Below are 55437 nucleotides of genomic sequence, written 5' to 3' on the forward strand. Positions count from 1 at the left end.
AAGCGCGAGGCGCTGCATCCCGCGGTCGCCGTGCGGCTGCGGCAAGTCGCGGCGGAAAACCTGCTGCGCGATCGCCGGCATAATCCAGATGCGCTGCTCGAACTGTGGCAATCATTGTCGCCGGTAGAGCGTCAGTCGCCGCGTCTCGCCGATCTCGCCGCCGAACTGCTGATCGCGCTGGATCGTCGGGCGGAAGCGAAGAAGATTATCGAAGACGCGCTTGCCGTGAACTGGGATGCGCGGTTGTTGCGGCGTTATCCGGATTGCATCGTCGGGGGCGACGCCTTGCCGCTCATTCAGCGCGCCGAAGCCTGGCAAAAGGAACGCACCGAAGACGCCGACCTGCTTTTCACGCTCGGTCGTCTGTGCCTGCATCAGCAATTGTGGGGCAAGGCGCAGGCGTTTCTCGAATCGGCGCTGAAGCTGGCTGAAGACGAGCCGTTGCGTATTCGGACGCATCGCGCGCTGGCGCGTCTGCACGAGCAACTCGGCGATACCGAAAAGGCCGCGGAGCATTATCGCGCAAGCGCGCTGGCAATGAACGTGGTCTGACGCTTTCGTTTCGACACAAAAAAGCCGCATGCGCTTTAAACGCATGCGGCTTTTTCGTTGGCTGGCCTGAACGCTCGGATTCAGGCTCGATTCAATACGTTGGCACCGAAGGATCGACCTGACGCGACCACGCGTCGATGCCGCCGTACAGATTGAACACGTTCGTGAAGCCGCGCGACTCCAGAAACATGCCGACCTGTGCGCTGCGCGCACCGTGATGGCAGATGCAGACGATCTGCGCGTCGTCGTCGAGTTCTTCGCTACGCGCGGGGATGTCGCGCATGGGAATCGACACGATCTTGTCGAGCTTCGCGGTCTGCACTTCCCACGGCTCGCGCACGTCGAGCAAAACGGGAGCGGGGCGCGAGGTGTCGGCAAGCCACGCGGCGAGTTCGGGTGCGGTCAGATTTTGCATGGAATCGAGTAAGGACGATGGCGAAAGCCGGGCGGCGCCCGGCCCGAACGCACCGAATCAGAACCTGAATAGCGAAGGATGCACCGCGTTTTGCAGCGGCGCGACGAGCGTTTCGAAGACATCGGACACGCGGAATTGCTTTTCGTCGACCCGCGTGATGATCTGCGCCTTCATGACCGGCGCCGTGCCGACGAAAGCGGCGATACGCCCGCCCACTTTCAACTGTTCGAGCAATTCCTGCGGCATGACCGGCATGCCGCCCGAAACGCAGATCACGTCATAAGGCGCGCCGTCGGCCAAGCCCCGCGCGCCGTCGCCGTGAACCACATGCGCGTTCGACACACCGTTCGCCGCAAGATTCTGCTTCGCGAACTCGGCGAGTTCCGGCGAGATTTCAACCGTGGTCACGCTGCGGCCGCGATGCGCGAGGAGCGCCGCCATATAGCCCGAGCCCGCGCCGATTTCCAGCACCGTCTCACCCTTGTGAATGGCCAGTTCTTGCAGAACCCGCGCCTCGACCTTTGGCGACAGCATGCGCTCGCCGCCGGGAAGCGGAATTTCGAGGTCCGCGAAAGCGATATTGCGGTACGCGGCGGGAACGAAGTTCTCGCGCTTGATGAGCGACAGCAGATTCAGAATCTCCTGGTCCAGTACTTCCCAAGGACGAATCTGCTGCTCGATCATGTTGAAACGCGCTTGCTCGATGTTCATGTTCGTTGTGCGTCGTTGTGCGTCGTTGTGCGTCGTTCTGCAAGAAGGGTAGCCGCGAAGGCCGCCGGGTCAGACTTTCAGGCAGCTTCAGGCGGGTTTGAAAACTGTGCGATTGTAGCAAATAGACGGGTTTTCCCGCCCGTTCGTGCGCAGCCAGTGCGGCTCGGCCCATGCAGTTCGACTAATGCGGCAGTCGGATATCGAATTTGAAGGTGACGAGCCGCGCGACCAGAATGAAAGCCGTAGACAGCAGCACGTTGTAGATCGTGTCCACCTGAAGCTGTTCGAGCCCGATATACATCCAGCAGCCCGCGAACGCGCAGACTGCATACGGCCGCGAATCGCGCAGGATCAGCGGAATCTCGTTGCACAGCACGTCGCGCATGATGCCGCCGAACACGCCGGTGGTCACGCCCATCATCGTCGCGGTGAAAACGGGCATTTGCGCATCGAGCGCGATGGAAGTGCCCGAGACGCTGAAGAGTCCGAGGCCGATCGCATCGGTGATGAGGAGCGCGCGCTGATCGAACAGACGCGTCGTCACGCGTAGAAAGAAGGGCGCGAAAATCGCCATCGCGAAGATGACGAACACGTATTCCTGATGCTCGACCCAATAAAACGGCCGGCGTGACAGCAGCACGTCGCGTACGGTGCCGCCGCCGAAAGCCGTGGCGAGGGCGACGAGAAAGGCGCCGACGGCGTCGAGCCGGCGCTTGCGCGCCTCGATGAGACCGGAGAACGCATACGCGAAAATCGCGAACGCCTCCATGATGGAAATGGCGAGAGTCAGCCTGGGATGCACGTTCTAACCCGCTTTGCGGTTCTTGTCTTGTGGATGTTGATGATGTCGCGGCGCGCTCGCCGGTTGCAGCAGCACGAGCACGGCGCCCGCGCCGCCATCGTGCGGACGCGCCTGACAGAACGCAATCACTTCGACCTTCTGCACGAGCCACGCGCGCACCTTGCCCTTGAGCACCGGCTCGCGGCCGACGGACCCGAGCCCCTTGCCGTGAATCACGCGCAGACAGCGCAGCCCGCGCTTCACGGCTTCGCGGATGAACTCCGCAAGCGCCTCGCGCGCTTCCTCGCGGCGCATGCCGTGCAGATCGAGTTGCGCCTGAACGATCCACGCGCCGCGCCGCAACTTCCTCACGACCTCCTGACTGATGCCCGGACGACAGTAGGAAAGCGTCTCGTCGATATCGAGCAGGCTTTCCGGGTCGTATTCGTCGGAGAGCGCTTCCTGCAGCACCGCTTCCTCGTCGCGCCAGCTTTGCAGCGGAAGCGGTGGCGGCGGCACGCGAGCGATAGCGATGCGCGGCGGCGTCTTCAATGGCTCGATTTCGCCGATGGCGCGGCGAAACTCATCGGCCTCGGCCAACGTTTCGCGTTCCGCACGCACGGCCGCGACGCGTTCGACCTCGCGCTTCTCCGCCTGCGCCTTCAACGCGCTTTTCAGCGATCCGAGTCCGGCGAGCCCTTCGCGTTTCACCGCTTCGGCGACATCGGCGGGTTTCGCTTCGACAGGCGCGCTGACTTGCGGCGTGGCGGCGCGCCGCAGTTTCGGTTCGTTCGGATGAGGTTGGTTTTTCGGCATCGTTCGGCCAACGGATAAGCGCGGGACGGTCAAACGCAGCGCGCCGATTGTGCCACGCGCGGCGCCATGCACCTGCACGAAACGGCGCTCGCGAAAATAAAAACGGGCCGGCGGCGCGAACCGTGGCCCGTTCTTCAGTCTGGTTCAACCCTCGATGCGGTTGAACTCAGTGAGCAGTACGCTGCGCGCCGGCAACCATTCTAACGGTCCGACGCGCGCGCGGTCGCTCAACGATCCTTTTCGTGGCTCATCGAGTGCGGCGTGGGCGTTTCGTCGATGGTTTCCAGATAGCGTTGCGCATCCAGTGCCGCCATACAACCGGTTCCGGCGCTCGTGATTGCCTGACGATACACGTGATCCTGCACGTCGCCCGCCGCGAACACGCCGGGGATGCTGGTGGACGTTGCGTCGCCCGTCGTGCCGCCCTTCGTGATGATGTAGCCGTTCTTCATTTCGAGCTGGTTGGTGAAGAGATCGGTGTTCGGTTTGTGACCGATTGCCACGAACACGCCTTGCAGCTTGACGTCGGTGGTGTCGCCGGTTTCGGTGCTCTTCACGCGCAGGCCGGTCACGCCGGTCGCGTCGCCGAGCACCTCGTCGAGCACGTGGTTCCATTTGATATCGACGACGCCTTCCTTTTCCTTCGCCAGCAAGCGGTCGATGAGAATGGGCTCGGCGCGGAACTTGTCGCGACGATGGATCACCGTGACCTTCTTCGCGATGCCCGCAAGGTAAATGGCTTCCTCGACCGCCGTATTGCCGCCGCCGATCACCGCCACTTCGCCGTTGCGATAGAAGAAGCCGTCGCAGGTAGCGCACGCCGACACGCCCTTGCCCATGAACGCTTCTTCGGAAGGATCGCCGAGATATTGCGCCGATGCGCCCGTCGCGATGATGAGCGAGTCGCACGTGTACTCGCCCGAGTCGCCGATCAACCGCAGCGGACGCTCGTTGAGCTTCGCCGTATGGATGTGATCGAAGACGATCTCGGTGTTGAAGTTGCGCGCGTGTTCTTCGAGGCGCTGCATGAGTTCCGGACCCTGCACGCCCGTGGGATCGCCCGGCCAGTTTTCGACGTCGGTGGTGGTCATCAACTGACCGCCCTGAGCTAAGCCGGTGATGAGCAGCGGCGACAGATTCGCGCGCGCGGCGTAGACGGCGGCCGAATAGCCGGCGGGGCCGGAACCGAGAATCAGCACTTTGGCGTGTTTGGTCGATGACATGGCGTTTGGTCCGTTATTGATGGCCGTCGGGTTGTGGCGCGGCAACTTCGACGCCCGGCGCGAAAAGCGGCTCATGACCGCGACGCGCCATTGCAGCCCCGACGAACTCTAGTTGGGTGCAAGGGATCAATTATAAAGGCCGTTGCAAAAGCCTTCCGAGTGAACCTTTCAATCGGTTTGATAGCCGAGCGTCGCAGGAATCACGAAAAAATCGTTGCTTAATCGTGGCTTAAATCACGAGCGTTTGCGTGTGACGAGTGTTACAGGTTGCAAGCACGGACGCCTTTTTGCGCCGTTCACCGCAATGCAGCGTTTACAATAGGCCACCTTATATGCGGCACTTTATAAGCCGCGACAAGCGACTCCGAATCAATGGCCAAAGCATCCTATTCCGCGAGCCCGCAGGCGCTGCCGCACCGCATGTCGCGGCTCTTCACCGAGATTCGCTGGATTCTCCAGGTTGCGCTCGGACTGTTTCTCGTCATGGCGCTCCTTTCCTATAGCCGGAAAGACCCGAGCTGGATGCACGCCATCAGCGTGGATCACATTTCGAACTGGGCTGGGCGCGTCGGCGCCAACACGTCCGATATCCTGCTGCTCGCGTTCGGGCTCTCGTCGTACTGGTTTGTCGTGCTGCTCGGGAGGCGGATCGTCGCGAATTACCGGCGCATCACGCAACCCGCGCTCGCCGACGACGACACCCCGCGCGATCGCACCTGGCTCGCCGAGGCATTCGCGTTCGTGCTCGTGCTGCTCGCAAGCGATGGCATCGAGGCGTTGCGCATGTGGTCGCTCAAGGTGCCGCTGCCGCGCGCGCCGGGCGGTGTGGTCGGCGACATGGTCGCGCGCCATGTTTCCCACGCGCTCGGCTTCACGGGGGCGACGCTCTTTCTGCTGATCGCGCTGGCCATCGGCTTGTCGCTCTATTTCCGCTTCTCGTGGTTGTCCGTGTGCGAAAAAGTCGGCGACGGCATTCTCACCGCGATCACCGGCGCGCAACTCCGGCGCGAAGCGGGCCGCGACCGTAAGCTCGGCGAGGAAGCGGCGACCAAGCGCGAAGGCAAGGTCGTGCGCTCGCGCGTGAAGCAGGAAGATCACGAGCCGGTCGTGATCGTGCCGCCGGTCGCCACGCCGCCGCGTTCCGAGCGCGCGGAAAAAGAAAAGCAGGTGCCGCTCTTCAAGGACCTGCCGGGCGATTCCACCTTGCCGCCGCTCGCGTTGCTCGACGCGCCGCCGAAAACCCAGGAAACCATTGCTGCCGACACGCTGGAATACACCTCGCGTCTCATCGAAAAGAAGCTGAAGGACTTCGGCGTGGAAGTGAGCGTGGTCGCGGCGTATCCGGGGCCGGTCGTGACGCGTTACGAGATCGAACCGGCCACGGGCGTGAAGGGCAGCCAGATCGTCGGGCTCGCGAAGGATCTGGCGCGCTCGTTGTCGCTCGTGTCCATCCGCGTCGTCGAAACCATTCCGGGCAAGAATTTCATGGCGCTCGAATTGCCGAACCAGCGCCGCCAGACCGTGAAGCTCTCCGAGATTCTCGGCTCCGAGGTCTACGCAGCCGCCGCCTCGCCGCTAACAATGGGCCTTGGCAAGGACATCGGCGGCAATCCGGTCTGCGCCGATCTTGCCAAGATGCCGCACTTGCTGGTCGCGGGCACCACGGGTTCGGGCAAGTCCGTCGGCATCAACGCGATGATTCTTTCGCTGCTCTACAAGGCAAGCGCGGATCAGGTGCGGCTCATCCTCATCGACCCGAAGATGCTTGAAATGAGCGTCTACGAAGGCATTCCGCATCTGCTGTGTCCGGTCGTCACCGACATGCGGCAGGCGGGTCACGCGCTCAACTGGGCGGTCGCGGAAATGGAGCGGCGCTACAAGCTCATGAGCAAGATGGGCGTGCGCAATCTCGCGAGCTTCAACAGCAAAATCGACGAAGCGAAGAAGCGCGACGAAACCATTCCGAACCCGTTCAGCCTCACGCCGGACGAACCCGAGCCGCTCGCGCGTCTGCCGCATATCGTCGTGGTCATCGACGAACTGGCCGATCTGATGATGGTCGTCGGCAAGAAGGTCGAGGAGTTGATCGCGCGGATCGCGCAGAAGGCGCGCGCGGCGGGCATCCATCTGATTCTCGCGACGCAGCGGCCGTCCGTCGATGTCATCACGGGCCTCATCAAGGCGAACGTGCCGACGCGCATGGCGTTCCAGGTGTCGTCGAAGATCGATTCGCGCACGATTCTCGATCAGCAGGGCGCGGAATCGTTGCTCGGCATGGGCGACATGCTTTATCTGCCTCCAGGCTCGGGTCTGCCGGTGCGCGTGCATGGCGCGTTCGTGTCGGATGAAGAAGTGCATCGCGTGGTCGACAAGCTCAAGGAGCACGGCGAGCCGAACTATATCGAAGGCATTCTCGAAGGCGGACTGGCCGGCGAGGGTGAAGAAGGCGCGCCCGGCGCAGGCGGCGCGACCGATGGCGAGTCCGACCCGCTTTACGATCAGGCGGTGGAAGTGGTCATCAAGAACAAGCGCGCTTCGATCTCGCTCGTGCAGCGGCATCTGCGCATTGGCTATAACCGGGCGGCGCGGCTGCTCGAACAGATGGAGAACTCCGGGCTCGTTTCGTCGATGTCGTCGAACGGCAACCGCGAGATTCTGACGCCGGCGCGCGATTCCGACTGAGCGCCGACGTGTTTTGAATGGAGAACAAAAGCATGAAGCAACACACGGGGAAGAAGGTATTCGGCGCGGCGCTGCTGTCCGCGTCGATGCTGTTTGCGTCGCACACTTACGCGAGTGGCACGGAGCAGCTGAAGGCCTTCGTTTCGCAAGTCCACGCGGCACGCGGCGAATTCACGCAACAGGAAGTCAAGGCGCCAGGCAAGGTCAATAACGGCGCAAGCTCCACGACTACGCCGACCAAGGGCGTGACCTCCAGCGGCACATTCATGTTCGCGCGGCCGGGCAAGTTCATCTGGTCGTATGAAAAGCCGTACTCGCAGGTTTTGCAGGCGGACGGCGACAAGCTCTACGTCTATGACAAGGACTTGAACCAGGTCACCGTTCGCACGCTTGGCGGCGCGCTTGGCGCAAGCCCCGCCGCCATCCTTTTCGGCAGCAACGACCTCGACAAGAACTTCACCTCGCGCGATGCGGGCGAGAAGGGCGGCATCGACTGGCTGGAACTCACGCCTAGAGCGAAGGACACGCAGTTCGAACGCGTGGGCATCGGCTTCAAGGACGGCAATCTGCAAGCCATGGAACTGCACGACGTGTTCGGCAACGTCACGCTTCTTACGTTCTCGAACATTCAGAAGAACCCGCCGATCAAGAGCGATACCTTCAAGTTCAACGTGCCGAAGGGCGCGGACGTGATCAACGGGTAAGGTTGGGCGCCCGGCTTATTGATAGTCGGTGACGACCGTCACGAGCGCTGTCGATGGCGCTGACATGGACAGCACGCCGCCTGTCGCGCCGACGTGAAACGTGCCATCGCTGCCGCGTGCGGTCTGACGTCCGGCGCCATCGGCGAAGCGCGCGTACACGCTGCCGGCAATGGCGACGCGTGCGTTCGGCGCGTCGGTTGGCGGCGGCGTGAAGTGCACCGAGACCGTCTGGTCGCTCGCATGGTTCGTCGCCGAAAAAGTTGCGGACGTTGCCGCCGTCGATGTCGATACGCCGAACGGCGGCGCCACCAGCGCGCCCCGGAATGTGATCGTGCCACCGGGCATCGTGTACACCGGGGCGGATACCGCATAGGCGCTCATCACGGCGAGCGCCGCTGCCAATCCCACCCGGCGTGTTTCTCTCAGCTTTGCTTGGTCCATCTTTTCCCCCGTTGAAAAGTCCGTGTTTCGCGTGACGTGATTAAGCAAATCCGATCATTCGGCTTATTTTTGAGATAACGCGATTAGCTTGGATATTAGGAGAAATCGTGTCGGTCGAGTGATTGGCTTTTGCTAATTGCTCGCGGAAATCGATGCTTGTCGAATAAGCATGCGTACTGCTTATTTAGCTGCGTCTAAGCAGTGTGAGCGGCGGTCATGTCCTCGATGAATGCATCGACGATATCGTTCTTCGCATTGCGCGAGCCGCGTCCACGCTCGGCGCGCACGACCATGTGAAACGCCACGCGATAACGCATGAACTCGGGATTCAACGCGGCGAGCAAGCCGTCTTTCACATAAGGCGCGGCGAAATGCTCCGGCAGATAACCGAGATGCCGCCCGGATAACACGAGCATGGCGACGGCTTCCATGTTGTCCGCGACCGCGCCGATAGTGCGCGGCGTGAGCTCGCCTGCTTCGGGCAGCGGATAGCTTCGCCACGCCCACGCATGCTCGGCGGCATCGTCCGGACTCACATTGCCCGCGTGTGCAAAAAGCGGATGCTCGCGCGCGCAGTACGCGAACTGATCTTCGGCAAAGATCTGCGTGTATTCGAGCGACGGCACGCGATGCCAGAAGTAGCCGATCGCCATCTGAATGCGGCCGGCAAGCAGCATTTCCTCGAGTTCGCCTGGCGAGCGGACGAGCACGGATAGGCGCACCGATTCGTCGCGTCGCCGGAAGCGCGCGATCGCCTCGCTGATGCGCGCATTCGCGCTCACCGGCGTGTTGCCGATCATCCCGAGCGTCAGCGTGCCGACGAGTTTTCGGCCGACATGGCGCGCGGTGGAATCGAACGTTTCGACAGCGGCGAGCAACGCTCTGCATGCATCGACGAATTGCTCGCCGCGCGAAGTGAGTGCGAAACCGCCGCGTCCGCGCTCGCAAAGCCGGTAGCCGAGGCGCGTTTCGAGCGTCGCGAGTTGCGTGCTGATGGTCGACTGGCCAACATTGAGCGTGGCCTGCGCGGAGGAAACGCCGCCTGCATCGACGATGGCGAGAAACACGCGTATGAGCCGCAAATCCAGATCGGACAGATGAGTGAACACGCGCGCCGCCTATACATCGGTTGGAATCGATGTGAAGTTGTTTTCGTCGCCATTTTAGCTTGGGTCAAAAGCGCGTACTAATACGCCATCTTTGGCTCAACGGGAACATTTGACACCATGAATACGTCTTCGCTCTTTACGCCTGCCGAACACTTTAACGCCGAGCGTCCGCAACCGCTTTCCGGCAATCAGATGCCGCGCTGCGGCGGCATCACCACGATGATGCGTCTGCCGAACGTGCCGACGGCCGCCGGTCTCGACGTGTGTTTCGTCGGCGTGCCGTTCGACCTCGGTACGTCGAATCGCACGGGCGCGCGTTTCGGCCCGCGTCAGGTGCGCAGCGAATCGGTACTGCTGCGCCCTTACAGCATGGCGACGCGCGCCGCGCCGTTCGACTCGCTGCGCGTGGCCGATATCGGCGATGTCGCGATCAATCCGTACAACCTGCTGGATTCGATCGACCGCATCGAGCGCGCATATGGCGAGATCCTCGCGCACGATTGCAAGCCGATCACGCTTGGCGGCGATCACACCATCGCGTTGCCGATTCTGCGGGCGATCCACGCGAAGCACGGCAAGGTCGGGCTCATTCACATCGACGCTCACGCCGACGTCAACGACACCATGTTCGGCGAGAAGATCGCGCACGGCACGCCGTTTCGCCGCGCGGTGGAAGAGGGCTTGCTCGATTGTGGGCGCGTCGTGCAGATCGGCCTGCGCGGCACAGGCTACGAGGCGAGCGATTTCGACTGGTGCCGCGAACAGGGCTTTCGCGTCGTGCAGACGGAGGAGTGCTGGAACAAGTCGCTCGCCCCGCTGATGGCCGAAGTGCGCGAACAGATGGGCGACGGGCCGGTATATATCACCTTCGACATCGATGGCATCGATCCGGCGTTTGCGCCCGGAACCGGCACGCCGGAAATCGCGGGTCTGACGGTGCCGCAGGCGCTGGAGATCGTGCGCGGCGCGTGGGGCTTGAATATCGTCGGGGCGGATTTGGTGGAGGTTGCGCCGCCGTACGATCCGTTCGGAACCACGGCGCTGCTCGGGGCGAATCTCGCGTTCGAATTGTTGTGCGTGTTTCCGGGCGTCGAGCGGCGCGCGTGAATCGGGCGAGACGTTACGAAGCCAACGCCGCCCGCCGCGTCGAAACCAGCAGCAAGTAGCAGACGGCGCCCAACGCAAGCGATGGCAATGTCGCGCCCAGATTCGGCAGCCACTGGTTGATCGCGTGATAGGCCGCGATTCCGATCGCCCACGCGACAAAGGCGCTCACGTGCCAGCCGCCCGAATAGCCATAGCGGCCGACGGACTGGCCGAGCGCGGCGAGATCGACGCGGCGTTTTCTCACGATGAAGTGATCGGCCAGCACCACGCCGAAGAGCGGCGCGAACACCGAACCGATCAGCAGCAGGAAGTTCTGATACTTGCCCATGGCGACGGCGAGCGCGACCAGCGTGCAGAGCGCGCCGAACGCGGCGGAAAGCACGGGTACGCTCACGCGCGCCCAGAACGTGCCCGTCGAGACGGCGGCGGAGTGGATATCGGCGAAGGCGTTGTCGATTTCATCGATGAGAATCAGGAGCAGCGCAATGCCGCCCCCCGCTTGCGCGAGCGCGATGGTGAGGAGCGCATCGCCGCCGCCCGCGGCCAGCCCGTACACCGCGCCGAGCGCGTAGAACCACAGGTTCGCGATGCCGTAGCCGAGCAGCGTGCCACGAAACGAGCCGCCCGCGCTGCGGGAAAAGCGCGTGTAATCGGCAATCAGCGGCAGCCACGAAAGCGGCATGGCAACGACTAGATCGATCCCCGCGCCGAACGCCAGCTCGCCGGTGCCAGGACGCGCCAGCAGCGCGGCCAGATCCTGCTTGGCCAGCAGATTCCACGTGAGCCAGCCCGCGCCCGCGAGCAAAAGCCAGATGCCCCAGGTACGCAGAAAGCGCCGCACGAAGGACAGCGGACCGCTCACCGCGAGCAGCGTGGCGAGCACGCCGAAGATCACGGTCCAGACGAGCGGCATCGACAGATTGAAAGATTGTTTGGCGAGCGCGTCCGCGGAATCGCGCATGACGATGATTTCGAACGAGCCCCAGCCGACCAGTTGAACGGCGTTGAGCACGGCAGGCACCGACGCGCCGCGCACACCGAGCGTCGGGCGCAGCGAGGACATGGCGGCGAGCCCCGTGTCCGCGCCGACCACGCCCGCGAGCGCGAGCAGCACCACGCCGATCACCGTGCCGATGACGATTGCCACGAGTGCGTGCGGCAGCGACAGACCCGGCACGAGCAGCGCGCCCGCCTGCGCGACCAGCAGGCCGATGCCGAGCGAGAACCACAGCGCGAAGGCGTCGCTGGTGCCGAAGGCGCGCCGTTCGGGCGGCACGGGAATGAGCGGGGCGTAAGTCGACGTGTCCTCTTGCTGCATCGGATTTGATCCTTATCTTGTCTGTTCGTGGTTTGTCCGAAGCCGTCGCTCGCGCGCGAGCATCGGCTGTCATAATGACCCGGATTTTGCGGCCACGCGGAGCAATGCGCTAGCTCTGCCGTTCGGCATAGGCAAAAATGCGTCCGGTGACCCGGCCGTCGGCGCCTCACCTTACTCAGCAAGCACATGTTCGAAGAAAACCGTGGCACCGTCCCGCTCGCGGAACGCCTGCGCCCCCGCACCATCGACGACGTGATCGGGCAGAAGCATCTGCTCGGTCAGGCGAAGCCGCTGCGCGTCGCGTTCGAATCGGGCGAGGCGCATTCGATGATCCTCTGGGGCCCGCCCGGCGTCGGCAAGACCACGCTCGCGCGCCTCATGGCCGCTGCCTTCAACGCCGAGTTCATCTCGCTTTCGGCGGTGCTCTCGGGCGTGAAGGATATCCGCGAGGCGGTCGAGACGGCGCAGATTCATCGCGCGAACGGGCGCCAGACGCTCGTGTTCGTCGATGAAGTGCATCGCTTCAACAAGAGCCAGCAGGACGCGTTCTTGCCGCACGTGGAGTCGGGCCTGTTCGTGTTCGTCGGCGCGACGACCGAGAATCCGTCGTTCGAAGTGAATAGCGCGCTGTTGTCGCGGGCCGCCGTCTACGTGCTGAAAAGCCTGGACGCCGACGAGTTGAAAGAACTGCTGGAGCGCGCAAGCACTGAACTCGGCGGCCTGACCTTCACCGACGAATCGCGCGACGCGCTGATCGGTTCCGCCGATGGCGACGGCCGCAAGCTCCTGAATAACCTGGAAATCGTCGCACGCGCGGCCGCGCAGCAGAAGCAGACGCACGTGGATGGCGCGTTGCTCGGCAGCGCGCTCGCCGAAAATCTGCGCCGTTTCGACAAAGGCGGCGACGCGTTCTACGACCAGATCAGCGCGCTGCACAAGTCGGTGCGTGGCAGCAATCCGGACGCCGCGCTGTACTGGTTTTGCCGCATGATCGACGGCGGCGCGGACGCGCGTTATCTGGCGCGGCGCATCGTCCGGATGGCCTGGGAAGATATCGGTCTTGCCGATCCGCGTGGCGCGCGCATCGCGCTCGATGCCGCCGAAACTTACGAGCGGCTCGGCTCGCCCGAGGGCGAACTGGCGCTCGGGCAGGCGCTCATTTATCTGGCGGTCGCGCCGAAATCGAACGCGGGCTACAACGCGTATAACGAGGCACGGCGCTTCGTCGGCAAGGATCAGTCGCGCGGCGTGCCGGTGCATCTGCGCAACGCGCCGACGAAGTTGATGAAGGAGCTCGGCTACGGCCACGAGTATCGCTACGCGCACGACGAACCGGACGCCTATGCCGCCGGTGAAACCTATCTGCCGGACGGCATGCGCGACCCGCACTGGTATGCGCCGACGCCGCGCGGGCTGGAAGGCAAGATCGGCGACAAGCTGTCGCGTCTCGCGGAACTCGATGAAGCCTGGCGGCGCGAGCACAAGGATGAGAAGAAGCGGTAAAGGGTGTTGCACGCCGGCGGGTGCTTCGTTTCACTCGCACCGCCCGCCTGTTTCATCGAGCGAATCGAAGCGGCACGCGCCGGCCGTAACCGGTGCGTTAGACTTCACAGCTACTGGCGGCGCGCCTTGCCGCAAATATCGGCGGTGCATGATCGCCTGAACGCCAGCCACGGCCGCGCCCGATGCGTGCGCTAAAATCGTCGTTTTCGAATACTTAACAAAAGCATCCCCGACATGCTCGACATTCAACACCTCCGTAAAGACCTGGACGGCGTCGCGAAGCGCCTCGCCGACCGAGGCTACACGCTCGACGTCGCCGCCTTCGCCGCGCTCGAAGCCGAGCGACGCGACATCCAGACCCGCACCGAAGAACTTCAGGCGCGCCGCAATAGCCTGTCCAAACAAATCGGCGCGATGAAAGGCCGTGGCGAGGACACGTCGGCGGTGATGGCGGAAGTAGGCGGCATCGGCGACACGATGAAGGCATCGGCGACGCAACTCGAAAACGTGCAGAAGCGTCTGTCGGACCTGATGCTGACCGTGCCGAATCTGCCTCACGAAAGCGTGCCTGTGGGCAACGACGAGAAGCAGAACGTCGAATTGCGCCGCTGGGGTTCACCGCGCGCGTTCGATTTCGAGGTCAAGGATCACGTCGATGTCGGCGCGCCGCTCGGCCTCGATTTCGAAACCGGCGCAAAGCTTTCGGGCGCGCGCTTCACGCTCTTGCGCGGGCCTATTGCGCGGCTGCATCGCGCGCTCGCGCAGTTCATGATCGACACACACACCGAACAGCACGGCTATACAGAAGCGTACACACCGTACATCGTGAATCCTGAGATTCTCTACGGTACCGGACAGTTGCCCAAATTCGCCGACGATATGTTCCGCGTCGAGAAGGGCGGCGACGAAAACACGATCACGCAGTACCTCATCTCCACCTCGGAGATTTCACTCACGAACACCGTGCGCGACAGCATCCTCGAAGCGAGCGCGCTGCCGGTGAAGCTGACGGCGCATTCGCCGTGCTTCCGTTCCGAGGCGGGTTCATATGGACGCGACACGCGCGGCCTGATTCGCCAGCATCAATTCGATAAGGTCGAGATGGTGCAGGTCGTCGCGCCCGAGCACTCGTACGCCGCGCTCGACGAGATGGTCGGGCAGGCCGAAACCATTCTGCAGAAGCTCGAATTGCCGTATCGCGTAATCACGCTTTGCACGGGCGACATGGGCTTTTCGGCGGCGAAGACCTTCGACCTCGAAGTGTGGTTGCCGGCGCAAAACACTTATCGCGAGATTTCGAGCTGCTCGAATACCGAGGCCTTCCAGGCGCGACGCATGCAGGCGCGCTTTCGCAATGCGCAAGGCAAGCCGGAGTTCGTGCATACGCTCAACGGCTCGGGTCTCGCGGTGGGACGCACGCTGGTTGCCGTGCTGGAAAATTTCCAGAACGCGGACGGCTCGGTGACCATTCCCGCGGTTTTGCGCCCTTACATGCGTGGCGCGGAGCGTATCGAGGCGCCGGCTGTGGTCTGACGTTTATTTTTAAAAAGGGTCTTGGAAAGCTCGAACGACTTCGTTATACTTTCGTTCTTCGCTTGGCAACGACCCGCTTCGCGAAGGCCGGCAAAGCCTTTAAGGCCCAGTCTGGTAGACGGAAAGGTGGCAGAGTGGTCGAATGCGCTGGACTCGAAATCCAGTGTACAGTTTTGCTGTACCGTGGGTTCGAATCCCACCCTTTCCGCCAAGATACTAAACCCCGCAAGTCGTGAGACTTGCGGGGTTTTTCGTTGGGGGCCCGGTTTCGTTCAAGGCCTTCGCATCACGTCGGCATCACGTCGTGCATCACGTCGTGCATCGCGCCACATCGAACCTCAGTTCGGGCTCCGGCAACCCGCTGTAGTCATCCACGGATCGCTGCACCTTCACCTCTGTTCCATACGCGGATGGCGTCAAGGTCACGAGCCACGCGTTCGGTCCGACGACGAGCTCCGTCGCTCCTTGATTGCGCACCGTCTGCACCGAAGGCAACCTGCCTTCGAGACAGCCTGATATATCCGACGCACGCCGCGCCGATGAAACATGAATCACGGGCTTCGACGCTCTCAGCTCCGGGCCACTCGTCGAACTGCAGGCAGCCAGCACGGACAAGACCGCGGTAACGGTACAAACGGCATAGACGGAATAAACGGCACGAGCAGCATTCAGGCGATGCAGGTTCATATCTTCAGGCTCGGGTTCTCAAGTGCGAATGCGGGTCACTAGACCACAATCGCGCATCGATCACAAGACCGCACGGCGCGATCGCAAACGCCCGGTGTCGCCACGAAACGCAGCACGCATGCGCCTTTCCAAAGAGAGAGGGCCGCACGAGAGTGCTATCATCGGCCCCAATGTCCTCGTGCACGGCGCGCCCCAAGCGGCGTTTCTCGCGCCACGCACGCAGGCGCGACGAACACATCTGCCAATGGCCATTACGCTCAAGACACCCGCTGACATCGAGAAGTTACGCATCTCCGGCCGCATGGCCGCCGAAGTCCTCGCCATGATCGGGGAACACGTGCGCCCCGGCGTCACCACGGACGAACTCGACGCCCTCTGCAACCGCTTCATCGTCGATGAACTGAAGGCCGTGCCGGCGAACGTCGGCTACATGGGCTTTCCGAAGACGGTCTGCACGTCGGTGAATCATGTCGTCTGTCACGGCATTCCCGGCCCGAAAGAACTGAAAGACGGCGACATCATCAATATCGACGTGGCCATCATCAAGGACGGCTACTTCGGCGACACGAGCCGCATGTACTACGCCGGCACGCCGAACAAGGAAGCGCGGCGCCTCACCGAAACGACCTACGAAGCCATGGTCGCGGGCATCCGCGAAGTGCGTCCGGGCGCGACGCTCGGCGACGTCGGCCACGCAATCCAGACGGTCGCGCACCGGGAAGGCTTTTCGGTGGTGCGCGAGTACTGCGGTCACGGCATCGGCCGCGTGTATCACGAAGATCCGCAAGTGCTGCATTACGGCCAGCGCGGCACGGGTCTGCGGCTCAAGGCCGGCCTTGTCTTCACCATCGAGCCCATGATCAACGCGGGCCGTCCCGCCACGCAGCAGTCGCGCGACGGCTGGACGGTGACCACGAAGGACCGCTCGCTGTCGGCGCAGTGGGAACACATGGTCGCGGTAACGGAAGACGGCTTCGAGTTGCTTACGCCCTGGCCGGATGGCGTAGGCGCCTACGCCGCGCCGTAAAGAAGCGCGCGAGTACCGTTTGCGCGCGCCGTGATGGTGCGTGAGCGGCGAGAGCGCGTCTGCATGTGCGCTGTAAAGCACTATCCGAGAAGAAAGAATTGACGGGTACGCCCGTTCGGTTGAAGCTACGCGAATGGCCCGAATACCGGAAAGGCCCGAGCGCCTTCGAGGCAGAGAAGCCAGAGAGCCAGAGAGAATTTGCCTGCATGAGCCCCGCATGAGTCCCTCACTGACCGTCAACCGAATCGCCTCGCAACAGGGCGCGGTATTGCGCGAGCTGCGCACGTCGTCGCTGCGCGAAGCGCCCTATGCGTTCGGCGAGACGCTGGAAGATGCGCTGCGCGTCGAACCGCAATCGTTCGACGACACCGCCGCCGAGCACGCGCATTCGCCTCGCGTCGCGACCTTCCTGCTGTACACGGAAGGGCATCCCTGCGGGCTCGTACATGCGTATGTCGAGGAAGCCGGATCGGCGCGGGCCTTCGTGGCGGCGCTCTGGGTCGCGCCGGCAGTGCGCCACCTGCGTGGCGGCGAGTTGCTCGTGAACGCCGCGTCGCACTGGCTCGCGGCGCAGGGCGCATCGGAAGTGCATGCGTGGATCGCCGACGAAAACCGCACCGCAATGCGCTTCTACGAACGTCTGGGCTTCGGCCCCACGGGCGATCGCCGCACGATGTCGTCGCACGAACAGGAGCACGAACTGCTCTACGTGCGCCACGTTCAGCGCGAGACCGGCGCGTAAGTCTCGCTTCACCCTTCCTTCGCGCGTACTCATCGTTTCCGATAGCTGAAACGGGCCGTAAAAAGTATGGCCGCGCGCCCACACGCCTGTAAAATACGCAAAAATTTTGGCCGTTCCTATGTCGCTCAACAAAACGCCCTTCTTCGAACTGCGCAGCGGCTCCGTCGACACGCTCTACTTCGTCGTCAAGACTCCAGACCTCGATGCCCTGCGCACTGAACTCACGCGGCGCTTCGAGGCGACTCCCGAATTCTTCGCGGGCGACGTGGTCGCCATCGACGTGCGCCGGCTCGCCGAGAAAGCCGAAGGCGGCGAAGGCGAGCGCGTCTCGCTCGCGGAATTGGAGACGCTACTGAAGAGCGTGCGCATGCGGCCCGCGGGCATCGTCGCGTTGCCGGTGCAGCGCTGGGCAATTCAATGGGCAAGCGAGGGCGGCTTGCCGGTCCTCGAAGCGCGCGACCGGCGTGGCGCGCCGAAGCCTTCGGTCGATGAGGCCAAGCCTAACGTCGAGGCCGCCGCGGCGATCGAAGCAGCAGTCGCCATCACGCCGCCGCCCGCGCTGCCGCAGCCGTCGACCATCATCGACCGGCCGTTGCGCTCGGGTCAGCAGGTCTACGCGAAGGGCGATCTCATCGTGCTCGGGCTTGTGTCGTACGGCGCCGAGGTGATCGCGGAAGGCAATATCCATATCTATGCGCCATTGCGAGGCCGCGCGCTCGCAGGCGTGCACGGCAATCACGACGCGCGGATCTTCTGCACTTGTCTCGAACCGGAACTCATCTCCATCGCGGGAATCTACCGGACGACCGAGAACCCGCTCTCGCCCGATGTGCAGAGCAAGCCGGTGCAGATCTGGCTGGACGAAGAAAAACTGATGATCGAACCGCTGCGGCTGACCTGACGCCGCGCGCCCGATGCCCCTTGGCGCGCGCTCGATTAAGCAACGCGACGGACCTATTTGACGAACACAAGGTACTTGTATGGCAAAAATCATTGTGGTGACTTCGGGGAAGGGCGGCGTCGGCAAGACGACCACCAGCGCGAGCTTCGCATCGGCGCTCGCATTGCGCGGCCACAAGACGGCCGTGATCGACTTCGACGTCGGTCTGCGCAACCTCGACCTCATCATGGGTTGCGAACGCCGCGTGGTGTACGACCTCATCAATGTGATCCAGGGCGAGGCGAACCTGCATCAGGCGCTCATCAAGGACAAGAAGCTCGAGAACCTTTACATCCTTCCGGCGTCTCAAACGCGTGACAAGGACGCGCTCACGCTCGAAGGCGTGGAGAAGGTGATCGACGAACTGAGCAAGATGGACTTCGAGTACATCATTTGCGACTCGCCGGCGGGTATCGAGTCGGGAGCGCTCATGGCCATGCACTTCGCGGACGAAGCGCTTATCGTGACGAACCCGGAAGTGTCGTCCGTGCGCGACTCGGACCGTATCCTCGGCATTCTCGCTTCGAAGACCAAGCGCGCGATCGAAGGCAAGGACCCGGTCAAGGAGCATTTGCTGATCACGCGCTACAACCCGAAGCGCGTCTCCGAAGGTGAGATGCTGTCGTTGAACGACATCCAGGAGATCTTGCGGATCGAGCTGATCGGCGTGATTCCGGAGTCGGAAGCGGTGCTGCATGCATCGAACCAGGGCTTGCCTGCGGTGCATTTGGACGGCACCGACGTTGCGGAATCGTACAAGGACGTGGTGTCGCGTTTTCTCGGCGAGGAAAAGGCGCTGCGCTTCACGGATTATCAAAAGCCAGGGCTGCTGCAACGTATCTTCGGCACCAAGTAAGGGGACGCAATGTCGATTCTTTCGTTTTTGCTGGGCGAGAAGAAAAAGTCCGCTGCGGTCGCGAAGGAACGCTTGCAGTTGATCATTGCGCACGAGCGCGCGGGTGGCAAAGCCGCCGCCGATTACCTGCCGGCGTTGCAACGGGAACTCGTTGCGGTGATTTCGAAGTACGTGAAGATTACTGACGACGATATTCGAGTGAGCCTCGAACGTCAGGACGATCTCGAAGTGCTGGAAGTGAAGATCGAGATACCGCCGGCATAACGCCGGGCTTGTGTATCGAGATGAACGTATGAAGCCAGGATCGGGCGATCCTGGCTTTTTTCATGGCGACGTTATCGTTTGCGCGCGGCTTCAAGTGCGCGTCGGCTTTCATCAATATTCGGTTGCACTTCGGTCATCTCGTAATCAGACGTTTGTCTTCCTTTTGACCACGTCGCGCATTGAACGGACATCGGCAGCAAGGTTGCGTTGCCGACATGAAAATCCGCGCCACCCGGCGCGTTCAATGTCCTGGAATACGAGGTCCAAGCATGAAAACTTCCGTTCGCCATTTGCTCGCTTCATCCGCGCTTATTGTCGCTGGCGCGCTCACCGTGACCGCGGCATCGGCCGAAATCGTGATCGTGGCGCCTAGCGCGCCGCCCGCGCCGCGCCATGAGCCGGTGCCGCCCGCACGCGCGGGTTACGTGTGGGATCAGGGTCACTGGAACTGGGAACACGGCCACTACGTCTGGGCGGACGGCCATTGGGAAGCCGAGCACGTCGGCCACCACTGGGTGCCGGCCGTTTGGGTGGAAGATCACGGCCAGCATCGCTATGTGGCAGGGCATTGGGACTGATCGGCGCGTAAGGCTGATTACTTTTGCGGGGCCGCGTCTTTCTCGACGACGGCCTCGTCTCTTTCCGGCACCTCGGGCGAGGCCGCCGGTTGTGGCAACGGCGCCATATAGCGCTCGGACAGCGCCTCGTATAAAGGCGGCGCGAACAAGCGCGACACGCGGCTCGACACCAGCGCGGTCGCCATCAGCGAGATGACGAGCGCGTGGCCGTTGATCATCTCCATCACGATGACGAACGCCGTAATCGGCGATTGCGTCACGGCCGCAAGATAGCCGACCATCGCGAGCGCGATCATCATGGGCAGCGACATCTGTCCGAACAGCAAATGCAACACGTTGCCGAAGCCCGCGCCAATCGACAGCGACGGCGCGAAGATGCCGCCCGGAATGCCCGGCAGATACGAGCCGATCATCGAGATCATTTTCAATAGCGGGTAGAACACCGAAAGATGTTCGCGGCCTTCGAGCAGACCGCGCGCTTCCGCGTAGCCGCTGCCGAAGGTCGTGCCGCCCGACACGAGCCCGACGATCGCGATGACCAGTCCGCACAGCGCGGCGAACACGACCGGCCGCGACGCATGCAAATGCCGCAATGGCGCGGGAATCCACCTCGACGTGTTCAGAAGGAGCCAGCAGAAGACGCCGCCCGCCATGCCCGTGACGACGGCGGTCACGATCACCGCGACGGCCAGCATGTTCGAAAAGTGCGTGCCGACGTCGATGGTGCCGAAATACGTGTAGTTGCCGTTGAGCCCGAGCGCCACGATCCCCGCGATGATGATGCCCGTGATCAGCACGCCGCTCGTGCGCACTTCGAAGCTGCGCGTGAGCTCCTCGATGGCGAAGACGATGCCCGCGAGCGGCGTGTTGAACGCCGCCGACGACCGGCCGCCGCGCCCGCCAGCACGAGTTGCCGTTCGATCAGCGAGTTCGAGCGCGGGTAGAAGCGCCGCATGTTGAACATGAGCGCCGCGCCGACTTGCACGGTCGGACCTTCACGGCCGATGGTGAAGCCGCCCAGAATCGCGATGAACGATACGGCAATCTTGCTCGCGAGAATCCTGAGCGTAAGCAGCCGTCCGCCGGCTTCCGAAGTCGGACTGTTGAGTACGGCGATGACCTGCGGGATGCCGCTGCCTTCCGAGCCGCGAAAGAACCTGCGCGTGACGAAAACGCATAGCGCGGCGGCAGCCGGTGTGATGACGAGCGGCAGCCAGGCGTGCGCGGCGCGCGCATCGAGAAAAAGTCCGTAGCCCCAGTCGATCAGCCGCGCATAGTAGACGGCGATCAGTCCGACGGCGATTGCGCCAAGCCAGAAGATACCGTAGCGACGCCACAGGCCGCGTGTGCGTCGCGCGGTGCGAAGAGAAAGAGAACGTAGCGCTCGGATCATGCGGTCGCTTCGGCCAAAGGGCAGAGTATAGCGAGCGTCCCAAGCATGCGGCAGGTTACGCCTGACGAAGCAGACCCCGGAGCCAGAAAAAAGAACAGGCGCGAGGCTTTCGCCAGGCGCCCAAGAAACGCTCCCGACAACGAGAGCGGAGAGGAGAAGGTTGCCGCGCATGCACGGCACTCCTGAAAAGACTTTTGCCCGTGACGAAAGTTCAATCGGCTTGAAAAATCTTGGTCAGTCGAAAGCTGGACACGTTTTCAGCCGGTAAGCATCTCGAAAGCGATCACCGCGCCGATGGCTCCGATATTCGCAATGAGCGCCTCGCAAACGACGCCGCGCCATGTGAGCGGCCGGAACTTCATCGCAAGGAGCAAGGCCGTCACCAAGGCCAGTGCGATGACCACGACGAGATGCGAACTCTGCAGATGAAAAGGCATTTCAGCCTCCTGTCGATTGAAACGGCATTCCTTCCCGCGACCGGCGTTTTATCGAGTATTAGGTATTGGCATAGTTACTGCAACACCCAACAAAATAGTCATTTTGCCGCCAGCTTCCCGACTGTCTTCAAGTGTTAATTTAAATACGCGTTGATTCAGGGAATTTTCTTTTAAGGCTAGGTACAAACCCCGTATGCGCGCGAACGCCATGTTGGCCGCGCGCCCGACCGCAGTGCGTGGAGCATTTGTCCAATGAGTTCCCCGACCCAACGTTCTCTCGAAGTCGATTTCTTTCGAGGCGTCGTGCTGCTCATTATCGCGGTCGACCATATTTCGGGAAGCGTGCTGTCGCACTTTACGCTGCATCAATACGCGTTCTGCGATTCCGCGGAAGTATTCGTCTTCCTCGGCGGTTATGCGTCGGCGGCGGCATACACGGCGCTTGCGACTCGCCGTAGTGCACAAGCCGCCCGCCGACGCTTTTTCAAGCGCAGCTGGGAGATCTATCGCGCCTATCTGCTGACCGCGGTTCTCATGTTGATCGGCGGCGCATTGCTGATGCTACTCAAAATCGATTCGCCGATGCTGCGGTACACCGAATGGCCGACGTTCCTCGCGCGTCCGGTCGGGCTCTTGTTCGACATCACGACCTTGCGCCAGCAGCCGTATCTTTCGTCAGTCTTGCCGATGTACTCCATCTTCGCGCTCGCGGTGCCTTTCGTGGTTCCGCTCGCCGAGAGGAAGCCCGTTATCGCCATGTTCGGCAGTCTGCTCGTGTGGCTCGCCGCTCTTCCCTTGGCGCGCGCGCTGCCCTCGACCTACGCCGAAGCGTGGTCGTTCAATCCGTTCGCGTGGCAGCTCATGTTCGTGATGGGCATCCTTGCGCGCGTGCAGCCTGTCAGCAACGACTTCCACGCAAGCCGTACTGCGCGTTGGCTGACGTGCGGAGCGATCGCGATCGCACTGACCTTCGCATTCTTCAAGCTCTTCCTGGAAACGCAAGCGCCGCCGGGTTACCTCAAGCAGAACCTGGCGACGTTGCGTATCGTGAGTTTCGCGGCCGTTGCGTGGGTGATCGCACGCGCGGTCTACGCGGGATGGATCAAGGCGCTCGCAGCTAAATTGCCGGGCGTGGTGACCATCGGGCAGCAAGGGCTCGTGTGCTTCATCGCGGGCACGTGTGTGTCGCTCGTGCTGGATTCGGCGTTGCGCGCCATCGGCATGACGCACTATCAGTGGATTGGCGGTCTCGCCGCCGATGCGCTCGCTGTCGGCACGCTCCTATGGCTCGCGCACTTCTGGGCCGAGCGCAAGCGCACGCGCGTCGAACGGGAACGCAAGCGCGTGCCGCTCATCAAGGGCCAGCCGGTGCCCGCACATGCCGTGAACCCGCGCGATCGTTGAACGCGCCGGTATCGTCATCGAAGTCATTCGAACGCTATTCAAGTGCGATGTCGCGCGTCTCGCGCATGCACAGCACGGCGATGAGGCTCACCGCCGCCGCCGCCGATACGTACCCGCCGACCCACGACAGTCCGCCGCGATTTGCGAGCAATTGCGCGATATAAGGCGCGACCGATGCGCCCAGAATGCCACCCAAGTTGTACGCGACGCCCGCGCCGGTGTAGCGCACGCTCGTCGGGAACAGCTCGGGCAGGAGCGCGCCCATCGGCGCGAAAGTCACGCCCATCAAGAACAATTCAATGGTCAGAAAGAGCGCGACGTAGACCGTGTTGCCGCTGCCGAGCAGAGGCAGCATTGCGAAGCCGGAGAGGATCGCCGCGAGACAGCCGACGATCAACACGGGCCGTCTGCCGAAGCGGTCGCTGGCGATGGCTGAGATCGGCGTCGCAATTGCCATGAACAGCACGGCAAAACACAAGAGACCGAGAAATTTCTCGCGCGAGAAATGCAGCGTGGAGACGCCGTACGACAGCGAGAAGACCGTCGAGATGTAGAAGAGCGTGTAGCAGACGACCATCGCGAAGGCGCCGAGCAAGGTCGGCGCGAGATAACGGCCGAGCAGCGTGGCGATGGGAACGCGCACGCGCTCGTGACGCTCGACGGCCGTGCGGAATGCGGGCGTCTCCGCGATTTTCAGGCGCACGTAAAGCCCGAGCCCGACGAGCACCGCGCTCACGATGAACGGCACGCGCCAGCCCCAACTGCGGAATTGTTCGTCGGAGAGTGAGAGCGCGAGGCCGAAGAACAGGCCGTTGGAAGCAAGAAAGCCGATCGACGGCCCGAGCTGCGGGAACATGCCGAAGAGGCCTCGCTTGCCCTTGGGCGCGTATTCCGTTGCAAGTAGCGCCGCGCCGCCCCATTCGCCGCCGAGCCCGATGCCTTGCCCAAAGCGCAGGATGCACAGGAGCACGGGCGCGAGACTGCCGATGGAATCGTAGCCGGGCACAAAGCCGATGAGCGTCGTTGAAATGCCCATGACGAGCAGCGACGCGACGAGCGTCGATTTGCGTCCGACGCGATCGCCGAAGTGCCCGAAGATGAACGAGCCGATAGGCCGCGCGACGAACGCAATGCCGAACGTGACGAAAGCCGAAAGCGCTTGCGCGGCCGGCGATCCGTGTGGAAAGAACACCGGCCCGATGACGAGCGCGGCGGCTGTCGCATAGACGTAGAAATCGTAGAACTCGATCGCGGTGCCGATGAAGCTCGCGAAGATCACGCGCGAGGTGCTTTGGGCGCCGTCGCCTGGCTTGGCGGCGGAAAGCGTGGGTGATGACATGGTGTCTCCGTTGTCGTGTCGCTTTTGTGGTGCTTATGGTGGCGCATTCCTGCTCGATGGGCGAGCAAGGCGTAAGAGCGCACGCAAGACGCTTGTTGGGGTGGGCGGTAAAACGGTCGAGCGGCTCGCAGGAGTAGAGCGCGAACCGGACAAAGACTTTCAACGGACGCGAGGGGTAGGCGCGGTATGAAAGCCATGCCGGAAGCGGGTCCGGCCGGGATGTCAAAAATTATAACGAGCGTGCCGCGCGAGCGCCAATCAATCGATGGTCGTCGCTTGTGGCGAATGCGACGTTTGCAACTGGAAGTGGCCGTCGTCGTTGAACATCCAGCCTTCGAAGAGTTCGAGTTGGCCGTTGCCGTTCAGGAGGCGCGCAGGCGGCACGGGCAATGGCGACGAGCGCCGCAGCGAGGCGAGCGCGGTGGCTTCGGCTTCGTCGTCGCCGTTGGTGCGATACACCGACGAATTGACGACGCGCCCGTTGCGATCCACGGTAAAGGACACCAGCACGAACGAGCGCAGCATGGCTTGCGGCGTGCCCTTCAGCACGTACGACGGATTGCGTTCGAGGATACGTTGCGCGACGCGCTCCTTGTAGTCGCCAAGCGATGCGCGAGACGGTGCGGTTGCGGCGGAGCGTGCTTCGATGACGCTCGGTGGCGGCGTGATCGTGCACGCGGCCAATGTCGCGGCAAGCACGATGGCGACGAGCGTGGCTGACGGCGGAATCGGTGCTTTAGGCATCGCGAGTAGCATCTGATGACGATGGATCGATGGTAGCCCGTGTCGGCGCCGCAGTGTTTGCGATTCTGCGTGCGCTTTTGGATGCGCTTCTTACAGGCGCAGGACTTGCTGACGATGCTTACACCCAAGGCAAAAAGGAGGAGCCATGACTAGCGAAGCGAAGCCGGCCGAAGCACAACCCGCCGAACACAGCGACAACGAGAAGAGCAAGCTGCCCGAACGCGATGACGAAGGCCGCAAGCAGTCGCCAAACGATCGCCCAGGAAAGGAAACGGGTGAGGGCGAGGCGCCGGTAGGTTGATCAATCCACGAAGGGTTTGACGAGTTCCGCACAGCGCAATGGCGCGGCGGTTCTCGTTGTTTCTGGCTCGGCGGCGCGCGTTTCGACGCAACGAAAAACGCTATTGTTTTTCTGCAGCACGTAAGTATCCGCAGGCAAACCGGACGCGCGTTCGGCGATGCTCGTCACGGCTACGATTCCGTAGCCGTTTTGAATCAGATCGAAAAACGAGGTTTCTGCCTGACGCCATTGAGTGTTGGATCGCGGCTGTGCATGCGCTGTTATGCCTGTCATGGCGATGCAACCCAAAGTTACTTGCGCGATACGGCTTGGCTTCATCAGGCTTGTCTCCGCTTTATCGATCGATGAGGCGGTTAGATGGTAATTAAGCCGCCTTGTTCATGCGGATTGTGGCAGATAGGGTTTGGGCGCTCGTTGCCGTTTGCAAGTGCACGTGCGCGGTAGGCAAAAAAAGACCTCGCGCGAGGCGAGGTCAAACACTTCGAACGGCTTCCTTATCGCGAAAAGGCGTTTAACGCGACGAGGAAGCAAGGTCAAGGATAGGGATCGGGCGATGCCTCATATATCGGAGGAATCCGATTGATTGTTGCTCTTGGGCATGCAGCCGTATTGGACGGTTGTCTCGTTTTAAGCTTTTGTTACCCAGTGCAGCGAGTTGGCCATGTTTCGAGCGGTTTCACAGGGAATTCGCCTTCGCGAAGCCTTATTGGTCGATCTTTCAGTGTTGGATCATGCGGCTCGATCAAACGCGCGCTTCTCCATGAACCAAGATCGATAGCACGCTAGAGCATGCCGACTGTAAGCAGTTCTGGATGCTCGAATTTCTTGATTTCCCAGCGTCGGTGCACTGAGTTCGTCAAGCCCGAAAAAGAGGATCTCGCTGTTCTTGCTTGCTGATGAATCAATTGCGCGCCGGAAAACAAAAAGCCCCGTAATTCAGAAATTACGGGGCTTTTAGAGATCGCGCTGGCGGAGGCGGTGAGATTCGAACTCACGGAAGGATCACTCCTTCGCCGGTTTTCAAGACCGGTGCCTTAAACCGCTCGGCCACACCTCCAGCAAGGCGCGTATTGTAGCGCACTCAAACGCGCTTCGGAACCATCAGCCTTCGAGCGAGCGCGTCGCTTTCAAGGCGGGAAATAGTTGCATCCATAGAAGCGCCACGGCAATCGTTCCGAGTCCGCCGATCAACACCGCCGGCACCGCGCCGAACAAACCCGCCGTCATCCCCGATTCGAATTCGCCGAGCTGATTCGACGTCCCGATGAACAATGAATTGATCGCGCCGACGCGTCCGCGCATCTCATCGGGCGTCTGCAACTGCACGAGCGACATGCGCACGACCACGCTGATCACATCCGATGCGCCCAGCGCCGCGAGCGCCACCAGCGACAAATAAATGTTGCGCGACAAGCCGAACACGATCGTCGCAATGCCGAACGCAATCACACCACCGAAAAGCGCCGTGCCCGCACGCTGCCGCAACGGAAAATGCGCAAGCCAGATCGAGCCGGTAAGCGCACCCACGGCCGGCGCCGCGCGCAAGACACCCAAGCCCCAAGGTCCGGTATGCAGGATGTCGCGCGCGAACACCGGCAAGAGCGCGGTCGCGCCGCCGAGCAGCACCGCGAACAAATCGAGCGACAACGCGCCAAGGATCACCGGCTTCTTGCGGATGAAGGCGATGCCCGAAAACAGCGCCTCGAACGACAGCGGCGCGCGCATGCGGACAGCTTCATCGATCCTGATCGCCGCCACGGCAAACGCCGCGCCGAGAAACGCGACGGCTACCGCGCCATACACCGTCAACGCGCCGAGGCCGTAGAGGAGGCCGCCCATCGCCGGGCCGAGAATCTGCGCCGTCTGATTTGCCGAGGTGGACCACGCCGTCGCGTGCTGCAATTGCGAACGCTGGACGAGATTGGGCAGCAACGCCGCCATCGATGGCGATTCGAACGCGCGCGCCGCGCCCGTGATCGCCGCAATCGCGTAAATGGGCGCAACGCTTTGCCAGCCATGCCACGCGCCCGCGCACAGACAGAGCGCCGCGACGCCCTCGATGCCCTGACAAACCCAAGCGATCGTGCGCCTGTCGTAACGATCCGCCACATGGCCGACGACAAGCGTGAGCACGAACATCGGCAGGAACTGCGCGAGTCCGACGAGCCCGAGCGCGAACGCGCTATGCGTGATCGAATAAACCTGCCATCCGATCGCCACCGACATCATCTGAAATGCCACCGACGACATCACCCGCGCGCTCCAGAAAAGCGCAAACGGACGATGCCGCATCACCGAGTCCGATCCCAACGTGGGCGCGCTCAATTTTGCGAATCCTTCAAGAACAGCTCCTGTAGGTCGTTGAGAAAGCGCTGTCCGAGCTCGGTCGGCGCAATGCGTTCGAAGTCGCGCGTGATGAGTCCGCGCTTCTCCGCTTCGACGAGCGCGGGTTCGATAGCCGACATCGACAAGCCCGTGCGCTCGATGAACGAATGCACCGGAAAGCCTTCGACCAGACGCAGCGTGTTGAGCATGAATTCGAACGGCAGATCGCGCGGTCCTACTTCGCGCTCTTCCTGAATCGCGCTCTGGCCGGGCGAAAGCGCCTGGTCCATGAACGTCGCCGGATGCTTGAAGCGCGCCTGCCGCAAGATTTTTTGCGGAAACGAGAGCTTGGTATGCGCGCCCGCGCCGATTCCAAGGTAATCGCCGAAACGCCAGTAATTCAGGTTATGTTTGCTTTGCCGATGCGGCTTCGCATACGCCGATACTTCGTAATGCTCGTAGCCGGCATCGCGCGTGCGTTCGTGAATCCAGTCCTGCATGTCGGCGGCGGCATCGTCGTCGGGCAGCGCAGGCGGGTATTTCGCGAAGAGCGTGTTCGGCTCCATGGTCAGGTGATACAGCGACAAATGCGGCGGCGCAAAGCCGATCGCGGTGTTGATATCGCGGCGGCATTCGTCGAGCGTCTGCTTCGGCAACGCGAACATCAGGTCGAGATTGAAATTGTCGAAATGCTTCGACGCGATTTCCACGGCTTTGCGCGCCTGCGTTGCATCGTGAATGCGGCCGAGCGCCTTCAGATGCGTTTCGTCGAAACTTTGAGTGCCGATCGACAAGCGGTTCACACCGCTCGCACGAAACTGCGCGAACTTCGCGGCTTCGAAGGTGCCGGGATTGGCTTCGAGCGTGATCTCGGCGTCGGCGTCGATGGGCAACAAGGCGCGCGCGTCCGAAAGCAGCCGGTCGAGTCCTTTCGCGGACAGAAGGCTCGGCGTGCCGCCGCCGATGAAAATGGTGTGTACCTGCCGTCCCCACACGAGCGGCAGCGCGCTTTCGAGATCGGCACGCAAGGCGTCGAGGTAACGGTCCTCGGGGAACGCATCGCCGTTCCACTCATGCGAGTTGAAATCGCAATACGGACACTTGCGCATGCACCACGGGAAATGCACGTAAAGCGCGAGCGGCGGCAACGACTTGAGCCGGATGCTGCCCGGCGATGTGAATGCCTGCACGACATTGATTGTCTTCGGACCGGAACTCACGCGAGTTCCTTGAGATGTTGCAGCAATTCACGCAGCGCCAGCGCCCGATGCGAAAGCGCGTTCTTGCGTGCCGGATCGAGTTCGGCAGCCGTCGCGTTGAGCGTCGGCAAAAAGAAGTGCGGATCGTAGCCGAAGCCATGTGCGCCGCGCGGCGTGTCGATGACTTCTCCGTGCCAGCGGCCTTCGGCGATGAGCGGTTCTGGATCGTTCGCGTGACGCACGAGCACGAGCACGCAGAAGTAATAGGCGCGGCGGTCGGCTTTGTCGGCGAGTTCGGAGACGAGGTGCGCGTTGTTGGCCGCATCGCTTTTCACGCCGCCGTGCATCGAGGCGAAACGCGCCGAATACACGCCGGGCGCGCCGTTCAGCGCGCGTACGCAAAGGCCGGAGTCATCGGCCAAAGCGGGCAGGCCGGTGAGCGTCGCGGCGTGGCGCGCCTTGGCCAGCGCGTTTTCGACGAAAGTGGCGTGCGGTTCTTCGGCTTCCGGCACGCCGAGTTCGCCCTGCGCGATCAATTCGATGCCCGCCGCATCCAGCAGCGATGCGAATTCGCGCAGCTTGCCCGCATTGTTCGACGCGAGCACCACGCGTCCGAGTGTTGCCGTATCAGACACCTTCTATCCCCAATGCAGCTTTCTGCTTCGCGATCAGGCCTTTTATGCCGCTGTCCGCGAGATCGAGCAGCGCGTTCATTTCTTCGCGCGAAAATGGTGCGCCTTCCGCCGTGCCCTGAACTTCGACGAAACCGCCCGCGCCCGTCATCACGACGTTCATGTCGGTGTCGCACTGCGAGTCTTCCTCGTAGTCGAGGTCGAGCACGGGCGCGCCCTGATAGATGCCAACGGAAATGGCCGCGACGAAATCCTTGATCGGCGATTGCGCAATACGGCCATTCGCGACGAGCTTCGTAACGGCATCATGCGCGGCGACGAACGCGCCCGTGATGCTCGCCGTGCGCGTGCCGCCGTCGGCCTGGATGACATCGCAGTCGATATTCAGCGTGCGCGGACCGAGCGCGTTCAGATCGAATACGGAGCGCAGCGCGCGGCCGATCAACCGCTGGATCTCCTGCGTGCGGCCGGTCTGCTTGCCGCGCGCGGCTTCGCGGTCGTTGCGCGTATGCGTGGCGCGCGGCAGCATGCCGTATTCGGCGGTGAGCCAGCCTTGGTCGCGCCCGCGCAGGAATTCCGGCACGCGCTCGGCGATACTCGCCGTGCAAATGACCTTGGTATCGCCGAACTCGACGAGCACCGAGCCTTCCGCATGCTTCGTGTAGTGCCGCGTGATGCGCACGTCGCGCAATTGATTCGCGCGGCGGCCGCCCGGACGCGGAACGGAAGGTTTCAGCAGGGGAGAGTCGGTCATGGATGGGCCAGAGTGGAGTTGAACGCGTAATGAAAGTGCCGGCGCTCGATAAAGACGCGGGAATAACGCGAAAGCGCGGCGTGTGCGCGATTTTATCGTTAATCCAAAGCCGGCGTTGTCGCGCGCGGCAAGCGCCGCGAGGCGTCATATCGGCGGGCGCGGCAGTAAAAATGGGATAATGCCGGTTCCTCGCCCGGCGGCCATACGCGTGCCACCGAAGCGCACCCTCAAGCGCGCCGGGCGCTCGTATCGAAACGGCCTTCGCAACGAAGGCTCACATCGCGAGACGTACCATGATCTACAGCATGACAGGCTATGCCAGCGCGACCCGCGAAGTCGTCGCGGATGGCGCGGGACCCAATGGCGCGGGCGGTTCGGGCGTCGGTGTATCGGTGGAATTGCGCACGGTGAATTCGCGCTTCCTCGATCTGAACTTCCGCATGCCCGAAGACGTGCGCGCAAGCGAGCCGCAATTGCGCGAAATGCTGATGAGCAAGCTTTCGCGCGGGAAGGTGGATATCCGTATCAATCTGAATCGCGTGGAGCAGACGGCCAACGCGGGCGCGCTCAATCGCGAAGCGCTCACGCAACTCGCCGCGCTCGAACGCGCCGTGCTCGACGTGTTTCGCGACTCCGAACGCATGCGCACTGGCGAGATTCTGCGCTGGCCTGGCGTGCTGAAGGAGAGCTCGGTGTCGCAAGACACGTTGCGCGAAGCCGTGCTCGCGTGCGGCAAGCAGGCAATCGCCGATCTCATCGACGTGCGCGCGCGTGAAGGCGCGGCGCTGGGCGCGGTGCTCATCAACAACGTGACGGAGATGGAAGCCATCGTCGCGCGCATCACGCCGCTCGTGCCGGAATTGATCGCGAAGCATCAGCAGAAGATCGTCGAACGCTTGCAAGACGCGCTCGGCATTGCGACGAACGACGGCGCCACATCGGCGAGCGTGCCGCGCGAGGAAATTGCCGAGCGCATTCGCCAGGAAGTGACGATGTACGGTATTCGTATCGATATCGCCGAGGAATTGCAGCGCCTTACCGCGCATCTGACCGAAACGCGCCACGTGTTGCAAAAGGGCGGCAAGGTCGGCAAGCGCCTCGACTTCATGATGCAGGAGCTCAATCGCGAAGCAAACACGCTCGGCTCGAAGGCCGCGGCGAAGGAACTCGCGGATGCATCGATGACGCTGAAACTGCTCATCGAACAAATGCGCGAGCAAGTACAGAATCTGGAGTAACGCAACATCATGCCGAACAACACGCACCGCTCGCACAGCAACTACACGGGCATTTATCCGGGCAACCTGTTCATGGTCGTCGCGCCTTCGGGTGCGGGCAAGTCCACGCTCGTGAACGCGCTGCTTGCACAGGACGAAGCTATCCGCCTGTCCGTTTCCTATACGACGCGCGACCCGCGCCCGAAGGAAAGCAACGGCGTGCAGTATCACTTCGTTTCCGTCGATGAATTCATGGAACGCCACAAGGCAGGCGAATTCCTCGAAAGCGCCGAAGTGCACGGCAACTATTACGCGACCTCGAAGGTGTGGATCGAGGATCAGATGCGTAACGGCAACGACGTGCTGCTCGAAATCGACTGGCAGGGTGCGCAGCAGGTGAAGAAGCAGTTCCGCAATGCGGTCGAGATTTTTATTCTGCCGCCTTCGCTGGACGCGCTCGAAGACCGTCTGAAAAAACGCGGCCAGGACTCGGAGAAAGTGATCGTGCGGCGTCTGCTTGCGGCCGGCAGCGAGATGGCGCATGCATCGGAAGCGGAGTACGTCGTGATCAACGAGAACTTCGATCGCGCGCTCGCCGAGTTGCAGTGTCTCGTCAAGGCGACGCGGCTGCGCTTCACCTCGCAATACGCGCGTCATACGGAGTTATTCGTGGAGCTCGGCATTCACTCCGCGCAGGCGCAATGACGCGAAGTAGTGGCCGGGTCATGCCGGTCACATAAGGTAGAATAAAGTACATATCGAGAAGGAAACAAACATGGCCCGCATCACCGTCGAAGACTGCCTGAAACAAATTCCTAACCGCTTCGAGCTCGCGCTTGCAGCGACCTATCGCGCGCGTCAGCTCGCACAAGGCCATACGCCGAAGATCGAAAGCCGCGACAAGCCTACGGTCGTTGCGCTGCGCGAAATCGCGGCCGGCCAGGTCGGCGTCGAAATGTTGAAGAAGGTGCCGGTTTAATTGCCTTCGTAACAGCCCGTGTGATCCTCATCACGGGCGCTGTTTTTTGCATGGCGTTTCAACTCTCCTAACCGGACGACATTGCGCGTCACTTACCCACGGAGGCGAATATGAGTCAAGCACCGTTGCCCGTCTCCGCCTCCGTGGAACCCGACATCGAAATCGATCAGGATTCGGTGCTCGACGCGGACAAGCCCCAAGCGGCGCGCAGATATATCGATGCGGTCCTCGAACAGTCGTTTCGCCATCTGTTCGGGCCCACCGCCACGCCGGAACAGCCGCGCAAGCACGACGTCGTTTCCATCGCGAAACTGACGAACACGCTTGCAGGCTATCTTTCGCCGGAAGAGATCAAGGAAGTCAAGTCGGCTTTCCATTTCAGCGACGAAGCGCATCTCGGGCAGTATCGTCAAAGCGGCGAGCCCTACATCACGCACCCGGTTGCCGTTGCGGAAATTTGCGCGGGCTGGAAGCTTGACGCGCAATCGATCATGGCGGCGCTACTGCATGACGTGATCGAGGATCAGGGCGTCACCAAGACGGAGATCGCGGAGCGCTTCGGCGCGAAGGTCGCCGAACTGGTCGACGGCTTGTCGAAGCTCGACAAGATGGAATTTCGCAATCGCGAGGAAGCGCAGGCGGAAAACTTCCGCAAGATGCTGCTGGCCATGGCGCGCGATGTCCGCGTCATCCTCGTCAAGTTGTCGGACCGGCTGCACAACATGCGCACGCTCGGCGCGGTGCCGTCGGAAAAGCGCCGTCGCGTCGCGCGCGAGACGCTCGACATCTACGCGCCCATTGCGCATCGGCTGGGTCTGAACAATACGTATCGCGAGCTGCAGGATTTGAGCTTCGCGAACTTCAATCCGACCCGTTACGCCACGCTCGAAAAAGCGGTGAAGGCGGCGCGCGGCAACCGGCGCGAAGTGGTCGGCAAGATTCTCGAAGCCGTTCAGCGCACCATCGCGGACGCCAAGATCAGCGCCGAAGTCACCGGCCGCGAAAAGACGATCTTCAGCATCTACAAGAAGATGCGCGACAAGCAGTTGTCGTTCTCGCAAGTGCTCGACGTCTACGGTTTTCGCGTGGTCGTGGAAAGCGCGCTCGAATGCTATACGTGCATCGGCGCGCTGCATGCGCTCTATAAGCCGGTGCCGGGCAAGTTCAAGGACTACATCGCCATTCCGAAGGTCAATGGCTATCAGTCGTTGCATACCACGCTGGTCGGTCCGTTCGGCGCGCCCATCGAGTTCCAGATTCGCACGCGCAAGATGCACGAGATCGCCGAGGCGGGCGTTGCGGCGCACTGGCTCTACAAGAACGGCGGCGCCGACCTCAACGACGTGCAAAAGCGCGCGCATCAGTGGCTCAAGTCGCTGCTCGACATTCAGAGCGAAGCAGGCGATTCGAGCGAGTTCCTCGAACACGTCAAGATCGACCTGTTCCCGGACGCCGTCTACGTTTTCACGCCGAAGTCGAAGATCATGCCGCTGCCGCGCGGCGCGACCGCACTCGACTTCGCGTATTCGATCCACAGCGACCTCGGCAATCAGTGCGTCGCGGTGAAGATCAACAACGAATTGCTGCCGCTGCGCACGGAGTTGAAGAGCGGCGATATCGTCGAAGTCATTACCGCGCCGTACTCCAAGCCGAATCCGGCGTGGCTCGGCTTCGTGCGCACGGGTAAGGCGCGCTCGGCCATTCGTCACTATTTGAAGACAATGCGCTTGAACGAGTCCGTGCAGTTGGGCGAACGTCTCGTCGATCAAAGCCTCAAGGGCTACGGTCTGGCGCTTTCGGATGTCACGCCGGAAGTCTGGGAAAAGCTCGTGCAATGGACGGGCAACAAGACGCGTCAGGAAATTTTCGCGGATATCGGTCTTGGAAGGCGCGTGGCGGCGGTCATGGCCAAGCGCATCGAAGTGCTGATGAACGGCCGCGACGACGACGATCACTCGCCGCGCGATCACGTCAATACGAATACGGCGCCGCCAGTTGTCATCACGGGCACGGAAGGCATGTCGGTGCAGCTTTCCGCGTGCTGCCGGCCGATTCCCGGCGACGACATCATGGGCTATATCGGCATCGGGCTCGGCATGGCCATTCATACGACCGAATGTCGCGTGGCGCAGCGAATTCATCGGCGCGATCCGGGCCGCTGGATCGACGTCGCGTGGGCGCCGCAGCCGGGACGTTTGTTCGATGTCGCGGTGAAGGTGCTCGTCAGAAACACGAAGGGCGTTTTTGCGCGCGTCGCGGCGGACATTACGTCGGCGGATGCCAACATCGTCCATATCGCCATGGATGAAGACGTCTCGCAGGAAGCCAAGATGCTGCGCTTCGTCATCCAGGTCAGCGACCGCGTGCATCTCGCCAACGTAATGCGGCGTGTGCGGACCAATCCGGACGTCATGCGTATCGCGCGCGAGCGGCCTAGTGACGAGCCGCATCATCGCAATCAGGAAGGCGGCATGCGCATCGACCGCGAACGCGCCGACTATTGATCCACGGCGCGGGCACATCGCGTGCATGCCTGTACGACTACAGGAGAAGCGCCACATGCAAACATCCGATCTCGACGGCCAGGCACTCGACTACTGGGTAGCGCGCGGGCTGCACGACTTCATTCGCGAAATCCACTTCACCGACAGCGGACAGACGCTCTCCATTCGCGGCAACGATCGCGGCCGGCCTTGGGATGGTCGCTTTCTGCCATCGACTTCGTGGGAAGCCGCTTCGGTCGTTCTCGAGCGCGCGTGCCGGCTCGAAATGAGCGATCACGGACGCGGCGAGGTGGTCTGCAGCGTGAGCTTCGGCAAGGACGCGGACACAATGGAAGGGCGCGGACCGTCGCTGCGCGTGGCGCTTCTGCGTGCGTTCGTGCGCCACTCGTTCGGCGACACCGTGGACGACGAATTCCTGCATCGCTCGCAAATGCTGATGGGCGAACGAGCCGAGGCGATTGGCGAACCGAGCGCGGTGGCATCGGTTGAAGATTTGCCGATACCGGACGAGCGTATTGGCGATATCGGCTCGTTGCCGCGGCAGTAGAGTAACTAGCGACGAGGCAAACAAAAAAGGCCTTCCGTGTGGAAGGCCCTTCGAAAGGTGGTGCGGCTGGCAGGATTCGAACCCACGACCCCTTGGTTCGTAGCCAAGTACTCTATCCAACTGAGCTACAGCCGCACGCAAAACGGTACTGCTTCAAACGGTACTGCTTGTTTATTACATGCGCTTTTGGTTAAGCGCTTGATGCTATTTTCCGTCCGAAGGCGGGAAACCTGAATTAAGTGGTGCGGCTGGCAGGATTCGAACCCACGACCCCTTGGTTCGTAGCCAAGTACTCTATCCAACTGAGCTACAGCCGCACGCAGAAGCGGAATTATAGCCAAGCCTGTTTGAAAAAGGAAGGGGCGTTGACCAAATTATCGCTTTAGATGCGTCCTCCACGCTCAACGCGCGTGGTAAGTTGTTGGTTTGGGGGCGGAGAAGCCCCGGAAATTCGAACTTGGTCTGTGCGATGAACAAGGCATTTGTCAAAGAGTCGGACGAAAGTGACGACGATCTCGAACTCGGTCAGCCGGATATTCCGGCGGGGACCAAGAACTACATCACGCCAGCGGGCCACAAGCGCCTGCGCGACGAGCTGTTGCAATTGCTCGATACCGAGCGCCCCGAAGTGGTCAGGCTCGTGTCGTGGGCGGCGTCAAATGGCGACCGCTCGGAGAATGGCGATTACATCTACGGCAAGCGTCGGCTGCGAGAAATCGACCGGCGTATCCGCTTTCTCGGCAAGCGTCTCGATCTCGCGGAAGTGGTGGACAGCAGCAGGCAGGAGAACGTCGACCAGGTGTTCTTCGGTGCGACCGTCGACTATTCCGGCGACGACGGCGAGGTGCATACGGTGACGATCGTCGGCGTGGACGAGGTCGACCTGGACGTCGGTCACGTGAGTTGGATCTCGCCGGTGGCGCGCGCGCTGCTCAAGGCGAAGATCGGCGATACAGTGCCATTGCATACGCCCGCAGGCGTGCAGCAGATCGACATCCTCGACGTGCGCTATCCGCGCTCAAAGTTTTGAAGGCGCTCTGGTGCCCGGAACGTTGGACAAAAAAAAGGCCGCTCCAAAGAGCGGCCTTTTTCATACTGATGAAACCAGTCCAGCTTAGAAGCGGTGACGCAGACCAACCGTTGCCGAGACTTGGTTCGGCGTCGACGAAACGCCTACGCCGTTGATCGTCGCGCCCAGACCCGTGCCATCCAGATCCGAAACGTGTTGGTATTCGCCTTGCAGATACACGTCCGTACGCTTGGACAGCGCGTACGCCGTTTGCAGGTCGACTTGGTGGAACTTCGGCTTCACGCCATCGATGCGGCTGTCGGTGTACGTGTAGTTCGCTGCGAGCGACAAAGCCGGCGTCAGGTTGTAACGGCCGTTGACTTCGTAGTTCGTGAAGCGAACGTGGCCGTCCGTCAGACCAACCAGGCCAGCGCCTTGCGAACCCGTGTTGCTGATGGCCGTTGCGTTGTCCAGCATCGTCTGCGTGAACACGAAGCCAACCGTTGCCGGGCCGAAAGCGTAGTTCACGCCGCCGCCGAAGATGCGTTGACGGCCAGCCACGAACGGGTTGTCGCCGCTGATCGCGCCACCGGTGTTCAGCGAACCGGCGTTGTTCAATTGCATGTACGCGCCAGCGATGTTCAACGGGCCGTAGTTGTACGATGCGCCGACGCTGTATTGACGGTTGTCCGAGAAGCCGCCTGCTTCGTTCGAGAAGCCATACTGCGCGCCAAGCTTGAAGCCGGCGTAGTTCGCGCTCGTGTACTTGACCGAGTTGTTCACGCGGAACGTGTTGTCGAGGTTGTCGTTGTCGAACGGGTGGGCGAACTGCGTGCCGCCGTATTGCGTGCCCGTCAGAGCCAGAGGCCCGAGGAAGTCGACCACGGAGTCATATTGACGACCGAGCGTGACCGTGCCGAATTGTTCGCTCGACAGACCAACGTACGCTTGACGACCGAATTCGCGGCCACCCTGGCCCAGCGTGCCGTTAGCGATGTTGAAGCCGTTTTCCAACGTGAAGATTGCCTTCAGGCCGCCGCCGAGGTCCTCAGCGCCGCGCAAGCCCCAACGGCTGCCGTTCACCGAACCGCTGGTTTCCTTGAAGTTGCTGTGGCCGTTCTGATTGTTCGTGTAGGTGATGCCTGCATCGATCAAGCCGTACAGCGTGACGCTGCTTTGGGCGTGAGCTGCAGTGGCGAAGACACCCGAGAGGGCTGCGACGATGAGAGTCTTTTTCATCTTTGTAACTCCGAGAGCAGATTGGGCCCTAGACCCAGGCTTTGAGGAAACCTCGTTCCGGCGCGCTGCGAGAGGCGCTGTCGGAGGAGTCATGCGTCACGAAGAGACACATGTGTTTCCGGACCAGACGAAGTGTAAAGACGGCGTTACAAGCGGGGCGTTCCAATTTCCGCAATAAATCATTCTTCTAACAGCAATGATCGATGAACCGCTTATTCTTCTTTTAATACAACGCTTTAAGCGCGAATAAAGTCGTAAGGGCGGAAGTGTCAACCAACTCGCGTTGCGCAAGCGCTACATATAAGTTGGCGCAAAGCAACAGGCGCTTTCCGAAAATACGGATTGTTGAGCCAAGTGAAACAGAAGATTGCTTTTTTCGAGGGTAATTATTGCTGCAGCCGTAGCTATACTGAAGGCTCTGCTTTCCGAAGCAGACTTTTTCGTTGACGGAAAAGATCTCCAAACTTTGTCAGCGCGATCTTCGGGTCGCGCTTTTTTTTGCTTGAAACTTCGCGGACTCACGGGCCGCAATCAGGCCGTGGCTTTCTCCTCTTCCTGCTCGACGACGTCCGCTCCGAGCGGCACTGCCCAGTCCTCCATCACGTAGCGGCGGGCGTCCATGGGCGATGCAAGCAGGTTTTGCCAATGATCGCCGTGCCAGGAAGGATCGATTTGGAGCAAGCCGGCCGATGACGCCTCCGGCGCAATCGTCGGAGCGAATGCCAGTTTCAACCAATGCGCAATACGCTTGAATTGGATTATCACAGCGTCCTCCTTTACAACTGGTTGCGAGTCAGTTTCCATAATCCTTAATTGCAGAGAATTGGGCAAGACGAGTAAACACTTACGATTTTAATAAATCGGTTACGGGCGTGGTAATTTTTTCACTTAATCAATGCGTCACTGCCTGTTGCTTGGAATAACGATGACGGAAAGCAGTAATCAGGATTAGTCTGAATTACAGATTGGTTAATGTGCAACAGCGGTCGCCGTATTATCTTCCAGGCTCGATAACGATTATCGACCTCGGACTTGTGAGACCGAAGATTCGCAGGATGCGCCCATCGCGGTAGCTCTCGGCGCGCCCATCGCCGGTCGACGGCCCGCTGGAGCGGCCTCTGGCGGCGTATGGACGGTGATTGAGCGACCATGACCAAAATCCATAAGTAATCAGGGTTATCCGCCATTGTGTCAAAATTCGTGTTCAACATGGTCGCCGCAAAAAAAGTTTAATTGCGACGACTCAAGCGTCGTAAATCGTAAATCCGGGTATTCACGTAAACTGACAAGATATTCCCGTCACCAGAATTACTTACCGATTACCGCGGCTGCTCGGCGATCAAAGCCCCGGTCACCCCGCTGCGTTAGAATGGGCAATCTCGTCCCATCGCTTACTCCCGCGAATCCCGCAATCTCCCGCCGTCCGATAATGCATTTCGATCCACCCGCCGAATTCAAGCTTCCCGCCGATCCCATCGTCTTCGTCGATCTCGAGACGACGGGCGGCACGTTCGGCATCGATCGCATCACGGAGATCGGCATCGTCGAGGTCGGGCCAAACGGCGTGTCGCAGTGGACCACGCTCGTCAACCCGCAGAAGCCGATTCCTGGCTTCATCCAGCAATTGACGGGCATCACCGATGCCATGGTGCGCGACGCGCCCACCTTCGAAGCGCTCGCGCAAGACCTGTTCGAACGCATGAACGGGCGGCTTTTCATCGCGCACAACGCCCACTTCGATCACAGTTTCCTGAAGGGCGAATTCCGGCGGCTCGACTTGCGCTTTACGCCGGATGTGCTGTGCACCGTGCAACTTTCGCGCGCCGTGTATCCCGCCGAAAGCCGCCACGGACTCGATGCGCTCGTCGAGCGTCACGCGCTCGTGCCGTCCGCGCGTCACCGTGCACTCGCCGATGCCGATCTGCTTTGGCAGTTCTGGCAGCATCTGCATCGCTCGCACGCGGCCGATTTACTGAGCGCGCACGTCGAACGCGTGACGCGGCGCTTTCAGATCGCGGCTCATATCGATGAAGACACGATCGAGCGCATACCGGTTGGCTGCGGCGTCTACGTCTTTCGCGGCGACGACGATGCCCCGCTATATGTCGGCCGAAGCGTGCGCTTGCGTCAACGTGTGCGTTCGCATCTGGTCGGGCCACGCCGTTCCGCGAAGGATTTGCGGTTGTCCGCGCTCGTGCGGCGCGTCGAGTGGCGCGCGACCGGTGGAGAAATCGGTGCGTTGCTTGCCGAAGCGCAACTGGTGGCGGCACTGCGGCCGGCGCATAACCGCGTGCCAAAGGCGCGTACCGGCGACATGCGTGGCGCGCCGTGGCCCTATGCGGGTCCAATCGCAATCGAAGAACGCGATCCGGCGATGGCCGAACGCGTCTGGCATGTCATCGACCGATGGCAATATCTCGGTTCGGCTCGGAGCATCGTCGACGCGCGCGCCTTGTCGGCGATTGCTTCGGCGCCCGTCTTCGAACTCGCTACCTATCGCATCCTCGGCGAGCGCCTCGCGCGCGGACTGGGGTTCGTCGCACTCGAATGCGCGCCAGCAGCTGTCGGGAATCGGGTCACCAGCTAGCCAACCGCGCCCACGCCGCCCGCCGCGCACACATGCGACAACGCGTGTGAGAGCGGATCGTTCATCGACGAGTCATAGCGCGTCAGATGCTTCCAGCGCGCCACGCTTTGTGCAAGACGCAGCGGACAATCGTCGGCTTGACGTAGCGGTTCGACGCGCGCGAGCGCGGTCATGAGCGACTGCGTCAGGCGATCGAGCTTCGGGCGCGTGTCATGCGCGAGATCGGGTGGCGTGCCAACTGGCGCAGCCTTCGCCGCGCGCCAGTTGGCGAAGAGCGCGTTCTGCACGTCCTTGCTGGCATCGATCTGATCGCGAAAGAACTGGCGCGCGAACGCGGGATCGACCTGCGCGGCGCTGGCTTTGTCTTCGACTTGCTTCAGGAGCGCGGCTTCGCGCGGTTCATCGGTGATCGGTTCGTGACGCGCCCACTTCCAGCGCGCGACGGGTTCGGCAAGCGCAAGCCGTTGCGAGACGAGAGCAATGAGATTGGTGAAGGCGGTGTCGTCGCCATCGGCGCTAACGGGCGCCGACAACGTGAAGAGCAGAGCGGCGACGCCAGTCACCGCGAGCACGCGAGATGAAGCGAGGAGAGAAGTCAAAGATCGGCTGCGCATGGGCTCGATGCAAAAGTGCCAGCATAACGCACCGCTGTGAGAGTTCATCCCGGATAGGCGAGTCTTGCCGCACGACTCCCGGCTGCCGTCAAAAGGATAAGGCGCGACTTCGCCTGGCTTCTGCCATGAAGAGACCGTGAGGTCCGTGCGCGCCGTGCGCACTGGGCGTCGTTTTCACGACGACGGCGTGACGATCCAGCGCGCCCGCCTATTTCGAGCCGGTCGAGTTGCGCTGTTCGTCGAAGAACGCGCGAACATGCTCGGGCAACTCGGTGGCGAGAAATTCGACGGCAACCGGGTCCGGGTCCGGACTGTTCACTTTGTCGGGGGTCGGGATTTTCGTCGGTCTGGCGTCCATGATGCTCTCCTCTGTGTCGACAACGATTACTTACTAGCCATTCCGCGACGCAAGCCCGTTTCATGGCTTTTGCAGCGCCGCATGCGGCCTTGCGAATTCATTACTGCGTTCTGTGTGAATGCGTTATCGGTACGCCGGCAGTCCGACTTGAGCGATTTATCCAGTACGAACGGTTTTAAATAAGCATGTGGTCACGAATTACCGAATTTAAAAATCGTCCAACGCAAAAATTACTTAAAAAGCCAGATAATCGGTAGCTCCGGAAGCCGCGCCCAGCTTGGCTCGGCGACCGTGAGGCCATCGCGCACTAATAGTTTAGCGATTCCTCTATGGATATAACGATACCGGGAAACCAGCGTTGACGCTCGATTGTGCGCAGCGGAAAATAGCTCGTTGTTGTACGAAAGCGCACATAAAGAATCAATCATCGAAGTGTGACGCCCGAATGTGAAATCGGCGTGGTGATTTCGCTGTTAGTACGCAAGCGTTTCGGATCGAAACCGTACTGTTGTAATCGCACACTGAAAGCGTCTTCATGGCGTCACGCAAATCAGCTTGCGCTGCCGAATAGCTGCGCCACGACGGATCGCAGCCAGCGGTTTCCTGCTTCGTGGTGGTATCGCGCATGCCAGTGCTGACGCACGGCAAATCGATCGACGGGAAAAGGGCAGGGGTGAACGGCGACGTCGTTGACTCGCGCCAGCGTCTCGCCGATATTGCGCGGCAGCGTGGCGATGAGGTCGGTGGTCTTGATGATCGATCCGAGGCCGAGAAAGCCCGGCAGTTCGAGCACGACATCGCGCTCGATATGCTCGCGCAGCAGCGCCTGCTCAAGCAACTGCGCGCCCGTGCCGGCTGCGATCGCCACATGTCCCTCGGCGCAATACTGCTTTCGGCTGAGCTTCGCGCGCAGCCTCGGGTGGCTGCGGTTGGTCAGGCAGACCCAATCCTGCATATATAACTGCTGCTGGTAGATTCCTCCGCCAAGCCAGGGCACATGTCCGATCGCCAGATCCGCCTCGCCGGATTCCAGGGCGCGTTCCGTGTTGCCGTCGATTCGCGCCGCATCGAGACGCACGCCGGGCGCCTGTGCGCGCACATGCGCCAGCATCCGCGGGAGTAGCGTGATGTGACTGGCGTCGGTCATGCAGATTCGAAACCGCCGCTTGGCGGTCGATGGATCGAACGCAATTTCCCATGCAGCAAAGCGCCGCAGCGATTCGAGAATTTCCCGGCATGGACCGATCAGCGCGTCGGCCTGCGGCGTCGGCGCCATGCCGCTCGGCGTACGAATGAAAAGCGGGTCCTGCAGATGCGTTCGCAAGCGTCCGAGCCAGATGCTGATGGTCGGCTGGCTCTGTCCGAGCTGCTCTGCGACGCGCGTCACGCTGCGCACGTCGTAGAGCAAATCGAAGAGTTGCAGCAGCTTGAGGTCGGGAAGTTCGATCGGTTCCATCGGCCTATTGTCACGGAACAAGCCGCGCGAGTGATATTGCCAAACGCAATGTGGTCATTGAATTCATTGCATTGCCGATATGACCCGTGAGCCGTATCTTGGTCGCAGATCAGGGGGACGGCTGTGAAAATCGCGATTCTGGGTGCCGGTGCGCTCGGCTGCGCCATCGGTGCGGCGCTGACCGAAGGCGGCAACGAAGTGTGGTTGCTGAACCGCTCCGCCGCGCACGTGGACGCCATGCGCCGCGACGGCCTGCTCGTCGACGACGCCACTGGCTCGCGTCGCGTCACCGTGCGCGCCACGACGCAAGCCGCCGATGCCGGCGCGGCCGATCTCATCATCGTGCTGGTCAAATCTTTTCATACCGATGCCGCCATGCGCGGCGCGCTCGAACTGATCGATCCCGAAACGGTGGTGCTGTCGCTGCAGAACGGTCTCGGGCATGAAGACGTGCTGGCGGGAATCGTCGGACGCGAACGCGTGCTGGCCGGCAAGACATACGTCGGCGGCGTCATGCGTGGCGCGGGGCATATCGAGTCGGGCGTGGCCAGCAAGGCAACCATCGTGGGCGAACTCGACGGCCGCGTTACCGCGCGCGTCGCGGCCATCGCCGACACCTTCAACGCGTCCGGGCTCGCCACGACGGTCAGCGACAACATCCTCGGGACGATGTGGGACAAGCTCCTCGTCAACGTCGCCACCGGCGCGCTCACGGGCATCACGGGCCTGACTTACGGCCAGTTCTATGAAGACGCGCATCTCAAGGCCACGTCTCTCGCGGCGGTTGCCGAAGCGATGGCCGTGGCGAAAGCGGCGGGCGTCGCGCTCTCCGTCACCGATCCGGAACGGCCGTGGATTCTCGCGGGCGAAGGGCTCTCGCCCGCCTTCAAGACGTCGATGCTGCAAAGCCTGGAAAAAGGCTCCGCTACCGAGATCGATTTCATCAACGGCGCGGTCGTGCGCTGGGGCGAGCGGCACGGCGTGCCGACTCCCGTCAACGCGACGCTCGTCGCCTGCATCAAGGGCATCGAGCGGGCCATGACCGACCGAAAAGAATAAGGAGACAACCGCATGAACGGCAGCAAGGCGTATCTGGAACACGTCGCCATCTGGGTGAAGGACATCCACTGGCACATCCGTTTTTTCGAGGACGTGCTCGGCATGACCATGCGCGAAGTCGACGGCACGATCGACGAACCGCGCCAGTACTGGACGCTCGGCGGACTGCAGTTCATCCACAAACCGGACCATGACGCGCCCGAAGGCCGGCTCGGCCATTTGGGCGTGATGTGCGAGGACCTGGAAGCGGCGCTTCGAGCCGCGCAGCGCTACGAAGTCAATGAAATGCCGCAGGGACGCAACTGGATTCGCCTGCCGGACGGCCTTGCCGTCGAGCTGATTCAGGCCAAGCCCGCGTCGTGCGTGGCACGGGCGCTTTCCATCGATCCGCGTTCGGAGGCATGAGATGACGATTGTCGATAAATACTGGGACGACGCCCACGAAGGCGACGAGTGCACGAGCCCAACCTATACGGTCACGAAAGCGCGCATCCTCGCTTACGCCGACCTCACGGGCGACCACACGCCGGTCCACGTCGATGAGGACTACGCCAACGCGAGCCACTTCGGTTCGATCGTCGCGCATGGACTCTTCGGCTTGTCCATCGCGGACGGCCTCAAGACGCAGAGCGACTACCGCTTCCTGCCGGGCATGTCGCTTGGCTGGACGTGGGACTTCAACCTGCCGATCAAGGTCGACGACGTGCTGCACGTGAGATTTCGCATCGGCTCGATGCGTGCCAGCAAGAGCCGTCCGGACTGGGGCATCGTCATCTTGCCGTCGGAGTTGATCAATCAGCACGGGCAGGTCGTCCAGCATGGCGAGCATCGTCTGATGGTGCCGCGCCGACCGGGAGCAAAGTAATGCAGGCACGTCCTCTGGAAGGCATGCGCGTCGTCGATTACAGCCACTTTCTGGCTGGTCCCTATGTCGGACGCTGTCTCGCGGCGCTCGGCGCGGAAGTCATCAAGGTCGAACGTCCGGTCAGCGGCGATGCGGGCCGGCAGCATGCAACCGTGCTCGACGACGAACAAAGCGCCTACTTCCTGCAACTCAACATGGGCAAGCGCGGCGTCAGCGTCAACATGCGCGATGCGCGCGGCAAGGAATTCATGCAGCGCCTGTGCGACTCGGCGGATGTGTTTGTCGAGAACTACCGGCCGGGCGCGCTCAAGAAGCTCGGCCTCGGTTACGAAGAGCTGTCCGCGCGCAATCCGGGTCTCGTCTATTGCTCGATCTCGGCTTACGGTCACACGGGACCGGACGCGCATCGCGCGGGCTTCGGGCTGATCGCGGAAGCGAAGAGCGGCATCATGCAGATGATCGGCAATCCCGGCGAGCCGCCGCCCCTGATGCGTATTTCGCTCGGCGACATGTACACCGGCATTCACGCGGTCGCGGCGATCAATGCGGCGCTGCTCGGCCGCGTGAAGAGCGGGCGCGGGCAGCATATCGACATGGCGCTCTACGACACGCTCGTGTCGATGCACGAATACGCGGTCCAGTGCTACACGATGCAAGGCGTCGTGCCCGAGCAAACCGGTCATGACATGCCGACATCGACGCTCTATGGCGTGTTTCGCGCCGCCGACGGCGACCTCGTGATCGCGGCGCAAGTGGACGATGCATGGAAGCGCTTCGCCGCGCTGCTCGAAGCGCACGGCGCACCGGCGGGCTTCGGCGCCGACGCGCGCTTTCACACGCTCAACGGGCGCAATGCGAATCGGCTCGACATTCTCGCGGTGGTCAAGCCCTGGGTCGCATCGCGGCCCGTTGCCGACGTGCTTGCGTTGCTCGACAGCATCGACGTGCCGTGCGCGAAGGTGCAGCGGATCGACGAAGTGCTCGCGGACCCGCAGATCATCGCGCGTGGCATGGTGATCGAGCAGGAGCATCCGCGCTTCGGCACGCTGCGTCTGCCGAACCTGCCGTTCCGGTTCTCCGATTGCGATACGACCATTCGCGAAGTCGGGCCGGACCTCGGTCAGCACAACGCGGAAGTCGCGCAGTCGCTGGGGTTCGACGCGGCGGAGATCGACGCCATGCAGACCGACGGCGTGCTGTATTCGAAAGCGAGGCCGCGATGAGCGATCGGTACGCGGTGATCGGCAACCCGATCGGCCACACGAAATCTCCTTTGATCCACGGCCTGTTCGCGGAAGAAACGCGGCAGGACATGCGCTATACGGCAATCGAAGGACCGCTCGAACCGCACGACGCCTTTGCCGATACGGTGCGCGCGTTCATCGCGGACGGTGGCAAGGGCATGAACGTGACCGCGCCGTTCAAGCTCAAGGCGTTTGCCATGGCCGATGAACGCAGCGAGCGCGCAACCCTTGCGGGCGCTGCCAACGCGATGAGCTTCGAAGACGGCAAGGTCGTCGCCGAGAACTTCGATGGCGTCGGCCTGGTGCGCGACATCGAGATGAATCTCGGTTTGCCGATGGCCGCCAAACGCGTGCTTGTGCTCGGCGCGGGCGGCGCGGTGCGCGGGGCGCTGCTGCCGTTTCTCGATGCGCGGCCCGCCGAACTCGTCATTGCGAACCGAACCGTGCGGAAAGCCGAAGCGCTGGTGCGCGAAGTCGGCGCGCAAGCGTCGTTGACGGCCTGCGGATACGACGCGCTCGAAGCCATGGGCGGCTTCGATCTCGTGGTCAACGCGACCTCCGCGAGTCTCACGGGTGACTTGCCGCCCGTGCCGCCAAGCGTGTTCGATCCCGACGGCGCTGCCTACGAACTCGTCTACGGCAAACGGTTGACCCCGTTCCTTCGGCTCGCGCGCAATGCCGGCGTAAGGGAAATAGCCGATGGCGTCGGCATGCTGGTGGAACAGGCAGCGGAAGCCTTCGAATGGTGGCGCGGCGTGCGTCCGCGGACGCGCGCGGTAATCGATCGGCTCACCGTTCCGCTCGACTGACGAGGCATCCATGACACCCGAAACGGTTCGATCCTGCCGCTACGAAGTCGAAGGCCCGCTCCTCATCTTGACGATCGATCGTCCCGAGGTGCTCAACGCGCTGCATCCGCAGGCGCATCGGGAACTGGCCGAAGCGTTCGATCGATACGCCGCCGATGCTTCATTGCGCGTCGCCATCGTGACCGGTGCGGGCGAGCGCGCATTCTGCGTCGGCACCGACCTCAAGGCGCTGGCGGCGAGTGGCGACCATACGAAGCCCGCGACGGGTTTCGCGGGCATCACGCATCGCTTCGATCTTTACAAGCCATTGATCGCGGCGGTGAACGGCCTGTGTCTCGGCGGCGGCATGGAGATTCTCGCGGCATGCGACCTGGGTGTCGCCGCCGATCACGCGCAATTCGGTTTGCCCGAGCCGCGCGTCGGACTGGCCGCGCTGGGCGGCGGTCTCTTGCAGCGCTTGCCAAGGCAGATCGGCATGAAGGACGCAATGGGCCTCGTGTTGACCGGCAATCGCATCTCGGCGGATGAGGCGCGCCGCATCGGTCTGCTCAATGAAGTCGTGCCGGCGGCTGAACTGATGAAGCGCGCGCGCGCCCTGGCAGAAGACATTCTCGCGTGCGCGCCGCTGGCCGTTCAGGCATCCAAGCAAGTGATGCTGCAAAGCCTTGCGCAAGCGAATCTCGCCGCGACCCTGCACGAAGACTATCCGCTCGCGCGGCGCATGCTCGATAGCGACGACGCCCGCGAAGGACCGAAGGCGTTTGCCGAGAAGCGCAAGCCGAACTGGACCGGACAGTGAAGCGCCGCGTTCTAAGCGGTGCTTGCGTAGGAAAACCGGAAGAGCGCGCGGTCGCAATCCGCCGCCGATACTCCGAGCGCGTCTTGCATGGCCGCCGCGCCGCATTCCAGCGCATTGCGCGTCAATGCGCCCGCGAAAAGCAGATGACCGAAGCCGCCCGTATCCTCCGTTCCACGCATGCGCTTTTCCTCGGTCTGCCGGCCGCTGAGCGCGTCGTGGACGCGGCCGAGCCGCACGCGCGTGAGCGCATGTGCGTCGCGAAGCTCGCGAATGGTGTCGCCGATATCGACGTCTTGCTCGAGATCGAAGCGCATGCACCATTGAAAAGGCGCCAGGCCGCCGCCGACATCCACGAGCGTCTCGCACAACGCGCGCTGAACGTTCCGGTAATGCGGCATCAGCTTGCGGGTCCACTCGGTCGGTGCGTCGAGTCTCGCGAGATAGGCCGGCGATTCGAGGTCGCGCGCGGAATCGACGTCGATCACGCACAGATAGCGCGGCCCGTCGCCACTGATACGTTCCCATCGCTCCGCATGCCGGAAGCCGGGCAGGGCGAGCCGTTCTGGCAGATGCTCGAACGAATGCCAGCGCAGATATTCATCGACCGTGTCCGCGTCCACGTCGTGGCGGATAACGACCATGGCCTGCGTGCGCGTCGTCATGAGCGTTCCCCGTGGAAGAAGTCGTCGAAACACGAGCATGCGCGCGTCATTGCCGTAATGCAATTACCGATTGAAATACCTTTCCAAAATCGATACGCTTTCTAAGAACATAGACGGCCGCGATCAGACGGCTGCATCGAGCGAACTGGCATCGGAGAGAGACACATGGCTTTCATCAGATACGCCGCAATCGGCTGCAGCGGCATGGGACGACGACATCTGCACGGTCTCGCGCAACTGAAGCGCAGCGGACTGGCGAACATCGAGCTTGCGGCCGTCTGCGATCTCAACGCCGAGAGCGCGCGCAGCATGGCCGACGAAGCCGCCGCGCTCTTCGGCGCGCGGCCCGCCGTGTACGCGGACATTGGCCAAATGGCGCGCGAGAATCCGGAGATCGTCGCCGCCGATATCGCCACGGACGCCGGCTCGCACATGAGCGTCGCGTTGCAGTGCTTCGCGGCCGGCCTTCACGTGCTGTGCGAAAAGCCGCTCGGCATCACGGTGTCAAAGTGCCGCAGGATCGTGAATGCGGCGAGGGATGCCGGGCGCGTGCTCTCGGTCGCGGAAAATTTCCGGCGCGATCCGATCAACCGGCTCGTGAAGGCGCTGCTCGACGATGGCGCCATCGGCACGCCGCGCCTGATGCTAGAAACGAGTATCGGCGGGCGCGATGTGATGGTGCAGACGCCGTGGCGGCATCAAAAGCCATCGGGCATGGTGGTACTCGATTCGGGCGTGCACAACGCGGACATCATCCGCTTCTACATGGGCGGCGTGGCGAGCGTCTACGGCGAAAGCCGGCTGCACGAGAAGACGCGCCGCGTGGCCGCGCGCGCAGGCGGTTCGGCATCCGAGACGGACAAGTGGTGGCGCGCGCCGGACGGCATGCCAACGGAATTCGAAGCGAGCGGCGACGACGCCACGTATTCGCAACTGCGCTTTACTTCGGGCGCCATCGGCCAGTGGGTGAACGATCGCGCGGGACATGGCGAGCATCGCGAGAGCCGCGTCATTCACGGCTCGAAAGGCTCCATCGTGGCGCCGGGCGACCGCAATGGCCGTCCTGTCACGCTTCATCTCGACGATGGCTCCGTCATCGCCGATGCGCGCATTCTCGAGCACGCGCCGAGCTATCGCCTGGGGCCAGTTGCTGCCGCGCTTTTCGGCGATGCGCGTCCGTGGACCTATTCGTTTGCCTTCGACGAAGTGGACCAGCGCATTCTCGCGCTTCAGCTTCACGAACTCGCCGATTGTGTGATGCACGGCAAAGCGCCCGAAGTGACCGGCGAGGAAGCGCTTGCCGATGTCGCGCTCGCGTATGCGCCGATCGAATCGGGCAGGCTCGGCCGCAGCGTGAGCCTCGCCGAAGTGATCGATGGCGAGGCCGCACCCTATCAGGCGGAAATCGACGAGATGCGCCGCCGGTCCTGACACGTCGACTTCGGGAGCGAAGTTTGAATCCACATCACGTACAGCCGCTTGCCGCCGACCGCGCGCCCGCAACGCGCGCGGGCATCTCCACGCGCCGTCTGAACCAGATCGGCATGTTCGCGCTGCTCATCGCGGCGCTCGCCGTGCTGATCGTCCTGCCGCTCGGCGCGTTGATCCTGCGCGGCTTCGTGCGTATCGACAATGGTCATGCCAGCGCATCGCTTGCCGCTTTCGGCAAGGTATTCGGCGATATGAGCTACTGGATCGCGATGGGCAACACGCTCGTCATCGCGCTCGGTTCCATGCTGCTCGCGACCGCGCTCGGCGTCATGCTCGCGTGGTGTCTCGTGCGCACCAACGTGCCGTGGCGCGGCTTTCTCGAACGCGCCGCCGCCATGCCGATCTTCATTCCGCCGTTCATCGGCGCGTTTGCGTGGATTCTGTTCGGCGCGCCGCGCATCGGCATCTTCAACGTGGCGGCGAAGTGGATGAGCATCGGCCAGCCGTTCAACGTGTACTCGTATCTCGGCATCGTCTGGGTGATGGGCATCTACATCGCGCCTTACGTGATGATGATCGTCGCCGGCGCGCTGCGGAACATGGACCCGAGTCTCGAGGAAGCCGGGCAAGTGGCCGGCCTCAGCCGCTTTCGCACGATGCGCGTCATCACGCTGCCGGTGGTCGGTCCGTCCATTCTGTCGGGCGCGGTGCTCGCGTTCGTCATCAGTCTCGGGCTCTTCGGCACGCCTGTGCTGCTTGGCATGGCGAAGGAGATTTATCTCGTCACCACGCGCATCTACCTCGAATTGCAGCAGTTTCCGCCCGATGCGGGCATCGTTGCCGTGCTGGCGATCTATCTCATGGTGCTTTCGGTCGCGGCCAATCTCGTGCAGCAATGGATGCTGCGCGGCCGTTCCTTCGTCACCGTCACCGGCAAGGGATTCAGGCCGCGCCTGATGAAGCTCGGCGCGAGCCGTCATGCGATCGCCGCCGCTATCTGGTGCTATCTCGCGCTCACGGTCTTCGCGCCGATTGCGATCATCGCGGCGGCGGCGTTTTCGACCTACGCGTGGTCGGGACACTTCACCTGGAACAACCTGCGCTTTCTCTGGACCACGGTGGACGTGCGCACGACCTTCGTCAACAGCCTTCTCATCACGATCATCGCGGCGAGCGCGACGACGGTTCTGGGCGTCGCGGTGTCGTGGTTCACGACGCGCTCGAAGATGCGCGGCCGTCAATGGATCGAAGCCATCGTCCTTTTGCCGATGTCGGTGCCGAGTCTCGCCTTCGCGCTCGGCGTGTTCTTCTTCTGGGTCGCCATGCCGAAGTGGGTCGGCGTGTACGGCACGGTGTGGATCATCATCATCGCGCTGGTGGGGCGCTACATCAGCTACTCGGTGCGCGCCATTTCCAGCAGTCTCGTGCAGATTCATCCCGAACTCGAAGAGAGCGCGCGCATCTCGGGCTACGGCTGGACGCGCGCGCTGTCACGCATCACGTTGCCGCTCATCATGCCGAGCGTGATTTCGAGCTGGGTGATGATCTACAGCATCTTCGTGTCCGAGCTTTCCATCGTGCTGCCGCTTTATACCGCCGAGACGCGCACGCTTTCCATCCTCAGCTTCGATACCTGGTCGATCGGCCAATTCTCGCAAGTGGCCGCGCTTTCGCTGCTGCAACTGATGATGGGCGTGGGTGTCATGGCGGCGGTCGCCGTCATCACGCGCCGCCGCGAGAGTTCGATTGTCTGACGCGCGCCATACGATCACCCGATACGAGAGTCCACGCCATGACCGTTGCCATTCAGTCCCTCACCAAGCGCTTCGGCGGCGTGCACGCCATCGACGATCTCACGGTGCAGTTCCGCCCGAACGCCATCACGGTGCTGCTGGGCGCGAGCGGCTGCGGCAAGACCACGACCTTGCGCTGCATTGCCGGGCTGGAGCAGCCGACGAGCGGCGAGATCGAGATCGACGGGCGCACCGTGTATTCATCGACGCGCAACATCGACCTGCCGCCCGAGAAACGCGAACTCGGCATGGTGTTTCAGTCGTATGCCATCTGGCCGCATTTGAGCGTGATGGAAAACGTCGCGCTGCCGCTGCGGGCGCGCGGCACGGCGCATGCGGCCATCGACACGCGCGTGCGCGACACGCTCGCTTCGGTGGGGCTCGGTCAGCAAGTGGATCGCAGCGCGATGCAACTCTCGGGCGGCCAGCAGCAGCGCGTATCGATCGCGCGCTGTCTCGTGGCCGATCCGCGTCTCATCCTGATGGACGAGCCGCTCAGCAATCTCGACGCGAAACTGCGCGTGGAGATGCGTCACGAGATTCGCAATCTGCAGCGGCGCATCGGCGCGACCATCTTGTTCGTCACGCACGATCAGGAAGAAGCCATGTCGCTCGCCGATGAAATCTTTCTCTTCGATCGCGGACGTATCGTGCAGCGCGGCGCGCCCGAGGAACTGTATTTCCGGCCGGCAGTGCGCTATGTCGCGGAGTTTCTCGGCAAGGCCAATCTCTTTCCGGTTGCGCTGCGTTCGCACGCGGGCGAAACGGAAGTCGTGGCGCAATCCGGGCAGATCGTCGTGAAGGGCGATGTGACGGGCGCCGCCAACGGCAACGAAGCGCTCTGCATGGTGCGGCCCGAAGCGTGGCGCGTGCAGGCGCGCTCGCACGCGGGCGTGCCGGGCCGCGTGCGTGAAAGTTCGTTCGTCGGCGACCGGCGCGAGTTGCGCGTGGAAACGCCGCTCGGCGATCAGACCGTGGTGACGCCCGGCTTCGAACGCTACGCCAACGGCGATGAAATCACCCTGAGCGTCGCGCCCCAGCATTTGCATCTGATGAGAGGAGAGCTTCAATGATCGCTGTCGGCACCGGTCTCTTTACCATGTGGAACGACATCCCGCCCGCCTACGGCCGCGAGTTTGCGCTGATGCACACGCGCGACCACGTGCCCGAGCACATGGCCTATCTCGGCGATGACGGCATCCGCTGGGCGCGGCGCTGTATCGACGGACAAGGCGACATGCCGCGCTTCTTCACGTTTTACGGGCTGACGAGTCTTGACGTGCTCACCGACGAGAAGCACGCGAAGTGCAAGGTGACGGAGACCGCCTGGTTTCTGAAGATGCGCCCGCATTACCGCGACCGCATTGCGTATCACTGCTCAGTGCTGGCAAGCGCGGGCGGCGGCACGGGCGGCACGGTGGCGACGCTCTTGATCGACTTCGCCGACGATGCACGGCAGGATGCGCCGCGTCTCGCGGCGCTCGTGGATGACCTCACGCGTTTGTCGCCCGTGGTCGGCGCGCATCTCGCCGCGCCCGAATGGAACGTGCCGATCCGCGTCGGCGAAGCATTGCCGGCCGGGCGCGAGGGCAACGAAGCGGTGGGCGTGGTGATCCTCGAAGGTTTCGATCGATACGAACTGGCCGCGTGTCTCGAGGACGTGCGCGAGCAACTCGTGGCAAGCGGCGTCGCGGGACGCGTGCGTTCAGCCGGGCATTACGCGCAGGCGTACCGGCTGGACTATGACGAGCTTGCGCATCTCGAACACTTCCGTCGCGACGACGCGCTCATCACCGAACGCTTCGACCTGAAATAGCCGAACGACTACAAATCATCAGGAGACAACATGACCACTTCGATAAAACGGCGCCGCCTCGTCCAGACACTCTCGCTCGGAAGCGCGGCGCTCGCGCTCGGCATCTCGCCGCTGATCGCGCACGCCGAGCCCGACAGCACGCTGATCGCGGATGCGAAGAAGGAAGGCAAGCTCGTGGTGTATGGCGATCTCTTCACGGTGCAGATCATCGTCAAGGGATTCACCGCGAAGTATCCGGGCATCGACGTGACGACCGCGACCGGCGACGCCTGGCAGATCTATAACCGCTTCATCGGCGAACAGCAGGCGGGACGTCCGGTGATGGACGTGTTCTATCAGGCCGAGGACACCATCATCACGGCGGGCGCGTCGGGCACGCTCGCCGATGTGTCGTACGGCGACAAGGGCGTGCTCTTGCCCATCGCCACGCCCGCACAGGGCACGACGTATCTGCGCGGCAACGGCCAGCTGTGCCTCTTCGCCTACAACAAGCAGTCGATCGGTTCTGCGCCCATTCCCGCCGACTGGCAGGACTACGCGAAGCCGAAGGACGAATGGGACGGACTCGTGGCGACGACGAATCCGGCGTCGTCTTCCGCGACCTTCGCGGTGATCGCGAGTCTTTATCAGCATTACGGACCCGAAGCCGGCGGCGCGATCCTCAAGGGCGTGCGCAAGACCAACGCGGAACTGGTGGCCTCCATGGGCGTGATGACGACCAAGCTGCAAACCGGCGAACGTCCGCTCGATTTTTTCACCAACACGACGGCCGCGACGGGTCTCATCACGCAAGGTGTGCCGGTTGAAGTGAGAGTGCCGGCATCGGGCGCGGTGGCGCAGTTCAACGCGGTGGCGATCAGCAAGACGGCGCCGCATCCGAACGCGTCGAAGCTCTTTCTGGATTACGCATTGAGCGCGGAGACGCAGACGCGGCTCGCGGCGGCGGGCGCGTATCCGGTGCGCAAGGACGTTGCCGCGCCGAAGGGCTTGCCCGCGCTTACGAACGTCAAGCTGCTCAAGCTCGATTTGCCGCAGGCGCTGAAGGATCGCGACACGATCCTCAAGTGGTGGTCGGCGAGCACCGGTTTCAATACGCGTTGAGGAGAAACGATGATCGAGGAAGTGAATTTGCATGACGTGTCGGTGGCGAACCTGACCGTGGCGGGCGGCGCGCCCGTTGCACTGATCGAGGCCGCCGCGGCGGCGGGACTCGGCAAGGTCGGCTTGCTTTTGCGCACGGCGACGCCCAAGCCGCTCGCGCACGAAGTCATCGGCCGGCCAGACGTGGTGCGCGAGATCAAGGCGGCGTGCCGTGCGAACGACATCCGCGTGTTCGACGTGGAAGCGTTCATTCTTTCGCCCGCCGCCGATATCGACACTTATCGCGCGGCGCTCGCCACCGGCGCGGAACTGGGCGCGACGCATATCTCGGCGGTCGGCACGGAACTGCTGACCAACGACGCGTTTTTATCGGCGCCGGAACGCATCGAACTGTTCGGCCGCTTGTGCGATGCCGCCGCCGAATATGGCCTGCATGTGGGCGTCGAATTCATGCTGTATCGCGACGTGCGCACGCTTGGTGAAACGCTCGAGTTGCTGAATGCGGCGGGGCGCGCCAACGCGGGCGTGATTCTCGACGTGCTGCATTTTCATCGTAGCGGCGCGCGCCCGGAAGAACTCGACGCGGTGCCGGCCGAACGTATTGCCTACGTGCAGTTGTGCGATGCCATCGAACGAAGTCCGTCGCTCGACGGGCTCGCCAACGAAGCCCGCACCGCGCGCCTGCATCTAGGCGATGGCGTGATTCCGCTCGATGCGATTCTCGACCGCTTGCCCGCCGACGCGCAACTCGTGATCGAGACGCCGGTTGCGGCGGATGCCGATCTATCCGATGCACGCAAGGTAGCCCATTGCACCGATGCCGCACGTCGT

The 55437-nt window shown here is 62.4% G+C and carries 56 protein-coding genes, 4 tRNA genes and 1 pseudogene (2 of these 61 only partly in view); 34 read left to right on the plus strand and 27 right to left on the minus strand.

What is annotated here, in order from left to right:
* Nucleotides 1-552, plus strand: partial view of a heme biosynthesis protein HemY gene (locus NCR40_RS03190; RefSeq protein WP_244827980.1) — the end only. 642 nt of this gene lie to the left of the window's left edge; 552 of the gene's 1194 nt are visible here — the last part of the coding sequence; its start codon lies off the left edge, out of view; the stop codon is at nt 550-552.
* Between the two features lie 91 nt (nt 553-643).
* On the opposite strand, the gene NCR40_RS03195 is transcribed toward NCR40_RS03190, so the two are convergent.
* The 5 genes from NCR40_RS03195 to trxB form a co-directional block, all read right to left on the minus strand.
* Nucleotides 644-967 (minus strand): rhodanese-like domain-containing protein, encoded by a 324-nt coding sequence (locus NCR40_RS03195; RefSeq protein ID WP_244827321.1) that lies wholly within the window; start codon nt 965-967, stop codon nt 644-646.
* 57 nt (nt 968-1024) lie between these two features.
* Nucleotides 1025-1678 (minus strand): protein-L-isoaspartate O-methyltransferase family protein, encoded by a 654-nt coding sequence (locus NCR40_RS03200; RefSeq protein ID WP_244827322.1) that lies wholly within the window; start codon nt 1676-1678, stop codon nt 1025-1027.
* A 181-nt stretch (nt 1679-1859) separates the two neighbouring features.
* Nucleotides 1860-2480 (minus strand): trimeric intracellular cation channel family protein, encoded by a 621-nt coding sequence (locus tag NCR40_RS03205; RefSeq protein WP_244827323.1) that lies wholly within the window; start codon nt 2478-2480, stop codon nt 1860-1862.
* A 3-nt stretch (nt 2481-2483) separates the two neighbouring features.
* Nucleotides 2484-3275: a Smr/MutS family protein gene (locus tag NCR40_RS03210; protein WP_250508692.1), complete on the minus strand. Its 792-nt coding sequence runs from the start codon at nt 3273-3275 to the stop codon at nt 2484-2486.
* Between the two features lie 227 nt (nt 3276-3502).
* Nucleotides 3503-4498 carry a thioredoxin-disulfide reductase gene (trxB, locus tag NCR40_RS03215; RefSeq protein WP_250463652.1) on the minus strand — a complete coding sequence of 332 codons (996 nt, stop codon included), beginning with the start codon at nt 4496-4498 and terminating at the stop codon, nt 3503-3505.
* 372 nt (nt 4499-4870) lie between these two features.
* Between trxB and NCR40_RS03220 the strand changes: the two genes are divergently transcribed.
* Nucleotides 4871-7180: a DNA translocase FtsK gene (locus tag NCR40_RS03220; RefSeq protein ID WP_250463655.1), complete on the plus strand. Its 2310-nt coding sequence runs from the start codon at nt 4871-4873 to the stop codon at nt 7178-7180.
* A 32-nt stretch (nt 7181-7212) separates the two neighbouring features.
* Nucleotides 7213-7884 carry an outer membrane lipoprotein chaperone LolA gene (gene lolA / locus NCR40_RS03225; RefSeq protein ID WP_250508693.1) on the plus strand — a complete coding sequence of 224 codons (672 nt, stop codon included), beginning with the start codon at nt 7213-7215 and terminating at the stop codon, nt 7882-7884.
* A gap of 15 nt (nt 7885-7899) precedes the next feature.
* Here lolA and NCR40_RS03230 read toward each other — a convergent pair whose 3' ends face one another.
* Together NCR40_RS03230 and NCR40_RS03235 are read right to left on the minus strand one after the other, a co-directional pair.
* Nucleotides 7900-8325, minus strand: a complete 426-nt coding sequence (locus NCR40_RS03230) for a hypothetical protein (RefSeq protein WP_250463660.1) — start codon at nt 8323-8325, stop codon at nt 7900-7902.
* 194 nt (nt 8326-8519) lie between these two features.
* Nucleotides 8520-9434 carry a LysR family transcriptional regulator gene (locus NCR40_RS03235; protein ID WP_250508694.1) on the minus strand — a complete coding sequence of 305 codons (915 nt, stop codon included), beginning with the start codon at nt 9432-9434 and terminating at the stop codon, nt 8520-8522.
* Nucleotides 9435-9551: 117 nt separating this feature from the next.
* On the opposite strand from NCR40_RS03235, the gene speB reads away from it, so the two are divergent.
* Nucleotides 9552-10541, plus strand: coding sequence for an agmatinase (gene speB, locus NCR40_RS03240; protein ID WP_250508695.1), 990 nt, complete (start codon nt 9552-9554; stop codon nt 10539-10541).
* Between the two features lie 13 nt (nt 10542-10554).
* On the opposite strand, the gene cytX is transcribed toward speB, so the two are convergent.
* Nucleotides 10555-11859, minus strand: coding sequence for a putative hydroxymethylpyrimidine transporter CytX (gene cytX / locus NCR40_RS03245; protein ID WP_250491962.1), 1305 nt, complete (start codon nt 11857-11859; stop codon nt 10555-10557).
* Between the two features lie 186 nt (nt 11860-12045).
* Here cytX and NCR40_RS03250 point away from each other — a divergent pair, with 186 nt between their 5' ends.
* The 3 genes from NCR40_RS03250 (at nt 12046) to NCR40_RS03260 (ending at nt 15106) form a co-directional block, all read left to right on the plus strand.
* A complete protein-coding gene (locus NCR40_RS03250; RefSeq protein WP_250508696.1) occupies nt 12046-13362 on the plus strand; it encodes a replication-associated recombination protein A in 1317 nt (438 codons plus the stop codon).
* Between the two features lie 234 nt (nt 13363-13596).
* The gene (gene serS, locus NCR40_RS03255) at nt 13597-14895 is read left to right on the plus strand and encodes a serine--tRNA ligase (protein ID WP_250508697.1); all 1299 of its coding nucleotides are present in this window, start codon (nt 13597-13599) and stop codon (nt 14893-14895) included.
* Between the two features lie 120 nt (nt 14896-15015).
* Nucleotides 15016-15106: transfer RNA gene (locus NCR40_RS03260), tRNA-Ser, on the plus strand.
* Between the two features lie 98 nt (nt 15107-15204).
* Here NCR40_RS03260 and NCR40_RS03265 read toward each other — a convergent pair.
* The gene (locus tag NCR40_RS03265; RefSeq protein WP_250463679.1) at nt 15205-15582 is read right to left on the minus strand and encodes a hypothetical protein; all 378 of its coding nucleotides are present in this window, start codon (nt 15580-15582) and stop codon (nt 15205-15207) included.
* Between the two features lie 244 nt (nt 15583-15826).
* Between NCR40_RS03265 and map the strand changes: the two genes are divergently transcribed.
* The 6 genes from map to NCR40_RS03295 all read left to right on the plus strand — a co-directional run bounded on the left by map (nt 15827) and on the right by NCR40_RS03295 (nt 19989).
* Nucleotides 15827-16609, plus strand: a complete 783-nt coding sequence (map, locus tag NCR40_RS03270; RefSeq protein ID WP_250508749.1) for a type I methionyl aminopeptidase — start codon at nt 15827-15829, stop codon at nt 16607-16609.
* A 217-nt stretch (nt 16610-16826) separates the two neighbouring features.
* Nucleotides 16827-17351, plus strand: a complete 525-nt coding sequence (locus NCR40_RS03275; protein WP_244827335.1) for a GNAT family N-acetyltransferase — start codon at nt 16827-16829, stop codon at nt 17349-17351.
* Between the two features lie 118 nt (nt 17352-17469).
* Nucleotides 17470-18252 (plus strand): septum site-determining protein MinC, encoded by a 783-nt coding sequence (minC, locus tag NCR40_RS03280; protein WP_250463682.1) that lies wholly within the window; start codon nt 17470-17472, stop codon nt 18250-18252.
* A 79-nt stretch (nt 18253-18331) separates the two neighbouring features.
* On the plus strand, nt 18332-19147 hold the full coding sequence (gene minD, locus NCR40_RS03285; RefSeq protein ID WP_244827337.1) for a septum site-determining protein MinD: 816 nt from the start codon (nt 18332-18334) through the stop codon (nt 19145-19147).
* 9 nt (nt 19148-19156) lie between these two features.
* Complete coding sequence (gene minE, locus NCR40_RS03290; protein ID WP_244827338.1) at nt 19157-19411, plus strand: cell division topological specificity factor MinE; 255 nt, start codon at nt 19157-19159, stop codon at nt 19409-19411.
* Between the two features lie 269 nt (nt 19412-19680).
* A complete protein-coding gene (locus NCR40_RS03295) occupies nt 19681-19989 on the plus strand; it encodes a YXWGXW repeat-containing protein (RefSeq protein WP_250508698.1) in 309 nt (102 codons plus the stop codon).
* Between the two features lie 17 nt (nt 19990-20006).
* On the opposite strand, the pseudogene NCR40_RS03300 reads toward NCR40_RS03295, so the two are convergent.
* Nucleotides 20007-21382 (minus strand): annotated as a pseudogene (locus NCR40_RS03300) (chloride channel protein).
* 257 nt (nt 21383-21639) lie between these two features.
* A complete protein-coding gene (locus NCR40_RS03305) occupies nt 21640-21819 on the minus strand; it encodes a hypothetical protein (RefSeq protein ID WP_244827341.1) in 180 nt (59 codons plus the stop codon).
* Nucleotides 21820-22071: 252 nt separating this feature from the next.
* Here NCR40_RS03305 and NCR40_RS03310 point away from each other — a divergent pair, with 252 nt between their 5' ends.
* The gene (locus NCR40_RS03310; RefSeq protein ID WP_250463691.1) at nt 22072-23223 is read left to right on the plus strand and encodes an OpgC domain-containing protein; all 1152 of its coding nucleotides are present in this window, start codon (nt 22072-22074) and stop codon (nt 23221-23223) included.
* Nucleotides 23224-23257: 34 nt separating this feature from the next.
* On the opposite strand, the gene NCR40_RS03315 is transcribed toward NCR40_RS03310, so the two are convergent.
* On the minus strand, nt 23258-24562 hold the full coding sequence (locus NCR40_RS03315; protein ID WP_244827343.1) for an MFS transporter: 1305 nt from the start codon (nt 24560-24562) through the stop codon (nt 23258-23260).
* 258 nt (nt 24563-24820) lie between these two features.
* Nucleotides 24821-25306, minus strand: coding sequence for a TonB family protein (locus NCR40_RS03320; RefSeq protein WP_250508699.1), 486 nt, complete (start codon nt 25304-25306; stop codon nt 24821-24823).
* Between the two features lie 145 nt (nt 25307-25451).
* Here NCR40_RS03320 and NCR40_RS03325 point away from each other — a divergent pair, with 145 nt between their 5' ends.
* A complete protein-coding gene (locus NCR40_RS03325; protein ID WP_244827345.1) occupies nt 25452-25607 on the plus strand; it encodes a hypothetical protein in 156 nt (51 codons plus the stop codon).
* A 782-nt stretch (nt 25608-26389) separates the two neighbouring features.
* Here NCR40_RS03325 and NCR40_RS03330 read toward each other — a convergent pair.
* The 6 genes from NCR40_RS03330 to rph all read right to left on the minus strand — a co-directional run bounded on the left by NCR40_RS03330 (nt 26390) and on the right by rph (nt 30517).
* On the minus strand, nt 26390-26602 hold the full coding sequence (locus NCR40_RS03330; protein ID WP_250508700.1) for a hypothetical protein: 213 nt from the start codon (nt 26600-26602) through the stop codon (nt 26390-26392).
* Nucleotides 26575-26664: transfer RNA gene (locus NCR40_RS03335), tRNA-Ser, on the minus strand. The genes NCR40_RS03330 and NCR40_RS03335 overlap by 28 nt, the downstream gene beginning before the upstream one ends.
* Before the next feature lie 44 nt (nt 26665-26708).
* Complete coding sequence (locus NCR40_RS03340; RefSeq protein WP_250492020.1) at nt 26709-27899, minus strand: MFS transporter; 1191 nt, start codon at nt 27897-27899, stop codon at nt 26709-26711.
* 29 nt (nt 27900-27928) lie between these two features.
* A complete protein-coding gene (hemW, locus tag NCR40_RS03345; RefSeq protein ID WP_250508701.1) occupies nt 27929-29152 on the minus strand; it encodes a radical SAM family heme chaperone HemW in 1224 nt (407 codons plus the stop codon).
* Nucleotides 29149-29766, minus strand: a complete 618-nt coding sequence (rdgB, locus tag NCR40_RS03350) for an RdgB/HAM1 family non-canonical purine NTP pyrophosphatase (RefSeq protein ID WP_250508702.1) — start codon at nt 29764-29766, stop codon at nt 29149-29151. Before rdgB ends, hemW begins: the two co-directional genes overlap by 4 nt.
* Nucleotides 29759-30517 carry a ribonuclease PH gene (rph, locus tag NCR40_RS03355; RefSeq protein ID WP_250508703.1) on the minus strand — a complete coding sequence of 253 codons (759 nt, stop codon included), beginning with the start codon at nt 30515-30517 and terminating at the stop codon, nt 29759-29761. The genes rdgB and rph overlap by 8 nt, the downstream gene beginning before the upstream one ends.
* 293 nt (nt 30518-30810) lie before the next feature.
* Here rph and NCR40_RS03360 point away from each other — a divergent pair, with 293 nt between their 5' ends.
* The 5 genes from NCR40_RS03360 to NCR40_RS03380 all read left to right on the plus strand — a co-directional run bounded on the left by NCR40_RS03360 (nt 30811) and on the right by NCR40_RS03380 (nt 35764).
* Nucleotides 30811-31755 carry a YicC/YloC family endoribonuclease gene (locus NCR40_RS03360; RefSeq protein ID WP_244827352.1) on the plus strand — a complete coding sequence of 315 codons (945 nt, stop codon included), beginning with the start codon at nt 30811-30813 and terminating at the stop codon, nt 31753-31755.
* Between the two features lie 9 nt (nt 31756-31764).
* Complete coding sequence (gene gmk / locus NCR40_RS03365; protein ID WP_244827353.1) at nt 31765-32439, plus strand: guanylate kinase; 675 nt, start codon at nt 31765-31767, stop codon at nt 32437-32439.
* 70 nt (nt 32440-32509) lie between these two features.
* Nucleotides 32510-32713 (plus strand): DNA-directed RNA polymerase subunit omega, encoded by a 204-nt coding sequence (rpoZ, locus tag NCR40_RS03370; protein ID WP_006025620.1) that lies wholly within the window; start codon nt 32510-32512, stop codon nt 32711-32713.
* A gap of 110 nt (nt 32714-32823) precedes the next feature.
* Nucleotides 32824-35217, plus strand: coding sequence for a RelA/SpoT family protein (locus tag NCR40_RS03375; protein WP_250463796.1), 2394 nt, complete (start codon nt 32824-32826; stop codon nt 35215-35217).
* Nucleotides 35218-35272: 55 nt separating this feature from the next.
* A complete protein-coding gene (locus NCR40_RS03380) occupies nt 35273-35764 on the plus strand; it encodes a phage protein NinX family protein (RefSeq protein ID WP_250508704.1) in 492 nt (163 codons plus the stop codon).
* Nucleotides 35765-35822: 58 nt separating this feature from the next.
* On the opposite strand, the gene NCR40_RS03385 is transcribed toward NCR40_RS03380, so the two are convergent.
* Both NCR40_RS03385 and NCR40_RS03390 read right to left on the minus strand, forming a co-directional pair.
* Nucleotides 35823-35899 (minus strand) — tRNA-Arg (locus tag NCR40_RS03385).
* A 105-nt stretch (nt 35900-36004) separates the two neighbouring features.
* Nucleotides 36005-36081, minus strand: a tRNA-Arg gene (locus NCR40_RS03390).
* 152 nt (nt 36082-36233) lie between these two features.
* On the opposite strand from NCR40_RS03390, the gene greB reads away from it, so the two are divergent.
* Nucleotides 36234-36794, plus strand: coding sequence for a transcription elongation factor GreB (gene greB / locus NCR40_RS03395; protein ID WP_250508705.1), 561 nt, complete (start codon nt 36234-36236; stop codon nt 36792-36794).
* An 84-nt stretch (nt 36795-36878) separates the two neighbouring features.
* Here greB and NCR40_RS03400 read toward each other — a convergent pair whose 3' ends face one another.
* Together NCR40_RS03400 and NCR40_RS03405 are read right to left on the minus strand one after the other, a co-directional pair.
* On the minus strand, nt 36879-38012 hold the full coding sequence (locus NCR40_RS03400; protein ID WP_244827357.1) for a porin: 1134 nt from the start codon (nt 38010-38012) through the stop codon (nt 36879-36881).
* A 531-nt stretch (nt 38013-38543) separates the two neighbouring features.
* Nucleotides 38544-38777 (minus strand): hypothetical protein, encoded by a 234-nt coding sequence (locus tag NCR40_RS03405; protein ID WP_244827358.1) that lies wholly within the window; start codon nt 38775-38777, stop codon nt 38544-38546.
* A 664-nt stretch (nt 38778-39441) separates the two neighbouring features.
* On the opposite strand from NCR40_RS03405, the gene NCR40_RS03410 reads away from it, so the two are divergent.
* Complete coding sequence (locus tag NCR40_RS03410; protein WP_250508706.1) at nt 39442-40599, plus strand: exonuclease domain-containing protein; 1158 nt, start codon at nt 39442-39444, stop codon at nt 40597-40599.
* Here the strand turns inward: NCR40_RS03410 and NCR40_RS03415 are convergent.
* The 3 genes from NCR40_RS03415 to NCR40_RS03425 form a co-directional block, all read right to left on the minus strand.
* Complete coding sequence (locus NCR40_RS03415) at nt 40596-41213, minus strand: chorismate mutase (protein ID WP_250508707.1); 618 nt, start codon at nt 41211-41213, stop codon at nt 40596-40598. The genes NCR40_RS03410 and NCR40_RS03415 overlap by 4 nt on opposite strands.
* A gap of 208 nt (nt 41214-41421) precedes the next feature.
* Entirely contained in the window at nt 41422-41571 is a 150-nt protein-coding gene (locus NCR40_RS03420; protein ID WP_244827361.1) for a hypothetical protein, read from the minus strand.
* Between the two features lie 550 nt (nt 41572-42121).
* Nucleotides 42122-43027, minus strand: coding sequence for a LysR family transcriptional regulator (locus NCR40_RS03425; protein WP_250463810.1), 906 nt, complete (start codon nt 43025-43027; stop codon nt 42122-42124).
* A gap of 123 nt (nt 43028-43150) precedes the next feature.
* On the opposite strand from NCR40_RS03425, the gene NCR40_RS03430 reads away from it, so the two are divergent.
* The 6 genes from NCR40_RS03430 to NCR40_RS03455 are packed head-to-tail and all read left to right on the plus strand — an operon-like array spanning nt 43151 to nt 47803.
* Nucleotides 43151-44086 carry a ketopantoate reductase family protein gene (locus tag NCR40_RS03430; protein WP_250508708.1) on the plus strand — a complete coding sequence of 312 codons (936 nt, stop codon included), beginning with the start codon at nt 43151-43153 and terminating at the stop codon, nt 44084-44086.
* A 12-nt stretch (nt 44087-44098) separates the two neighbouring features.
* The gene (locus NCR40_RS03435) at nt 44099-44491 is read left to right on the plus strand and encodes a VOC family protein (RefSeq protein WP_250508709.1); all 393 of its coding nucleotides are present in this window, start codon (nt 44099-44101) and stop codon (nt 44489-44491) included.
* A 1-nt stretch (nt 44492) separates the two neighbouring features.
* Nucleotides 44493-44951: a MaoC family dehydratase gene (locus tag NCR40_RS03440; RefSeq protein WP_250463818.1), complete on the plus strand. Its 459-nt coding sequence runs from the start codon at nt 44493-44495 to the stop codon at nt 44949-44951.
* Nucleotides 44951-46174, plus strand: coding sequence for a CaiB/BaiF CoA transferase family protein (locus NCR40_RS03445; RefSeq protein ID WP_250508710.1), 1224 nt, complete (start codon nt 44951-44953; stop codon nt 46172-46174). The genes NCR40_RS03440 and NCR40_RS03445 overlap by 1 nt, the downstream gene beginning before the upstream one ends.
* Complete coding sequence (aroE, locus tag NCR40_RS03450) at nt 46171-47004, plus strand: shikimate dehydrogenase (RefSeq protein ID WP_250508711.1); 834 nt, start codon at nt 46171-46173, stop codon at nt 47002-47004. The genes NCR40_RS03445 and aroE overlap by 4 nt, the downstream gene beginning before the upstream one ends.
* 10 nt (nt 47005-47014) lie before the next feature.
* On the plus strand, nt 47015-47803 hold the full coding sequence (locus NCR40_RS03455; RefSeq protein WP_250508712.1) for an enoyl-CoA hydratase-related protein: 789 nt from the start codon (nt 47015-47017) through the stop codon (nt 47801-47803).
* A gap of 11 nt (nt 47804-47814) precedes the next feature.
* Here NCR40_RS03455 and NCR40_RS03460 read toward each other — a convergent pair whose 3' ends face one another.
* Nucleotides 47815-48465 carry a DUF4286 family protein gene (locus NCR40_RS03460; protein WP_250508713.1) on the minus strand — a complete coding sequence of 217 codons (651 nt, stop codon included), beginning with the start codon at nt 48463-48465 and terminating at the stop codon, nt 47815-47817.
* Nucleotides 48466-48630: 165 nt separating this feature from the next.
* On the opposite strand from NCR40_RS03460, the gene NCR40_RS03465 reads away from it, so the two are divergent.
* The 6 genes in view from NCR40_RS03465 to NCR40_RS03490 are tightly spaced (at most 38 nt apart) and all read left to right on the plus strand, a layout consistent with a single transcriptional unit that may run on beyond the window.
* Nucleotides 48631-49896, plus strand: coding sequence for a Gfo/Idh/MocA family protein (locus tag NCR40_RS03465; protein WP_250508714.1), 1266 nt, complete (start codon nt 48631-48633; stop codon nt 49894-49896).
* Between the two features lie 23 nt (nt 49897-49919).
* On the plus strand, nt 49920-51650 hold the full coding sequence (locus tag NCR40_RS03470; RefSeq protein ID WP_250508715.1) for an ABC transporter permease: 1731 nt from the start codon (nt 49920-49922) through the stop codon (nt 51648-51650).
* Between the two features lie 38 nt (nt 51651-51688).
* On the plus strand, nt 51689-52762 hold the full coding sequence (locus tag NCR40_RS03475; protein ID WP_244827372.1) for an ABC transporter ATP-binding protein: 1074 nt from the start codon (nt 51689-51691) through the stop codon (nt 52760-52762).
* Nucleotides 52759-53505 (plus strand): hypothetical protein, encoded by a 747-nt coding sequence (locus NCR40_RS03480; protein ID WP_250508716.1) that lies wholly within the window; start codon nt 52759-52761, stop codon nt 53503-53505. The genes NCR40_RS03475 and NCR40_RS03480 overlap by 4 nt, the downstream gene beginning before the upstream one ends.
* 30 nt (nt 53506-53535) lie before the next feature.
* Entirely contained in the window at nt 53536-54606 is a 1071-nt protein-coding gene (locus tag NCR40_RS03485) for an ABC transporter substrate-binding protein (RefSeq protein WP_250463878.1), read from the plus strand.
* A gap of 9 nt (nt 54607-54615) precedes the next feature.
* Nucleotides 54616-55437, plus strand: the 5' portion of a protein-coding gene (locus NCR40_RS03490; RefSeq protein ID WP_250508717.1) for a sugar phosphate isomerase/epimerase family protein. Its footprint extends 33 nt past the window's final position; only the first 822 of its 855 coding nucleotides appear in the window; its start codon is at nt 54616-54618; its stop codon lies off the right edge, out of view.

It is taken from the genome of Caballeronia sp. GACF4 (assembly GCF_023631025.1).
Classification (GTDB): domain Bacteria; phylum Pseudomonadota; class Gammaproteobacteria; order Burkholderiales; family Burkholderiaceae; genus Caballeronia.

What these genes read in the sequence shown, in the direction of transcription:
- NCR40_RS03195 (WP_244827321.1), bottom strand. Translation starts at nt 967, where the DNA reads ATGCAAAATCTGACCGCACCCGAACTCGCCGCGTGGCTTGCCGACACC.
- NCR40_RS03200 (WP_244827322.1), bottom strand. Translation starts at nt 1,678, where the DNA reads ATGAACATCGAGCAAGCGCGTTTCAACATGATCGAGCAGCAGATTCGT.
- NCR40_RS03210 (WP_250508692.1), bottom strand. Translation starts at nt 3,275, where the DNA reads ATGCCGAAAAACCAACCTCATCCGAACGAACCGAAACTGCGGCGCGCC.
- trxB (WP_250463652.1), bottom strand. Translation starts at nt 4,498, where the DNA reads ATGTCATCGACCAAACACGCCAAAGTGCTGATTCTCGGTTCCGGCCCC.
- NCR40_RS03220 (WP_250463655.1), top strand. Translation starts at nt 4,871, where the DNA reads ATGGCCAAAGCATCCTATTCCGCGAGCCCGCAGGCGCTGCCGCACCGC.
- lolA (WP_250508693.1), top strand. Translation starts at nt 7,213, where the DNA reads ATGAAGCAACACACGGGGAAGAAGGTATTCGGCGCGGCGCTGCTGTCC.
- NCR40_RS03230 (WP_250463660.1), bottom strand. Translation starts at nt 8,325, where the DNA reads ATGGACCAAGCAAAGCTGAGAGAAACACGCCGGGTGGGATTGGCAGCG.
- speB (WP_250508695.1), top strand. Translation starts at nt 9,552, where the DNA reads ATGAATACGTCTTCGCTCTTTACGCCTGCCGAACACTTTAACGCCGAG.
- cytX (WP_250491962.1), bottom strand. Translation starts at nt 11,859, where the DNA reads ATGCAGCAAGAGGACACGTCGACTTACGCCCCGCTCATTCCCGTGCCG.
- NCR40_RS03250 (WP_250508696.1), top strand. Translation starts at nt 12,046, where the DNA reads ATGTTCGAAGAAAACCGTGGCACCGTCCCGCTCGCGGAACGCCTGCGC.
- serS (WP_250508697.1), top strand. Translation starts at nt 13,597, where the DNA reads ATGCTCGACATTCAACACCTCCGTAAAGACCTGGACGGCGTCGCGAAG.
- NCR40_RS03265 (WP_250463679.1), bottom strand. Translation starts at nt 15,582, where the DNA reads ATGAACCTGCATCGCCTGAATGCTGCTCGTGCCGTTTATTCCGTCTAT.
- map (WP_250508749.1), top strand. Translation starts at nt 15,827, where the DNA reads ATGGCCATTACGCTCAAGACACCCGCTGACATCGAGAAGTTACGCATC.
- NCR40_RS03275 (WP_244827335.1), top strand. Translation starts at nt 16,827, where the DNA reads ATGAGTCCCTCACTGACCGTCAACCGAATCGCCTCGCAACAGGGCGCG.
- minC (WP_250463682.1), top strand. Translation starts at nt 17,470, where the DNA reads ATGTCGCTCAACAAAACGCCCTTCTTCGAACTGCGCAGCGGCTCCGTC.
- minD (WP_244827337.1), top strand. Translation starts at nt 18,332, where the DNA reads ATGGCAAAAATCATTGTGGTGACTTCGGGGAAGGGCGGCGTCGGCAAG.
- minE (WP_244827338.1), top strand. Translation starts at nt 19,157, where the DNA reads ATGTCGATTCTTTCGTTTTTGCTGGGCGAGAAGAAAAAGTCCGCTGCG.
- NCR40_RS03295 (WP_250508698.1), top strand. Translation starts at nt 19,681, where the DNA reads ATGAAAACTTCCGTTCGCCATTTGCTCGCTTCATCCGCGCTTATTGTC.
- NCR40_RS03305 (WP_244827341.1), bottom strand. Translation starts at nt 21,819, where the DNA reads ATGCCTTTTCATCTGCAGAGTTCGCATCTCGTCGTGGTCATCGCACTG.
- NCR40_RS03310 (WP_250463691.1), top strand. Translation starts at nt 22,072, where the DNA reads ATGAGTTCCCCGACCCAACGTTCTCTCGAAGTCGATTTCTTTCGAGGC.
- NCR40_RS03315 (WP_244827343.1), bottom strand. Translation starts at nt 24,562, where the DNA reads ATGTCATCACCCACGCTTTCCGCCGCCAAGCCAGGCGACGGCGCCCAA.
- NCR40_RS03320 (WP_250508699.1), bottom strand. Translation starts at nt 25,306, where the DNA reads ATGCCTAAAGCACCGATTCCGCCGTCAGCCACGCTCGTCGCCATCGTG.
- NCR40_RS03325 (WP_244827345.1), top strand. Translation starts at nt 25,452, where the DNA reads ATGACTAGCGAAGCGAAGCCGGCCGAAGCACAACCCGCCGAACACAGC.
- NCR40_RS03340 (WP_250492020.1), bottom strand. Translation starts at nt 27,899, where the DNA reads ATGCGGCATCGTCCGTTTGCGCTTTTCTGGAGCGCGCGGGTGATGTCG.
- rph (WP_250508703.1), bottom strand. Translation starts at nt 30,517, where the DNA reads ATGACCGACTCTCCCCTGCTGAAACCTTCCGTTCCGCGTCCGGGCGGC.
- NCR40_RS03360 (WP_244827352.1), top strand. Translation starts at nt 30,811, where the DNA reads ATGATCTACAGCATGACAGGCTATGCCAGCGCGACCCGCGAAGTCGTC.
- gmk (WP_244827353.1), top strand. Translation starts at nt 31,765, where the DNA reads ATGCCGAACAACACGCACCGCTCGCACAGCAACTACACGGGCATTTAT.
- rpoZ (WP_006025620.1), top strand. Translation starts at nt 32,510, where the DNA reads ATGGCCCGCATCACCGTCGAAGACTGCCTGAAACAAATTCCTAACCGC.
- NCR40_RS03375 (WP_250463796.1), top strand. Translation starts at nt 32,824, where the DNA reads ATGAGTCAAGCACCGTTGCCCGTCTCCGCCTCCGTGGAACCCGACATC.
- NCR40_RS03380 (WP_250508704.1), top strand. Translation starts at nt 35,273, where the DNA reads ATGCAAACATCCGATCTCGACGGCCAGGCACTCGACTACTGGGTAGCG.
- greB (WP_250508705.1), top strand. Translation starts at nt 36,234, where the DNA reads ATGAACAAGGCATTTGTCAAAGAGTCGGACGAAAGTGACGACGATCTC.
- NCR40_RS03400 (WP_244827357.1), bottom strand. Translation starts at nt 38,012, where the DNA reads ATGAAAAAGACTCTCATCGTCGCAGCCCTCTCGGGTGTCTTCGCCACT.
- NCR40_RS03410 (WP_250508706.1), top strand. Translation starts at nt 39,442, where the DNA reads ATGCATTTCGATCCACCCGCCGAATTCAAGCTTCCCGCCGATCCCATC.
- NCR40_RS03415 (WP_250508707.1), bottom strand. Translation starts at nt 41,213, where the DNA reads ATGCGCAGCCGATCTTTGACTTCTCTCCTCGCTTCATCTCGCGTGCTC.
- NCR40_RS03420 (WP_244827361.1), bottom strand. Translation starts at nt 41,571, where the DNA reads ATGGACGCCAGACCGACGAAAATCCCGACCCCCGACAAAGTGAACAGT.
- NCR40_RS03425 (WP_250463810.1), bottom strand. Translation starts at nt 43,027, where the DNA reads ATGGAACCGATCGAACTTCCCGACCTCAAGCTGCTGCAACTCTTCGAT.
- NCR40_RS03435 (WP_250508709.1), top strand. Translation starts at nt 44,099, where the DNA reads ATGAACGGCAGCAAGGCGTATCTGGAACACGTCGCCATCTGGGTGAAG.
- NCR40_RS03440 (WP_250463818.1), top strand. Translation starts at nt 44,493, where the DNA reads ATGACGATTGTCGATAAATACTGGGACGACGCCCACGAAGGCGACGAG.
- NCR40_RS03445 (WP_250508710.1), top strand. Translation starts at nt 44,951, where the DNA reads ATGCAGGCACGTCCTCTGGAAGGCATGCGCGTCGTCGATTACAGCCAC.
- aroE (WP_250508711.1), top strand. Translation starts at nt 46,171, where the DNA reads ATGAGCGATCGGTACGCGGTGATCGGCAACCCGATCGGCCACACGAAA.
- NCR40_RS03455 (WP_250508712.1), top strand. Translation starts at nt 47,015, where the DNA reads ATGACACCCGAAACGGTTCGATCCTGCCGCTACGAAGTCGAAGGCCCG.
- NCR40_RS03460 (WP_250508713.1), bottom strand. Translation starts at nt 48,465, where the DNA reads ATGACGACGCGCACGCAGGCCATGGTCGTTATCCGCCACGACGTGGAC.
- NCR40_RS03465 (WP_250508714.1), top strand. Translation starts at nt 48,631, where the DNA reads ATGGCTTTCATCAGATACGCCGCAATCGGCTGCAGCGGCATGGGACGA.
- NCR40_RS03475 (WP_244827372.1), top strand. Translation starts at nt 51,689, where the DNA reads ATGACCGTTGCCATTCAGTCCCTCACCAAGCGCTTCGGCGGCGTGCAC.
- NCR40_RS03480 (WP_250508716.1), top strand. Translation starts at nt 52,759, where the DNA reads ATGATCGCTGTCGGCACCGGTCTCTTTACCATGTGGAACGACATCCCG.
- NCR40_RS03485 (WP_250463878.1), top strand. Translation starts at nt 53,536, where the DNA reads ATGACCACTTCGATAAAACGGCGCCGCCTCGTCCAGACACTCTCGCTC.